Genomic DNA, 56511 nt, shown 5'->3' with positions numbered 1-56511 from the left:
GTTCGCGACGGTGCAGATGCTCGACGCGGGGCTCACGAAGACGCTCGTGTCGACCGGCGAACCCGACAACGCGGTGGTGATCCGCAAGGGCGCCGAAACCGAGATCCAGAGTTCGATCGACCACCAGCAGGCCAACGCGCTCGAGATGCACCCGGCCGTCGCGCTCGGCCCCGACGGCCGGCCGCTCGTGTCGAAGGAAGCGGTCGTGCTGATCTCGCTGGTGAAGACGTCGACCGGCAAGCCGTCGAACGTCGTGATCCGCGGCGTATCGCCGGCCGGCCTCGCGCTGCGCCCGCACGTGAAACTCACCGCCGGCCGCCTGTTCACGCCCGGCTCGTCGGAAATCATCGTCGGCAGCGCGATCGCGAAAGGGTTCAGCGGCACGCAGCTCGGCGACAGCCTGCATTTCGCGCAGCGCGACTGGACCATCGTCGGCATCTTCGACGCGGGCGGCAGCGGCTTCGATTCGGAGATCTGGGGCGACGTCGACCAGCTGATGCAGTCGTTCCGGCGCACCAGCTATTCGTCGATGGTGCTGCGCATCCCGAGCGCCGACGGCTTCGCGCGCTTCAAGGCCGACATCGACGTCGACCCGCGCCTCACCGACGAGGCGAAACGCGAACAGACCTTCTACGGCGACCAGTCGAAGGCGCTGTCGAAGTTCATCAACATCCTCGGCATCACGCTGTCGACGATCTTCTCGATCGCCGCGATGATCGGCGCGATGATCACGATGTATGCGTCGGTCGCGAACCGCGTCGCCGAGATCGGCACGCTGCGCGCGCTCGGCTTCAAGCGCACGAACGTGCTCGCCGCGTTCCTGCTGGAAGCGCTGCTGCTCGGCTTCGTCGGCGGCGTCGCGGGGCTCGCATGCGCGTCGCTGATGCAGTTCGCATCGTTCTCGACGACCAACTTCCAGACCTTCTCGGACCTGTCGTTCCGCTTCGTGCTGACGCCCGCGATCGTCGTGAAGACGCTGCTGTTCTCGCTGGTGATGGGGCTCGTCGGCGGGTTCCTGCCGGCAATGCGCGCCGCGCGCCTGAAGATTGTCGACGCGCTGCGCGCGCAGTGACGCGCGGCCCCTCCGTTCAGCGTTCGCGCGGCACCCATGCGCCGTGGAACCCGGCCGGCACACGGCGCGGCAGGTGCACGGTCGCGACCGGCCCCGCGTCGATCGCGCGCGCATCGAGGATCACCACGTCGCTCGTATCCGTCGCCGCGCGGTAGACCATCACCAGCAGCCAGCCGTCGTCCTCGTCGACGCCGCCCGGGCGCGGCACGAACACCGGCTCGCTGTTCTGGTCGCCGGGCGGCACCGCGTAGCGCGTCGTCGTGCCGCTCGCGTGGTCGAAGCGCATCACGCCGCGCATTTCCGCGTTGTTCGGCTGCTCGAGCGCATACAGGTAGCGGTAGCGGCGCCCCGTCCTGCTTTCGTTGATGCGCGGCATCTCGATGCCGCCGTCGGCGAGCGGCCCTTCGTCGATCAGCCCGTTCGCCGTATCGATCACGTAGCGCCACAGCTCGCCGACCGGGTTGTCCGCGAAGCGGCCCGTGGCTGCATCGAGCCGCAGGAACGACGGATAGCGCACCGCGTCGAGCACGATGCAGGACGCATCGCAGTCGTACGCGTTCACGACGTGCAGGATGAAGCACGGCTCGACACCGAACCAGCGCACCGCGCCACCGTGGCGCGGGAGCACGCCGATACGCGCGGGCCGGTCGTCGTGCCAGCGCAGCGGCATCCGGTGGCCCTGCTTCAGCAGCGAGAAGTCATAGCCGACATTCAGGTCGAGCAACAAGCTGCGGGTTTCGGTGATCGCGAGGTCGTGCATCATCGACGGCGCACTCAGCTCGATCTCGATATCGACGCGCTGCACGCCCTGCGCGTCGGCGACGCCATAGCGCAGCCACGGCGCACGCCAGTCCGCGCGAAACGCGATCAGCTCGCCCGTGACCGGATCGACCTTCGGATGCGCGGTCATCCCGCCACCGAAGCCCGCGTGCCGCGCCGACACGCCGAGCGAATCGAGCCCCGACGTGATCGCAAACGGCGCGCCGCCCTCCGACAGCGCGAGCAATTCGCCCGCATGCTGCAGCACGCTCACGTTCGGATTGGTGTCGGGCAGTTGCGGCGCCTCTCCCGGCGCATGCACGGCGGCCCAGCGCTGCGTACGTGCCCAGCGGTTCCGGTAGCCGGTCGCGCGGCCGCCTTCGAACGCGATCGCGTGCAGCATCGCGGCTTCCGGCCACCACGACAGCATATCGTTCCCTTCGAAGCGGCCGCCCGGCGGGTTCGGGCCGTTGCGCAGCAACGCGCCGTCGAGTTCGTGCGGGACGGTGCCGGTCACGCGCAGGTCGACGAGATCGACTTCGTCGGCAACCGGCGCGGCCGCGCCGCGGTTCAGATCGAATACGGTCATTGCTTTCGATGCTCCTGTCAGCAGTCTTCGGTGGACGGCGGCAGATCGCCGCGCGCCAGTGCGAGCGCATGGTCGCGCACGTCGTCCGGCCAGCCGGCGACCAGCTCGGCGAGCCGCGCCGGGTCGTTTGCATACAGCGCGCGCGCGGCCTCCTCGAAACCGGGCAGATCGCCCGCCATCGCCGACATGAAGTGGTACGCGCGCGCCTGCGCATCGCGGAGACGATCGGCCGCCGCATGCGTGCGCCGTGCGTCCTCGACGAGCTTGCGCAACGCGACGGACGCACCGCCCGGCTGCGCGGCCAGCCAATCCCAGTGACGCGGCAGCAGCGTGACCTCGCGCGACACGACGCCGAGCTTCGGCCGGCCACGGCCGCGCTGTTCGCCCGCGCCGGCCGGCTCGCCGGCGCCGCCGGGGGCATCGCCCGACGGCGGCGCGTAGCGCGCGCGGATCTCGTCCGCCGTGCCGCGCAGGTCGAGGTCGATCGAGCGGCCCGTCGCATCGTCGAAGATCAGGATCGTGCCGGTCATCGCATCGCCGGCCGCCTGCCGGACCGCAAGCGCGACCGTCGCGAGCGGGCCCGACGCGAGCCGCCGGTGGCCGTCGAACGCCGTATAGGAAGGAAGCAGTGTGGTGGTGGTCATCATGGTCGCCCGCAGGCTGGAATCGGAATGACGCTATTTTTATCCGGGTATAAATGGGATGTCAATATTATCCGGGTAAAATTTGTCGTCGGGGCGATCCATCCTTCGGGCGAGCACGACGCCGGTCAGATCGCCCTGGCCGGCATCGCGATGCCGCGCGCGCTTGCCAGCGCGTCGTCGAGCGACACATGCCCATCGAACGACGACGACGCCGGCAGCGGCAGGTTTTCCTCGATCGCCTGCGCGAACCGCACGCCTGCATCGTCGGCGAGCCGCGCACGCAGTGCGGCGATGCGCGGGAACGCTTCGGGCTCGAACACCGCGTGATAGTCGGCCCAGCGCGCAATTCCGGCGAAGTACGCGTCGACCAGCGTGCGCTGTGCGCCCAGCAGCCACGGGCCGTCACCGCGCTCGAGCATCGCCTCGAGCTGCCGGTGCGCCTTCAGCACCTTGCCGCGGCCGTACGCCTGCAACGCCGCTTTCTCGGTGCCCGCGGAGTCGTGTTCGTACACGTACCAGAGCGCACCGAACGCGTTGAAGAACGTCGTGTTCAGCCACGCGAGCATCCGGTTCAGCCGGTCGAAATCTGCGCTGCCCTGGCGGAACGCGAGGCCGCTGTCGAGCGCCTGCGCACCGATGTGGCCGAGGATCGCGAGGCTTTCGGTCAGCACGTCGCCGTTCGCGGTCACGAACGCCGGGGTCTCGGCGACGGGGTTCAGCGCGAGGAACGCGTCGCTCGTCACGGCGCCCGGCATCGAGATGCGCGACAGCCGGTACGGGCGGCCGATCCATTCGAGCGCAACGATCGAGCCGAACGAGCAGCCGGCGGGAATGCCGTAGAGAAGGATGGGAGACATCGGGAGATTCCGCAGAAGTTGAACGAGCGATCATGCTCCCACGGCGAACGATGGCGCAGTAGCCGCTAAAATCGAAACCCGTCGTTTCTCCATATGGACGCTGGAAGTGAACCTGAACGATCTCTACCTGTTCGTGCAGGCGGTCGACGCCGGCAGCATGTCGGCCGCCGCGCGCCGGCTCAACCTGCCGAAATCGACGGTCAGCAAACGCGTTGCCGAGCTCGAGCGCACGCTCGGCGCGCGGCTCGTGCATCGCACGTCGCGCAGCTTCCGGCTCACGCCGGTCGGCACCGAATTCTTCGAGCATGCCCGCGCGGCCGTGATCGAGGCCGAAAGTGCGCGCGACGCGGTGCTGCGGCAAGCCGCCGAGCCGGCCGGCGTCGTGCGGATCACGAGCTCGGTGCCGGTCGCGCAGCACATCCTCGCGCCCTGCCTGCCGGCGCTGGCGATCGCGCACCCGAAGCTGCTGTTGCAGATTCACGCGAGCGACCGCCTCGTCGACATCGCGCAGGAAGGCTTCGACATCGCGGTGCGCAGCCATTTCGCGCCGCTGCCCGATTCCGCGCTCGTGCAACGGCCGCTCGCGGCATCGCCGATTATCGCCGTCGCGTCACCGGCCTATCTCGCGCGTGCCGGCACGCCGAACGCGCCGGCCGATCTCGCGCAGCATGACGGGCTGCAACCAGGCCAGCAGCCGTGGCGGCTGCAACGCGGCGGCGACACCGTCGACGTGACGCCGCGCCTGCGCCTGCAGGCCGACGAATCGACGCTGCTGCTACAGGCGGCGACGGCCGGCCTCGGCATCGCGTGCCTGCCCGACTGGATCGCCGGCGCCGCGCTCGCGTCCGGTGCCCTCGTGTGCGTGTTGCCCGGCTGGTGCGCCGGCACCGTCACGACGACGCTGCTGATGCCGCACCGGCGCGGCCAGTTGCCCGGCGTGCGCGCCGCCGTCGAGTTTCTCGCGCAGCACGTGGCGCGCCATCACGGCACCCCTGCGGACGACGCACGTGCCTGAGCGATCGCCCGACCGATCGATTCAAATCATGAATCGATCAAGTCAGCAATTGGCATGAAGGCGCAAATTTCGACATGACAGAATGGCCCGGACGCCCTGCCCTCCAGCAGCGGCGTCCGGCCTCCGGCCGGGAGCACCCACACGAATGGCGCGCACTGACGCGCCTGCCGCACGACGGCACCTTCCGCCCTTCGGAGGAGACAGTCATGAATCCGCTTCAAGCGCTGCCGGCGTCCGCTTCGGCAACGGCCCGGCGCACGCGCGTGCGCTGGCTGGTGCTGACCGTCCTGTTCGCGGTCACGACGATCAACTATGCGGATCGCGCGGCAATCGCGATCGCGGGTCCGAGCCTTGCCCGCGCACTGCACCTGAGCCACGTGCAGATCGGCTTCATCTTCTCCGCGTTCGGCTGGTCGTACGTGGTCGCCCAACTGCCGTGCGGCTGGCTGCTCGACCGCTACGGGTCGCGCATCGTCTACGCGCTCAGCATCTTCTTCTGGTCGCTGTTCACACTGCTGCAGGGCTCGATCGGCTTCTTCGGCGGCGCGGCCGCGTTCGCGCTGCTGTTCGGGCTGCGGTTCCTGGTCGGCGCGGCCGAGGCGCCGTCGTTCCCGGCCAACAGCCGGATCGTGTCCGCGTGGTTCCCGGCCGCCGAGCGCGGCACCGCGTCGGCGATCTTCAACGCCGCGCAGTATGCGGCGACCGTCTTGTTCGCGCCGTTGATGGGCTGGCTCGTGCATGCGTTCGGCTGGCAGTCGGTGTTCGTGGTGATGGGCGTGCTCGGCTTCGCGTTCGTCCTGGTGTGGAACCGCACGATGTACGACCCGAAAGACCACCCGAACATCAACCGCGCGGAACTCGACTATCTCGCCGAAGGCGGCGCGCTCGTCAACATCGACCAGGCGACGGGTGGACGCGACGGCGGCCCGTCGATGCGCCACGTGAAGGCGCTGCTGAAGAGCCGGATGCTGATCGGCGTGTACGTCGCGCAGTACTGCATCAACGCGCTCACCTATTTCTTCATCACGTGGTTTCCCGTCTATCTCGTGCAGGCGCGCGGGATGTCGATCCTCAACGCGGGGCTCGTCGCGTCGATCCCGGCCGTGTGCGGGTTCCTCGGCGGGATTCTCGGCGGCATCGTGTCCGACGGGCTGCTCAAGCAGGGCCGCTCGCTGTCGGTCGCGCGCAAGGTGCCGATCGTGTTCGGCATGCTGCTGTCGATGTCGATGATCGTCTGCAACTACACCGATTCGCACGTGCTCGTCGTGCTGTTCATGGCGCTGTCGTTCTTCGGCAAGGGGCTCGGCGCACTCGGCTGGGCCGTCAACGCCGACACCGCGCCGCGCCAGATTGCGGGCCTGAGCGGTGCGCTGCTCAACACGTGCGGCAACCTCTCCAGCATCACGACGCCGATCGCGATCGGCTACATCGTCGACCGCAGCGGCTCGTTCAACGGCGCGCTGGTCTATGTCGTCGCGCACGCGCTCGTCGCCGTGATCTGCTACCTGTTCGTCGTCGGCGAGATCCGCCGCGTCGAGCTTCAATGACCGGCGCGGGCCGCTCCGGCCTGGCCGGCGGCCCGCGCGTACTACCGGAACCAGGAGCGAACCGATGTCCGAATCAAGCCGTGCCGGCACCCCGCGCGTCACGCGCATGCAGGTGATCCCCGTCGCCGGCCGCGACAGCATGCTGCTCAACCTGTGCGGCGCGCACGCGCCGTACTTCACGCGCAACCTCGTGATCCTCGACGACAGCAGTGGACACACGGGCGTCGGTGAAGTGCCGGGCGGCGAAGGGATCCGCCACGCGCTCGAGCGCATGACGGATCGCGTGGTCGGCCAGTCGATCGGACGCTATCAGGCGACGCTCAACGCGGTGCGCGCGGCGTTGTCCGGCGCGGACGCGGGTGCGGGCCGCACGATCCGGCACGAGGTGACGTCGGCCGGCGAAGCGGCCGTGCTGCGCCAGCCACACGAGATCAACCTGCGGCTAGACAACGTGATCACTGCGATCGAGGCGGCGCTGCTCGACCTGCTCGGCCAGCATCTCGACGTGCCGGTCGCGGCGCTGCTTGGCGAAGGCCAGCAGCGCGACGCGGTGCCGATGCTCGCTTATCTGTTCTACGTCGGCGACCGGCGCCGCACCGACCTGCCGTATCGCGACGAAACGCACGCGTCGGACGCGTGGTTCCGGCTGCGCAACGAGGAAGCGCTCACGCCGGCCGCGATCGCGCGGCAGGCCGAAGCCGCGGTCGAGCGCTACGGCTTCGCCGATTTCAAGCTGAAGGGCGGCGTGATGGCCGGCGCCGACGAGATGGAAGCGATCGCCGCGATCAAGGCGCGCTTCCCCGACGCGCGCGCCACGCTCGACCCGAACGGCGCGTGGTCGCTCGACGAGGCCGTCGCGCTGTGCCGTGGGCAAGGCCACCTGCTCGCGTATGCGGAAGATCCGTGCGGGCCGGAAGGCGGCTATTCGGGCCGCGAGGTGATGGCCGAATTCCGCCGCGCGACGGGAATCCCGACCGCGACCAACATGATCGCGACCGACTGGCGGCAGATGGATCACGCGGTGCGGCTGCAGGCGGTCGACATCCCGCTCGCCGACCCGCATTTCTGGACGATGCAGGGCTCGGTGCGGCTCGCGCAGCTGTGCCGCGACTGGGGGCTCACGTGGGGCTCGCACTCGAACAACCACTTCGACGTGTCGCTCGCGATGTTCACACATGCGGCGGCGGCCGCGCCCGGCGCGATCACGGCAATCGACACGCACTGGATCTGGCAGGAATGCGATGCGCGGCTCACGCGCGAGCCGCTGAAGATCGTCGGCGGCCAGGTGGCCGTGCCGGGGCGGCCGGGGCTCGGGATCGACCTCGACATGGCGCAGGTCGAGGCTGCGCATGCGCTGTACCGGCAGGTTGGCGGCACCGCGCGCGACGATGCGGCCGCGATGCGCTATCTCGTGCCGGGGTGGACGTACGATCCGAAGCGGCCGAGTTTCGGGCGCGGGTGACGACGACAGGGACATTGCCGTTCGTTCATCGCCGCACCCGAATGCGGTCGAGCGACGGCCCGGCCCCGCTCGCCGCCGCCTTCAGCCGCACCGTGAGGGCAGCGCGGCGGCGCATCGCTCGATGCTGCGCGCGATGCGATCCGCATGCACGTGACCGGGGTCGAGCCCGGGGTCATAGATGGTGAAGTCGATCCCCGCCACGCGCCCCGACGCAACGAGCGGGCCGAGCAGCGCGTCGAGCCCGTCGAAGTCCAGCCCCGGCGAACCGGGAGAATCGACGGCCGGCAGTTGCGACTGATCGAGTACGTCGAGATCCACGTGCAGCCACGCCTGCCCGAGCGCCCGCGCACCGAGCCAGTCGACCAGCTCAACCGCGACGGCGGCGGGCCCGCGCGCCAGAAGCTGCTGGATCGTGATGCGCGAGATCGCCGTGCGGGCGATATCGCCATACGTGGCCTCGAAGTCGCCGGACTCGGATTCACGCTCGCCCACCTGGCATGCGTCGAGATCGTCGACGAGCGGGCCGTCGAGTGCCGGCCAGTCGGTCAGCAGCGGCTCCCCTCGCCCGGTCGACAGCGCGAGATCCATCCCCGCCACGGAACCGAGCCGCGTCGAGGTGTCGTAATTGCCGGGGTGGAAGAAGTCGCTGTGCCCGTCGACATGCACGAGCCCGTTGCCACCCGCGCGACGGTTGCCCAGCAGGCACCCGAGCAGGACACTGCAATCGCCACCGAGCACGATCGGAAAGGCCTGCCGCCTGCGCGCGTCGGCGACGCGCGCGGCAAGGTCGAGCGAGAACTCGCGGATCGCCAAGCCGTTGCGGATACGGGTTCCGGGCTGCGGCGCAACGGCATAGGCGGGATGCGCAAGCCGCGACACGCGCGCGCCGGCGCGCGCGGCGAGGCCGGTCGCCAGCAGCACGTCCGGGGCGCGCCAGGTCTCCGGCTCGAGACCGGCCGTGTTCGGCCGCAGGCCGAGGCTGCTGGGCGCGGCGATGAGCTCTATCGGCCGGGCGCCGCCGGGTTGCAAAGGGTCGGCCCGCAGGCCGGGTGATGCCGTCGACGTCGCCATGCGCTCTCCTCGCACAAGCACCGGTTACCGGATGTGCTAACCTTTTAAATAACGATCAAAGGTTAGCATCAATTCAGCCCATGTCCCACATTTCACCGGTTTTGGAAGCGCACGTGTTCGAGGCCCGCGATTTCGTCGGCGGCCATCCCGTCCTCGATTTCATCAACACGGTGACCGGCCGCGATCAGACCCCGCGCGACTGGCTGCCGGATTACGACGCGTGGCTCGCGTGGCTCGCGCGATCGTCGGTTTGCTCCGCACCCGACGTGGAACAGCTCGCGGCTCGCGCAGCTGAGGCGCCGGGCACCGCCGAGCGCGCACTGCGCGACGCGAAGCGCCTGCGTGAAGCGTTGTTCGGCATCGTCGGTGCGCGCTCGCACGGCGCACCGGTGGCCGCGGCGGATCTGGAAACGCTGGAGCGGGCATGGAAGCGCGCGATGAACGGCCGGCGGCTGATCGCAACAGCCGGGCGTATCGGATTCGACGATCCCGCTGATCCGGCGGACGTGCACCTGCCCGTCCACCGGCTCGCGCTCGATGCGGTGAAGCTGCTTGAAGCATCGCCCGACGGACGGCTACGGATGTGTGCGGGCTCGAATTGCGCGTGGCTGTTCATCGACCGCTCGAAAACGGGGCGCCGCAAGTGGTGCGACATGGCGACTTGCGGCAATGTGGCGAAGGCGCGGCGGCACTATCGCGCGGTGCGGCGCGCGCCGGACGGATCGGCGAGCCACGACACGCCCGACTAACGGCGGACGGCCGTTGCCAAACACCGAAAACGCCCGCATCCTGCCGGCTACGCGAATCCGGCGGTCCCGCTCACACGACGACCTGTTCCTCGCCACCGTCCATCAGAATCCGAACCGCTTGCCATGACGTCTCCCGATCCGAACCTGCGACAGATCATCGTCCTCGTTCCCTACTCGCTGCTGTGCCTGCCTGCGAGCATCACCGTCGCGGGCTACGCCGCGCTCGTGAAGACGCGCGACATTTCGCACTTCGAGGGCGGCGCCGGCTACGCATGGCTCTGGCTCACGATCGTGCTGACGCTGGTGTTCTATCCGGCAGGAATCGGGATTGGCGTGCTGCTGCGGAAAAGGCTCGCGATTCTGGTGGCCATCATGGTGGCGTTCGCCGCATTGTCGGTGCCGACGTTCAAGGCCGCCTACGGGTTGCTGAGCTAGCTGTCGCGAAGAACATGAGCCTTGCCGCCGTCGCGGGCAGGCCCTGAAACAAAACAGGCCCGATCGTGCGATCGGGCCTGTCTGGCATCAGCGGGAACGCAAGGCAGGCGCGACGAGGCTTCGTCGCGCGGCTCCTCCGCTGCCAACCCGCGCCAACCGGGACGGGACGGTGCGCCCCATACCCCGCGCGTTATGCCACTGCGCCGTCGGCTTTGGGCGATGCACCGCCGACCGAGTGAACGGTGACCGGTGCCGGTGTATATGCCGAAGCGTGTGCTGGTGCCGGTGTCGATGCGTGTGCCGGTGCCGACACATTCGTCGGGACACCCGGCACGAGCCCTTGCAGCGAGCCGCCGGACAATCCGATTTCACCGAGCAGCGAATCGATCAACGGCGCATGTGCGCGATAGGACAGCGCCGCGGACATCGCCTGCTCGGCCAGATTGCCGCCGTTCGCGGCAGGCGCGACGCCATCCGCGGCAGCACCGCCACGGTTGAGCCCGTCGACCTGGATGATCTTGATGCCGTCGATCGCCTTCATCGGCTCGACCGTCTGCTGGATCACGGCCGGCAGTGCCTGCAGCAACGCCAGCTTGAACTTGAGGCTCGTCTGGTCCGACGACAGCGCATTGATCGCGTCGTTCAGCGCACGCTGCGCTTCAGCCTCGGCGAGCCCCTTCTTGCGCGCCGCCTCGGCCAGCTCGACCATCGCGGCCGCCTGCATCTGGGCCGCATCGCGTTCCGCCCGTGCCTGCGTCGTAATGTGAACGGCCTGCGTTTCCGCTTCCTGCGCCGCCTCGATCAGCGCGACCTGCTTGGCCCGGTCGGCCTCCGCGGTCCGACGCGTCGTCTCGACCTGCTGCTCGGCCCGCACCGCACCCGCGAGCGACTCGCTCGCGCGCGCCTGCGCCAGGGACTGCGCCTCGGACTTCTCCGCGATCACGATGGCCTTTTCCTGCTGCGCGATTTCGGTCACCTTCGCCTGCTCGATCGCCGCCATCTGCGTGACGCGCGCCTGCTCGATCTCCTTCACGCGCACTTCGCGCTCCGCTTCCACCTTGCGGGTGCGCAGCGCCTGCTCGCGCTGGATCTCCGATTCCTGAATCTGCCGCTCGGCGCCGATCCGGCTCTGCTCAGCCTCCTGATGACGCTCGGCCTCGAACGTGGCGATCCGCGCGTTCTGCTCGGCCGTGCGCGTCTTGACCTGCTGCTCCTGCTCGAGCTTCATGAACGATTCCTGCTGATCGATCTCGAGCTTACGGGACAGCGCGTCGCGGTTCTTCTCGCGCACCGCCACCTCGGTATCCTGCTCGACCTCGTTACGCTCCTTGCGGCGCCGTTCGGTTTCCTGCGTGAGCTTGGTCAGGCCTTCGGCGTCGAACGCGTTGTTCGGATCGAAGTATTCCTTCGACGTCTGGTTGAAGTTGGTCAGCGACACGCTTTCCAGCTCCAGCCCGTTCTTCGTCAGATCTTCCGCGACCGTGTTCTGCACGCCCTGCACGAATTTCTCGCGGGCGTCCTGGAGATCCTGCATCGTCATCTGCGCGGCGGTCGAGCGCAGCGCATCGACGAACTTGTCGTCGACGAGCGCGCGCAGGTTTTCCGGCGCCAGCGTGCGCTGGCCGAGCGTCTGTGCGGCAGTCGACACGCCCTCTTCGGTCGGCGCGACCCGCACGAAGAACGCCACGACCACGTCGACGCGCATCCGGTCCTTCGTGATCAGGCTGTCGCGCGTCGCGCGGCTCACTTCGAGCTTCAGCGTGTTCATGTTGATCGGGATCACTTCATGAAACACCGGCAGCACGACCGCGCCGCCGCTCATGATCACCTTCTGCCCGCCGAGCCCGGTGCGGACGAAGGCGCGTTCCGCCGACGCCCGCACGTAAAGACGCGCGAAGATCATGCCGATCACGCAGATACCCACCACCACTGCCAATGCGACAGCGCCCCAGAATGAGAGTGCATTCATCATGATGTTTGTTCGACTCCTGTGTACGGATGGTGACAGCAAGGTGCGCCAGTCCACGCCGCTCTCAAAGGCAGTGGGCTGGTAAAACGGGATTCAGAGCAATTCGGGCCTGGGATTCTCGATGGCGTGGTAACGCGAACCCGAAATGCGCGACACGAGCAGGACCGTCGTGCCTTTCGCGAATGTGCGGCCGGCCTCGTCCGGTTCGACGCGGACGTAGTGCTGCTGGCCATGCTCGTCGACGAGCCGCGCTTCGGCCGGATTGCCGAGCGACGCTTCGCCGGTGACGATCCGTGCGGTGCGGCCGATGAAATCGGCTTCGGATACCGCCGTGGTTTCGGTCTGCGGGAGAAAGCGCGCGAAGAACTTGCCGGTGTGCCGCACGAACGGCAATGCCGCAAGCACGGCCAACACGACGGCCAGCCCGGTGGGCATCGTGACGCCCGCGACGGCCTGCATCGACGTCTGCAACGCGAGCCCGACCACCGAGAAACCGAGCAGGAAGAGGATCAGCAGGATCAGCAGCGGCACCCGGCCCACGTGCAGCCAGCCGAGAAACTGGCCGACGAAGCCGGCGTCGGGCCCGCCATCCGCATGATCGAGACCGAAGTGCAGGACCAGCAGGTTGCCCGCATGCTCGGTCAGGCTGAGCCCCATCAGCATCGACAGGCACTCCAGCACGCCGATCACGATCATCAGCCCGATCGCGGCGACGAACGGCGCATTGCCCGGCAGCATCAGTGAAGAAGTCATTGTTGTATTGCTCTCAGGTTCGGGGGCGAATCATCAAGACATGTCGTCCGCCAGCTTGCCAGATTGCAACTTCAAGCGGGCGACGCGCTCCTCGATTCGCTGTTCCTTGTGCAGGGTTTCCAGACGATGCAACAGCGAGGGATCGGCCGACGATGAACCGGTGCCCAACCCGACCGCCCCGGTCGCGCCGGCCATCGTCCGGTTGAACCCCTGCTCGAGCTGCTCGGCCCTCGGGTCGACGCCCGCGCCCGCCGGCCCTTCCGTCCGGCGCTCGCCGTCGCCGGGCGCGCGCGCCGCGATCAGTTCGCGAAGCCCCGCTTCCATCTCCACGCGTTTCGCGCGCAGCCCGAGCAGGTCCGCCTCGGCGGCCTGCGCGCGCTCGCTCGCGTCGTGAAGCGACTGCTGGAGCACGCCGAGCTGATCCTCGAGCTCGATCTGCCGCTCCGCGCCGGCACGCACGGCCGCATCGTCGTTGCGGGCCAGCGCGGTGCCCAGCAGGTCGTTCAGTCGTTCGATCTCGTTGTTGATGCGCGCGATCGCCTTGGCCGCCTGGTACCGCGCCGCTTCGTGCCGGCCCAGCGCCACCCGCGACTGCGCGATCACGTCGTCGAATTCGCGCAGGTACTGCTCGAGGATCGCTTGCGGCATGCGGTTTTCCAGCGAACCGATCAACGCATGCACGTTCGCGGTCATCAACCGTTTGACTCGGATACCGAAATGTTCTGTCGTCACGACTTGTCACTCCTTCTGGGATTCAAGCGGGTCGGCCGGCCGCCTGACGCCGGGTTCGCGGGCAGCTCACGAATGGGCCTGAGCCGGTTGAATGAGGCTCGCCAGCTCCTTGACCTCGTGCACGTACGGATCGAGCACGTCAGGATGATAGGCGGGCGGGTTGCCGGTCACGGCCAGGCGCAGCAGGCCGAGCAGCACGCGCATGCTCTTCGCGGTCAGCCGCGCCTCGAGTTCGCCGGCCGCCTCGCCGATCGGTTTGCCCGGCGGCGCCGCCGTCACGAGGCTGGCCATGAGTTCGGGGAGTTGCGCGGCGAGCAGCGTCACGATTTCCGAGCGGTGATGCGTCGCGTGTTCGTACGCGTCGATCGCGTCGAGCACCGGCCGCACCTGCTCCCTGAACAGCGCGGCGCAGCGCACGAAGTCATGCGCGCCCTTGACGCGGCGGCGCGCGTCGGCGATCAGCGCGCGGATCTTGTCGCTCGGACTCGTCGCGTCGGGCAATTGCAGCTCGACCAGCCACGCGAGGTCGTCTTCCGGAATTCGTACCGATACGGTTTGCATGACATCCATCCCTTCGAATCGATGACTCAAAGCATAGTGCGCTCGTATGCAAATGTATACGTTTGTATTTCGAGATAGATGCGCGGCTTCCGGTGCGCCAAAAACAAAAAGGGCTCGACCTTGCGATCGAGCCCTTCGAATCCCGTTGGTGGAGCGGAGGAGGATCGAACTCCCGACCTTCGCATTGCGAATGAGGTTTCGCGATGAAACGTCTTCCCGATCAAACCGCCTGATTTGAAAAGCCTTTTGGTCGACGGGGAAATTTCATTAAGAATCAAAAACTTGCCTAGTCTTTCGATCACGGGCAATTTTTGGTAGATCCCGGGATTGAGCCATTCCAGTCCCACGACCTGAGCGAGAAATGGTTTCTCCTGGACGGACGCCAGCGATGTCGACGTAGCAACAGGCTGCGCAGCATCAGCAGTTGACGACGAACATGCAGTCGCAAAAGCGAAAACTGCAATTCCCGCCAAGGCTTGCAGTCCTGTCCATCGTGTCATTTTTTTACCGGTATCTGGCCCAACTCAGGCAGCCATTTGCATCGAATGTTGCTTCACGTAGAACACCGACCTGCTCGATAGCGGGCGGGTGAGTGGAATAGCCACGCGACCAGGTTGAGCACCATCCGATGCCTGCACTCCCGCGATCATGTCTCTTTGCTTGGGAACGCCCTGTGACTGGACGTGTCGAGCAGAACGCCCCACATCTCCCATCCGCTCCACTCGGAGGAGAAGCGCGGGTCAAACGATGCGGTTCTACGACATTCCGGGGAATTGGTATGCGTCATCACACCCAGATCAGGAAAGACCGGAGGTGGCGACTGATGAAATGAGCACCGCGCCGCACGAGGTTTTATGACCATCGAACGACGCGGGTGCGCCCTCCACATCGAAACCGGCTTCGCCATCGATGATCACGACCTCGCCATGCAGCGGGCACGTGCAGCGATCGCCCTGACGGGCGACCGCTCGCCCCATGACTTCACTGTTCGAGGCGCCGGTCTCTACACGGCCGCCATGGCTATGCACGTCCCCTACCCGAATAATGCCGCGCATGGATGCTCCTCAGTACGAGTAACCCTGGATGCCGTAGTTCGTGTCGTGTCGACGCCCCCACCACGGTAGATACGCATTGTTTTCGCCGCGTGCGCGGAACCAGTCGGCGTTCGAATTGATCGGCGTGAGCTTCGACGGCGGTAGCACGACGACTGCAGTCGGGTGGCCGGCATCCGTTGTACCAGCAACCAGTGCGTTGCCGCCGAAATGGTTGATCCGACCGATCGCGAGCGCGATGTCCGTCAGCGCCGTACCCGCACCCATGTCGCCAAGCAGCGCCGACGTATTGAAGACTTGCTTCGTGTAGTCGAATTCCGGCAGAGTTTCCGTGAGCGTCTGCGACAGCGAGGCAAGACGTGACGATGCGGCGTCACTGCCCTTGCCTGCGTCGTGCACGACGAACTGGATGCTTGCAGGCTCGACGTTTGCGTTTTGAGCTGCCTGCGTGATCGTCGCCTTCCATGCCTGGACCGCACGCGTGGTGCCGGCCTTCGCCTCGTAGTCACTCACCTTGCCGGTCGCCGCCTTGCCGATCCATGCGAGTGGCTCACGGTCGGTCTTCAGATCCGGGCCCGCGAGGAACAGCACGGTAAGGTTCTCGTTCATCTGCTCGTCTTTGGGCGGAAAACTCGGCGCGTCCCAGTTCATCACCCATACGCTCTCCTGCGGATGCTTCTGCAGATAGTCGAGCGCGGCGTTCAGTGACGTGAAGCCGGCATTTGCGCCGCCGACGTGGATCTGAATGTCCGGTGGCGTGTCCTTGCTCCATAGGTCGGTAAACTCCTTGTTTCCGATAGCAAACGCCGTGGTCATTTCCTTGCGTAGGTATGCGCGTGCTTCTTGCGGCGACAGTCGCGGGGGGATCGCGAATTCAATTCGGATACCAGCCAACTCCCGCCAGTGTCGCTTGTCGGATGGCTGGACCGTATAGAAATAGTGGCCATTCATCGCGTACTTGTCATGAAACAGAACGAGGAGTTTGGAGACGTATTTTTCATAGAATCCGTCGAAACTTTCATCCCCATCGTTACCATCGGCAACAATCGCAACAGGTTTAACGGATGTAAAACTCTTTGGATCCGTTCTGACCATATCGTCGTTCTTATTCGGCTTGACAAGCCCCATGGTCCACAGCAACTGCCATTCCGTCGGATAGTCGCGACGCTGCAAAGGATTGAGCCACTCCAACCCTACGACTTGTGCGAGAAATGGTTTCTCCTGGACCGGCATCGAGGGAGTCGGTGCCGAAGTGGGCTGTGCAGCCTCCGCGCTCGACGATGACCATGCTGTAGCGAATGCAAATACAGCAATCCCCGCCAAGGCCGGCAATCCTATCCATCGTGTCATTTCCTCTCCCATGCTTCGCGTCTGCGCGTCATGACCAAACGTCTCTATTGCCACGACACCCATCACAAGTAAAACCGCAGCAAATGCCAGCGCAAACCGTAGTGACCGGGAGGTAAGCAGCGATCTCATACTCACCCCCCGATACCGAGCAATGCGCCACCCTGACGCGTGTCATCTATCGTGTCGGGAAGTGTTGCTTCCCCATCGTTAGCTCCCCAATGAACAAGCGATTTCTCATTCATCGTGCCAAATTTAAAGTATTCCGAAAAAGCCTTATTCGGATTGTCCTTTTCCAGATCTTCGCCGAACCGCCAGTCCGCCTCGACCCGAAACTTGTTCAACTGTTTTGACGAAATTCGACAGATACCAATCGCGACATCATATGCCAACGCCTTCTCCGCGTGCATCGGATTGGTCATGATCGTCGAATGGTTCGTAGGGTTATTCACTTTCGCATCGAGAATGTGCACGATCTGCTTGTTTCGCCATTTCTGATAGCCATCGGGCATCTGTGCATCGGGGCCGGCCTCACCAACGACCTCGCCACCCTTGACCCATTCCGGGTTGTCTTTGTGGCGCGCCTCCATGCGCGCGATCGCGCGATCTTCGTAACGCTGTGATGCTTCGGTGCTCGCATCTCCGTGCGGGGCCATCTCGGCTGCATGCTTGCCCTTGGCGTTGTAAGTGTCGTATGGATCTGCCGTGTTTATTGTTGTCTTGTTCTTGTTACGCTGAGCCGCCACCGGATCGTTGTCCTCGTTGAAATCGCTCTCTGCATCGCCATCCCTCACCCGCACGACCGCCCCAAAGCGGAGCGCCTGCGGGAAGAAGGGTTCCGGCAAGCCCGGCGCATCACACAGCACATGCCAGCCCTTCGGTGGATCGGCGTTGGTGCGAAACATACCGAACGCCGATGTAGCCGCCGTCACGATATACAGCACTGGAGCAAACGTGAAAGTTCCGACCTTGCCATACCAGTTCGGATTACCTCGCAGCGCCTTGACAAGGCTGAATTTCGCAGGGGGCGATGTCGGATAGAAAAACAGCTTTGACGACCCTCGTTCGTAGCGCCAGTCATCCTCCCATGTCCGGTAGACGACCGGCGACTCCTGGCCAACCTGAAAGTTGGTGGCAAATACGCGCTGCGTGAACAGGCTCGAGCCCTTCACGAGTTCAACCTCTTTAGGATGCAACCCACGCCAGCCCATCCCCTGTACCGGGGCGGCGGAAATCACCTGATCGTGCGGGCACGAATACAGGGTCACGCGGCCGTAGGTGTGGTTCTGGACGCCATACTGCTTTCTATCGTTGTCGGGATCGTAGGCGGGCTTGCCGTCTTCGCCCGGCTTCATGTTTGCCATCGTCATCCGATAGTCGAGCGGGTCGCGCTGGTCCTCCGCATCCTTGCTCTGCGCGATCAGCTCGAAGAACGCCTTCAAAGTCTTCACCCGCGCCTGAGATTCAACCCGACCGCGATTACCGTGCGAATCCTTGTCGGTGCGCTCCGTCCAGTTTTCCATGAACGGTGAGTTGTCGCCCTCGATGGAACCGACAACGCCGTACGGCGGGTTGGCCAGCACATAGGTGTCGGCTACGCATCTCACGCCAGCCGTCGCCGACAGCCGGTCGCCGAGGAACGCAGAGGCGATACCGACCATGTTGCCCTGGCTATGGCACACCACCGTGATCGGGACATCCTTCTGAACCTTCCGGATCGAACCAATGAGTTTCGCCAGGCGCAGTGCGCCCAGCACGTTGTACATGCGCGGCGGCGTCTCGAAGATCGGGCGCTGCGTGGGGTTAATGCCCTGCACATTGATGAACCCGAAGATGCGTGGATCGACACCCGCGTTCCACAGGTCCGGCAGGCTGCCGCAACCGTTCGCGAATGGACCGCCCCCCCAGTAGTTCTTTTCATTCAGGAAGATCGACTCGCCGTAGCGTTTCAGTTCCGCCGCGTTCGCTTTATAGCCCCAACGGAAATGAATGACCGGCGAGTAAGTATTTTCGTCCGGCTGGAGGTAGCTTTTCGACGTGAGCTTCGGATTAATGAACCCATCGTCGGTCAGGCTTGTCGTGTAATGCATCGGGCCCATCTGGCCGCCCTGCGGCCCGCGGTGCGTCAGATGATCGTCTTCGCGCCCAAGGCGTTTGTTCAAGCCCGCACAAAGCCCCTCTTCACCCGGCTCGAACCACTCCCCTTCCGAGTTGACCCCGTGCACGAAAATCACGATGCCCGGCAACGGCATTTGCATCACGCACAGGTAGTCGGATTGGTTGAGTGTCACCACGCCATTACCGTTGGCGATCAGGTAGCGATTCTGCGAATCGTCACCGCCCCCCGACGCGCCGCCGCCCGCAGGCGTGCGCGGATCGAGACCGCCACCGTCGCTCGCTGCGGCCTGTGCCGACGGATTGCTTTCAGATGCACCCGGACTAGCCGGTGCAGTATCGGCTGTGTCTGCCATCATTATTTTTATCCCCGGTCAGATCTTGTTCTTGAAGAAATTCACGACGAACGGTTCGAACTGGTTGCTCTGGATCGGAGCAAGCTTGCCCGCGGCATCGGACTGCCCCTTGATCACTTCGCCCGACGCTTTCGTGATTTCCGCCTGCATGCCCTCGACGGCCTGCCCATCGGTCGCCCGCACGAGCTTCGGCACGCGCCCGAGCGGCGCGTGATCGAACTTCGGCATGTCCGTGCTCATGCTCGCCGGCCCCTGCCACGAGTGCCCGGCCGACTTCACCGTGAAACTGCCCGGGCACCCCAACTCGATATCGCTGCCGTGCAGTTTCAGGTACGCGCCGCCGGAGGTCGTGAAGACCACCTCTTCGCTCGCCATGCCCGCGAGCTTGCCGCCAGCCGCCGTGAACTGAATGTTCTTCGCGGAATCGATCTGCGTGTCGTCGTTCTGGCTCTGTAGCGTCACCTTGCCCTGATTCGCGATCGCCGACACGCCATCGCTGTGGGCGAACATCGCGACGCCGCGCCCGCCGTGCAGCGTGATGCGCTGCCCGCTGGTCAACTGGACATGTTGTTGCGCGACCTGGTCGATGTTCTCGCCGGCGTAGGTCACGTGCGTCTTCGGCGTGATCGCAACCGAACCGGCTTGCGCGCCGAACGCCATCAGCGCCTGCGACCCGGCAGCGTCGTTGCCGGAACCCGACGCACCGCTGCCGGGTGTCCAGCCCTTGAACGCAGCCGCGACCGCCTGCTGGCCCGCCGTATCGGCGGCCTGACCGCCATGCTGACCCGCATAGTCGCCCAGCGACTTGAACAACTCGGTGCACTCGCCGAGCAGTCGCAGCAACTCGTCACGATCGAGCTGCCCGCCGCTCGCCTGCGAGCGTGCATAGGTCGTCAGCAGAATCCCCTGCGCGGCCCGCAGCGCGGCGGCCGCGTCGGTGCGCAATTCCGCGCCCTCTCCACGGTCGTGGCCCCGGCCGTCCTGGCGAGGCTGCGTCAGGTACCCCAGATTCAGTTGAGAATGCGCGTGCTCGCTCGCAAGCTGACTGGAAATCTGTCCCGGCGTATCGTCGAGGCGCAGCTGGTTATACCGGCTCCCCTTGATTTCCTTGGTCTTGATCCCCGACACATAGCGGTTGCCGGGGAGATTGCCGATGTGGGTGAAGGCCGCCGGCGGATTCACGCCGTTGCTCAGCACGTTGATGATGACCAGCCGATCCGGATCGCCGCCGAGACTGCCGATCAGGACTTCCATGCCGACACGCGGCAGAAAGAGCGCGCCGAAGCTTCCGCCGGCGAGACTCGCCCCGACACGGATCGGCGCGCTGTCGCCGGCGTTGTCGTTCGTGCCCGCGCCCTGCGCATGTGCATGATCCGCCGGATCGAGACCGTGGATCCGCACGCGTACGCGGCCGTCGGCATCGCAGAACACTTCCTCGCCCTGCTGGCCGACGATCGTGCCGGTCAGCAGATGCACGGGCGGCAAGTCGATCTTCGGGTCGTATGCGGGCGCAAGCGGTACGCCACGCCGCACGCAGGTGAAATGATTCTCGTAGCGCGTGTCGGGCTCGGTCGCTGCGGCTGGCTGCTGCAATGGCGACGGATAAGCCAGATGCCGGCTCGCGGCAAACAGCGCCTGCACGCGGTCGGTCAGCCCTTTCGGCAGATTGTTCCAGACATCGTGGTCGATCGACGTAATCACGAACTGCCGCTGGTCGGAGGGCTGCATGTCCCGTTCGGGATCGCCGGTCAGCGTGATCCATGCGCCGACGGCAAGGTCGCGTACGCTGCTCACGCCGTCGTAACGCTCGGCTTCGAACTGATGCGCGAGCATCCGGGCACGCGTGAGGCGCTCGTGATCGTTCCACGAATCGCCCGCATGCGGGATGTCGATCGCGACATCGGTCAGCAATTGCGCCAGGTCGTTGCCGGCCGCGCCCTGATCGAGGCTCGTCGCGACCGTCGACTCGTCGATACGCGCTTTCTTGTAGTCCCATGACGGGCGGCCGACCTGCCCGGGCGTCAGGCGCTGATGCAGGGCGAACAGCGTGACGGTGTCGCGCTCTTCGGTGGCGGCGTCGCGTGGATGCAGCCGTACCGTACCGGCCGGTGCCTGGGGCAGCGACATCGGATCGTCGCAGCACACGAGCGTGTGCGCGGGCGTGTCGTCGTGACTGTTGCCCTCGCCCGCGCCGGCCTTGGCGAACACCGTAATGCCCTCGCGTCGCAGCAGGCGGCGCACGAACTCCGCATCCGATTCGTTGACCTGGCGAGTCAGTTCACGCGCCGGATATCGGTCGCGACTCAAGCCTGACAGGTCGAACTCGAAGGCCGCCGCCAGCGCCGGGCTGCGCTGACGCCATTCGGTAAACAGTGTCGAGAGGATGTCGACGACGCTACTCTGACGGAATACGCGGGAATTCGTGCGCTTGTCCATCAACGACAGGGCATCGCACACCGCCAGCTGGTACACGCACAGCTCGCCGTCGCTCTGGCCGATCTGCACGTCCTGGATGATCGCGTTGACGAAGTGCAGCTGCCCCCGATCGGTGACGAGCCGGATCGAGACAGGGACGCCGAGGAACAGCCGCGGCGGCAGGTTGTGGCGCGCCGACACGCAGGTCAGATGCCCGCGAATGCCGGTCATCAATCCCTCGTGCACGTGCGCGTGCTGCAGCGCAAGCAAGTGCCCCAGTGCTTCTTGCGCCTTGCCGAAATTCAAGGCGACCGGTCGACGGTTCCAGTCGACCACCCCCGATGCAAAGCTGCTTATTGTCTCGTTTATCGACACAGCCGTTCTCTCAATATTGTTGTCGACCCGTTGGCTTCGGCTTTGCGACGCGCGTCTTGGCACGGTCACACTACCGATTTGTGACAGCGAGCATATCAAATTCACGGAAATATTTCGGCACCCTACGGGTATCCATGCCGGTTGCCGACACAATCTGACTAAAAATGACGGATTCCGGCATCACGCGGGGAGGCGCCGGCCGTAGCCCGAGGGGATCGAGCGATTCGCGCGGAAAAACAAGCGGCTGAAGAGGAAGTCGACGAAGCAACGTGCGCGCACGCCGATGTCGAGCAGAAAAGCAAAAAGCCGGCACGAGGCCGGCTTTTTGTTTGCGATGCATAAGGCTGTACGCCCGGGCGGAAACACAACGCTGCACTCGGTGCAGCATTACCCTTCCTGTCCCAAAACGATCGAGCCCTTCGAATTCCGTTGGTGGAGCGGAGGAGGATCGAACTCCCGACCTTCGCATTGCGAACGCGACGCTCTCCCAGCTGAGCTACCGCCCCAACAGTCAATCATCATACACACGCATTTCTGCGCTTGGCAATAGGGGTTAAGTCACCCCTGAAACGTTACTTTGACGGCGCGCCAGCCAGCACCCATTCGACCACCGAACGCACGTCGGCGTCGCTCATGCGCGGATGCGCGGGCATCGGAATGGCGCCCCAGACGCCGGAGCCGCCCTCCTTCACCTTCTTCGACAGCTTTGCCACGGCCTGCGGATCGGCCTTGTAGCGGGCGGCGACATCCTTGAACGACGGGCCGACGAGCTTGCGGTCAACCGCGTGGCAGCCCATGCACGCGTTGCCGCGCGCCACCTTCAGGCCGTCGCCGACATCCGCGTGCGCGACCGCACCGAACGTACCCGCCAGCAGCGCCACGGCCGCGGCGCCCTGCACCATCCATTGTTTCATCTGCTTCATCTGCCTGCTCTTCATTGCGACGGTGCCTTCGGGTTGCCCGGGTGCACGCTCGACGAATTCGAAATCGGCGCGGGCGACTGCAGCGGCGTGGACTGCACCGACGCGTCGGGCACCGCGCCGACCGTCGCGCTATCCGCCGGTGCGGCGGCAGCCTGCGCGCCGGATGCGCCGCTCGCGGGCGATGCGTCCTGCAGCGCCTGCGCGTCCTGCGGCTTCACGTACTGGAACACCTTCACGACCTTCTCGACGCCCGGCACCTGGCTGGCGGCTTCCGCGCCGCGATTGCCCTCGTCGACCGTCACGAGCCCCATCAGGTACAGGTTGCCGCGTTCGCTGACGACCTTGTAGTAGTTCGCCGAGATGCCCTTCGTCGCGATCAGCTCGGATTTCACGCGCCCTTCGAGGTACGAGTCGTTCGCGCGCGACGACAGCGACGACGCCGGCTCGACCGACAGCTCGTTGACGATGCCGTTCACGTTGTTGATGCTGCGCACGATCTCCTCGGCGCGCTGCTTCGACGCATCGTTCGGCACTTCGCCCGTCAGCAGCACGCGGCGGTTGTACACCGTCACGTTCACGTGCGACTGGTCGGGCAGCCCGTTGTTGATCTGCGTAAGCGACTTGACCTGGATCTCGCGATCTTCCGTCTGCGCGCCGAGCGTACGGCGATCGGTCGCGATCAGCGCACCGCCGCCGGCCGCTGCGCCCACGACCCCGAGCACACACCCCTGCAGCGACACGGCGAGGCCCGCCGTCAGCGCAGCAAGCAGCGTGGTTCTGACGAGCGTCTGTTTGACGCGGCTTTGATTCATCGACGGCTCTCCTTCGTTCAATCCTCACCCAGCAGCATCGCGTCGATGCCGTCGCACAGGCAGTGGATGGTCAGCAGATGGACTTCGTGGATGCGCGCCGCGCGAACGGCGGGCACGCTGATCGGAATATCGGTATCGGACAGCGCGGCGGCGACCGCATGGCCAGCGCCGCCCGTCAGCGCGACGACGGTCATCTCGCGCTCGTGCGCTTCGTCGATCGCCGCCAGCACGCGCGGCGATGCGCCGCTCGGATCGAGCACCAGCAGGATGTCGCCGGTCTGGCCGAGCACGCGCACCTGCTGCGCGAACAGTTGCTCGGCAGACACCGCGCCCGCGAGGCCGCCCTGCGACGCGTCGGTTGCCAGCGCGATCGCGGGCAGGCCCGGGCGCTCGCGTTCGAAGCCGCCGACGAGCGACACCGCGAGGTAGTGCGCGGCGGCGGCCGACAGGCCGTCACCGCAGGCGACGATCTTGTTGCCGTTCGCCAGCGCGGCGAACATCGCGTCGACCGCGGCTGCGATCGGCAACGACAGTGCGTCGGCCGCTTCGGCGAGAAGCGCGACGCTGTCATGGAAATGTTGCTGAATACGTTCGACTGACATCGATTCCTGGTGAACTGGGCGCGTGGCACGCATCGCGCGACATCGTGGGTGCGGCGAGTTTACCGTACTCCGGCACCCTCTCCAGGGGTCCGGCAAGAACTCTTTACATCTCGTCACAGCTCGCGGCTACGCATCGTCGGCACGAAATGCGTCGCGCAGCCACGCGAGCCGGCCGGCCTCGAACGCGACGACGTCGAAGCGGCACGCGGCACCGGCGCCGTGCCGCGCCCAGAACTGGAGCGCGGCCGCAACCAGGCGCCGCTGCTTGCGCCAGCCGACGCTCGCAGCCGCGCCGCCATGCCGGACGCTGCGTCGCGCGCGCACCTCGACGAACACGAGCATGCCATCGGGTTCGCGCATCACGAGATCGAGCTCGCCGCCGCGCATCGTCACGTTCGCCGCGACGAACACGAGGCCGCGGCGCTCGAGAAACTGCCGCGCGCGCTGCTCGAACGCCGCGCCGACCGGTTTGGATCGCGCCGCGCCGGAAAAGTTGTCGCCCGCGCGCGGCAAACCGTGCCCGTTGCCCGGCCGGGCCGGCGCCGCGTGGCACAATGCCGTCCTTGTTCCGCTTGCGCCGCGATTGCGCGCATTGCCTGCCATGACTGCCCTCCTCGAACTCGCGCAAACGCAGCACTACCCGGCCGCCGCGCTCTACGTGGTCGCCACGCCGATCGGCAACACCGCCGACATCACGCTGCGCGCGCTGCACGTGCTCGGCCTCGCCGACCGCATCGCGGCCGAAGACACCCGCAACACGGGCCAGCTGCTCGCCCGCTACGGGATCTCGAAACCGCTCATCGCCGTGCACGAGCACAACGAACGCGAAGCCGCCCAGCGCGTGATCGAACTGCTGCGCGGCGGCGAACGCGTGGCCTACGTATCGGACGCCGGCACGCCCGGCATCTCGGACCCCGGCGCGCGGCTCGTCGACGCGGTGCGCGCCGCCGGCTTCGCGGTGATCCCGCTGCCGGGCGCTAGCGCGGCCGTGACCGCGCTGAGCGTGGCCGGCGACTGGGCCGGCGCGTTCACGTTCGCGGGCTTCCTGCCGCCGAAGGCGAAGCAGCGCGCGACCGCGCTGCAGGCGCTGGTGTCGCACCCGTATGCGCTGGTGTTCTACGAGGCACCGCACCGGATCGCCGAAACCGTCGCCGCGCTCGTCGATGCGTTCGGCCCCGCGCGCCGGCTGCTGATCGCGCGCGAACTCACCAAGCTACACGAGCAGTTGTTCCAGGGCACCCTGGCCGAAGGACAGACCTGGCTCGCCGGCGATGCGAACCGGCAGCGCGGCGAATTCGTGCTGGTCGTCGAAGGCGCGCCGGAGACGAACGGCGAAGCCGACGACACCGCGCACGACGCGCTGCTCAAGCTGTTGCTGGAAGAGGTACCGGTGAAGAGCGCGGCCAAGCTCGCGGCCGCGCTGACGGGCGCGTCGCGCAACACGCTGTACGCGCGAGCGCTCGCACTGAAGGATGAAGGCTGACGCGCGAGCCGGCCGGCACCGGGAACCCGGCGCCGGCGTCGCGCGGTGCAGAAAAGACAAAGGGCTGCCCGAGGGCAGCCCTTTTGCATGAGCGGTCGACCGCTGCGTGTTACTTCGCCGAGATCGACGCGAACATTTCGTCGCGTGCCTCGCGCGCTTCCTGCGGCGACAGCCCTTCGATCTTCACGCGGCCCGTGCCGGCGTGCACGAGGCCGATCAGCTTCGCGGCCGCATACGACAGGTCGAGCACGCGGCCGCGCTTGTACGGCCCGCGATCGTTGACCTTCACGACGACCCACTTGCCGGTCGACGCGTTCGTCACCTTGATGTACGACGACAGCGGCAGCGTGCGGTGCGCGGCGGTGAGCGCGTTCATGTTGAAGCGCTCGCCGTTCGCGGTGCGGCGGCCGTGGAAATCCCGCCCGTACCACGATGCGCGGCCCGTCTGGCGGAAATCGGACACATCCTTGCCGTCGATCGGCTCGGCGTCCGCCAGCGACGACTTCTTCGCGTCCTTGCTGTCGGCAGCCGGCATCGACGCCAGCGCGGAATCAAAATTCAGCTGCTTGTCGCTATCCGCTTTCGCGGCGGCGGCCGTCTTGTCGACGGCGTTCTTCTGGTTCGCGCTACCGGTGGTCTGGCTGGGTGGCACCGCACAGCCCGTCAGCGCAAAAAACAATGCAATGGTTCCGAATCGACTCGGAAAACGTAAATTCATCGACGTGTCGCCTTCTGGTTCGGGCCGCTCCCTTACAACGCTGCTTCACAACGCAGACACGCGGCCCGGACGGCAAATGCGTGCACGCCCCGCTCGGATGCGAGCAGGCGGCTAGCATGGGCGCGGCTTTCGTCTATGCCGCAACCGTCCTGATTAGTTTTCACGTCTGGCGCAACCTGTCCCCAACAGCCTGACCAGACCCCACATGCCGCCATCGAACATGGCTTCACGTTCGCGCGCGTCGAAACGACCGACTCACAGGAACGGCGGCACAGGCCTCATCCGGCGGCGCGGCAGCAGGGCCGCAGGCGGGCGCGCAGCACCCGGCCGGACAAGACGTGAGCACCGAAATCTCGGTGCTGGATACACCGCCGGACTCCCCGGCGGCTGATGCTTGACGGTGCTTCCGACGCCCCTTTTTAACGGGGCCGAAACACCAGCGAATTGCGTGAAATTCACGTGCAATGGAGCGCATTATACATAAACCAAAAGGTCAACCCGAAAAGCACCCCCTGCGGACCATTGATTCTCACTATGGCCGTAACAATCGACATGCTCCGGGAATGCCCGGAGGCGTCCGCCGCGACGCGCGTCGCGCGACCGGCAAGCGGCCCGCGCGACCGGTACAATCGCTCCTTTTAGCCGCCGGTGCCTCCATGAAAGTCACGCTCATTCCGGTCACGCCGTTCCAGCAAAACTGCTCGCTGCTCGTCTGCGAAAAGACGGGCCGCGCCGCCGTCGTCGATCCGGGCGGCGATCTCGACCGGATCGAACAGGAAGTCGCGCGACAGAACGTGCAGGTCGAGAAGGTGCTGCTCACGCACGGGCACATCGATCACTGCGCGGGCGCGAAAACGCTCGCGACGCACTACGGCGTGCCGATCGAGGGGCCGCAGGAAGAAGAGCGCTTCTGGATCGAGAAGCTGCCGATGCAGAGCGAGCGCTTCGGCTTTCCGGCCGCCGAAACCTTCGAGCCGGACCACTGGCTGAACGACGGCGACACCGTGCAGTTCGGCGACGAGACGCTCGAGGTCTATCACTGCCCGGGCCACACGCCCGGCCACGTCGTGTTCTTCAGCCGCGCGCATCGCGTCGCGATCGTCGGCGACGTGCTGTTCGCGGGCTCGATCGGCCGTACCGATTTCCCGCGCGGCAATCACGAGGATCTCGTCCGGTCGATCAAGGAGAAGCTGTGGCCGCTTGGCGACGACGTGACGTTCGTACCGGGCCACGGCCCCGTGTCGACGTTCGGCGACGAGCGCCGCACGAACCCGTTCGTGTCCGACAAGGTATTCGGATGAACCAGACCGCCATACCGGAAATCTACGTCAGCACCGACGTCGAGGCCGACGGCCCGATTCCCGGCCCGCACTCGATGCTGAGCTTCGCGTCGGCCGCCTATACCGAGGACAAGCAGTTGATCGCGACGTTCTCGGCCAACCTCGAGACGCTGCCGGGCGCGCAAGCGCACCCGGTGCAGGAAGCGTGGTGGAAGACCGAGCCCGAAGCATGGGCCGCGTGCCGGAAGGATCTGCAGGCGCCCGAAGCCGCGCTCGTCGCGTACGTCGACTGGGTCGAGGCGCTGCCCGGCAAGCCGGTGTTCGTCGCGATGCCGGCCGGCTTCGACTTCACGTTCATGTTCTGGTACATGATGCGCTTCGCCGGGCGCTGCCCGTTCTCGTGGTCGGCGCTCGATATCAAGACGCTCGCGTTCGCGATGACGGGCCTGCCGTACCGCAAGGCGATCAAGCCGCGCTTTCCGAAGCACTGGTTCGACGACCATCCGCACACGCACGTCGCGCTCGACGACGCGATCGAGCAAGGCGCGCTGTTCTGCAACATGCTCGCCGACCTGCGCCGCCAGCAGGCCGCGCTCGCGGGCCTCGCGGTGTCGGACACCGATCGGTCGGAAAACGCGGGGGCGGGACAAATCCCCACGGATCCACGAGCAAATTAGCGAATCTCGCTCAACAACGCGACGCCAGATTGCCTTTCCTTTCCCGGCCCTCTAACATTCAGCGTGTTGTAGCTGCCGCATGGAGGCGCAGGTGACGCTCGATTCCTTTTCGCAAAAAATCCTTCGCCTGTTGCAGCTCGACGCGCGCCGTTCGGTCCAGGAAATTTCCGACCAGGTCGGCCTGTCGAGCACGCCGTGCTGGCGCCGCATCAAGGACATGGAACAGTCGGGCGTGATCCAGCGCTACACGGCGCTGCTCGATTGCGAGAAGCTCGGCCTGCACGTGTGCGCGCTCGCGCATGTGCACCTGACCCGCCACAACGAGGGCGGCGTCGAGCAGTTCGAACGCGAGATCGCGACCTGCCCGGAAGTCACCGAGTGCTACAGCACGACCGGCGAGGCCGATTACATCCTCAAGATCGTCGCGCCGGACATCAAGGCCTACGACGTGTTCCTGCACGAACGCATCTTCAAGATTCCCGCCGTGTCGCAGGTGCGCACGAGCGTCGTGCTGCGCGAGATCAAGTTCGACACGCAACTGCCGCTGTAACACGCCTGCATGCACTGGCGGCCCGCCGGCGCGGTGGCCGGCGGCGGGTCACGCCTGCGCGGGCATCGTGCGCGTGAAGCCGATCCGGCGCGCACCGAACTCGCGCTTCAGCGCGTCGGCATCGAGCCGGCCGGCCAGCGCCGCATCGGTGTCGTGCGGATCGCAGGCCAGCGTCACGTCGATCTCGAGCCCCGTACTCAGGTAATGCAGGTTGATCGCCGCCGCGTGCAGCCCGCGCTGCGCGAGTGCGGCCTCGAGCCGTGCCGCGATCTCGCCGCGCGGCGGCAACGCGAGCGCCGGACGGCGCGCCGCGTCGTTCTCGGGGTCGACGTGGATCAATGCGTCGAGCACGCGCGGGTCGGTCAGCACGCGCGCACGCGCGGTCTCGGCGATGTAGTGCCCTTCGGAGACGGAGATTTTCGGATCGACGAGGATGTGCGCATCGACGAGCGCGGCATCGCCCATCTTGCGCGTGCGCAGGTCGTGCACGTCGCGTACGCCGGGCGTCGCCGCGAGCAGCGCGCGGATCTCGTCCGTATCGGTCGTGTCGAGCGCGCGGTCGGAGAGGTCCTGCAGCGCGTCATAGCCGAACGTCCAGCCCATGCGCGCGACCATGAAGCCGACGATCGCCGCCGCGATCGGGTCGAGCAGCTTCACGCCGGCCAGGCTGCCGACGATGCCGATCGCGACGACGAGCGACGACGCGGCATCCGAACGCGCATGCCATGCGTTTGCGACGAGCATCGCCGAGCGAACGCGCCGCGCCTCGCGCAGCATGTAGCGAAACAGCGCTTCTTTCGATACGAGCACCGTCAGCGCGACGATCAGCGCGGAAAAATGTACCGCCGGAATGTTTTCGAGATTAACGAGACGATCGCCGGCCCGCCAGAGCATGCCGACGCCGACCGCGATCAGGATCGCGCCGAGAAACAGCGATGCGACGGTCTCGTAGCGGCTGTGTCCGTAATTGTGGTCGGCATCCGGCGATGCGCCGCTATGCCGATTCGCAACCAGCACGACAAAATCCGAGATCAAATCGGAAATCGAATGCACCCCGTCAGCAATCAATGCCTGCGAATGCGCAATCGTGCCGACGACGATCTGAAATGTCGCAAGCACGACATTCAGCACAATACTGACGAACGTACTCTTGCGCGCAACCGCGTGCTTATCTGCGCTCTGCGCGTCGCCGGAAAACGTGGACATGAAATATGAGATATCGGTGAGCGATGCCCAATTCTATCAAGGGCGCCCCATGAATCCTGCCAATACCCACAAATTTCTTATTTAAATCAACCGCTTATGCGAACAGGTCGTATTACCATTCACACCGAATTATTACATTTTCATGACAACACAATGGGCGTAGCGGCCGCCGGAAACAAAAAAGCCGCGCTCCTTAACGGCACGCGGCTCTTTTGAAGAACAGGCAACTTAAACAGATGTTTAAATCGCGAACTGTTCGCGGTCCTTGCCCGCAATCCAGCGCGGCGGCTTGCCGCGGCCCGACCACGTCGCGCCCGTTTCCGGATCGCGGTATTTCGCGGCCACGCCTGCGCGCGGACGGCCAACCTTACCTGCCTTCGCGCGGCTGAGACCGAGTTCGGCGAGCGAAAAGCCGTAGTCGGCAATTTTCTGCTTCACGTCATTCAGCACTTCAGCGTATTCACGCGACTTCGCTTCTTCGATTTGCTTCTCCAGCTTCTCCCGCTGGGCCAGCAGGTCCTTGTAAGAAGACATAGTTTCCCTTTCTATCTGACCAATGGCGCCGGTCTGAGCCAGCTCACCATTCATGAAATATATGTGCCTCGGATTTTCGAAGGCAGAGATTAGCACAAAAAAGATTTGATAGAAGCGAGATTCATGAAAATCCCGAGATCAATTGAAAATCACGCGTGTCATTTTGACCGGTCGCGGCCTTTTCTCAAATTTTTACGTTCCTACACAGAGATTAGGACATTAGCCATTGTCTATTGGGCCTATCAACATACGCAATTACCCTGCATTCGGAAAAATCAAAGCTCTCATCGGACGACAGCTTGACGATTATCGGATGGCGCGGTGCGCTAAACGGGCAAACTGCGGACAGACCGGCAACCGCGACGTCAGGTCACATCCCGCGCGCACGCAATCAGCCGCTCGCGCAATGCGCCCGCATCGGCCAATGGCGAATCGAACGGCGTGCGCACGCGACGGCCGTCATATCGCCAGTCGGCGCCGTGGCGATCGACGCCGAGCAATGCGAGCCCGTCGCGACGCGCAGCGCCGGCATCGTACGCGTCCCATAACGCCTGTTCTTCGTCGAAGGCGAGCGGCGGCAACGCATCGAGCTGCGTGCCGTCGACCCAGCCCATGCGCCCGAAGCCGCCGATATAGCGTAGCCGCTCGACGTCGAGCGCCCAGAACGTGAAATCGCCGAGCGCGAGATAGCGCGCGGCGTCCGGCTCGTAGCGACAGTAGCGCGCGGTGACGTGCGGATCGTCGCCGAGCGGTACGAACCGGCCGAGCAGCGTCGCGCGCTCGGCGTTCAGCACGTCGCCGCCGGGCGCGTCGACGACGAGGAAGCCCGCGCGCGGATCGGCAGCCAGATTGCGCGTGTGCTCCGCGAGGCCGCTCACGAGGATCAGCGGACGATGGCTCGCATCAGGTGCAAACGGGACGACCGTCGGATACGGAAAGCCCTGCGGATCGCGCGCATGGGTGGCGAGCGTGCCGAGTGCGCAACGGTGCAGCAGATGCAGCGCGAGAGCGGGATCGATGTTCAAGAGGACTCCTGCGGTCGAAGGGCGGCGCGCCGGGCACGCCATGCGCTTCGATGTTACCCGCGGGCGCGGTACGCCGCGCATCGGCCGAACGGCCTATCCGGTCGACGCGGCCGAACGCGAGTCGCCGGGTAATCGCCGGACCGTCGTCCGATCGGCCATCGCCCGGCAGGATCGTAAGCGATTCGATAGAATCGGACGGGTCCGACGGGCGCCGCGTGCGTCCGCGCTTTTTTTGACGAGCCTTGCCGTGTCCGAAGCATCCTCCCCCGAATCGTCGTCCCCGTTCGCCGCGCCGCCCGACGCGCATCGCAAGCTGTCGCTGCCGGCCCGCCAGCGCGCGCGCGCAGCGTCGATGGCGCTGTTCTTCGTCGCCGGCATGATGTTCGCGTCGTGGGGCGTGCACGTGCCGACCGTGCGCGACAAGTTCGCGCTGAGCCCCGGGCTGCTGTCGATCGCGCTGTTCGCGGTCGCCGTCGGCTCGATCGCCGCGATGCTGACCATCGCGCGCTGGATCGCGCGCGTCGGCTCGCGCACCGCCTGCCTCGCGGGCGGGCTCGTGATGTCGGCCTGCGCGGCGCTGATCCTCGTCGTGCCCGACTACCCGCTGCTGCTCGCCGTGCTCGCGCTGTTCGGCTTCTCGATGGCGACGCTCGACGTCGCGATGAACGCCGAGGCCAGCGCGGTCGAAATCGCGATCGGCAGGCCGATCATGTCGTCGCTGCACGGCATGTTCAGCATCGGCGGGATGGCAGGCGCGGCCGCCGGCGGCGCACTGCTGTCGGCCGGCATGGCGCCGGCCGTGCATCTCGCGCTCGCGGCAGCGACGAGCGCGACGGTGCTCGTGGTCGCCAGCCCGGCCGTGCTCCCGCACGTGCCGCACCACGAACACGCGCACGGCGGCGGCAACCGCTGGCGCTCGCCCGCCCTGTGGATGCTCGGTGGCATCGCGCTCATCGCGCTGATCGCCGAAGGCGCGATGTACGACTGGGCGACGGTCTACATGCGCGACGTCGTCGCGGCGAGCCCCGCGCTCGCGAGCGCCGCCTATGCCGCGTTCTCGGGCGGGATGGCCGTCGCGCGCTTCGCGGGCGACGCCGTGCGCGCCCGCTTTGGCGCGCCGCAGCTCGTGTTCGCGAGCGCGTCGCTCGCCTGCGCGGGGATGATCGGCGCACTGCTGCTGCCTTATTCGGCCGCGGTGCTGACCGGCTTCACGCTGATGGGCCTCGGCCTCGCGAACATGATGCCGGTGCTGTTCGCGGCCGCCGCGCGCGTGAAAGGCATCCACGCGGCCGAAGGGCTCGCGCACGTGGCCGGGCTCGCGTATTTCGGCATGCTGTTCGGTCCGGTCGCGATCGGTGCGGTCGCGCAGGCCGCGAACCTGACGATCGGCCTGTCCGTCGTCGCGCTGTGCGCGGCGCTCGTCGCAGCCATCGCGCCGAAGGTGCTCGCGCGGCTGAAGATCTGACGTGCGGCCCGCGCCGGCCCAAAAAGAAAACGCGCATGCGTTGCCGCATGCGCGCTTTCACCCCTTCTGTTGACCGCTTGTTGCGTTACATCTTCACTTCGTCGAGCAGCGACTTCTTGCCGTTCTTGTAGTTGTACAGCGAAATCACGCCGTGCTGCAGGTCGCCCTTCGAGTCGAACGTCGTCGTGCCGATCACGCCCGAGTAGTTCGTCGTCGGCATGGCTGCGAGGATCTTCGCCGGATCCGTCGAGTTCGCGCGCTTCATCGCATCGACGATGATGTACACGGCGTCATACGTGAACGGTGCGTAGATCTGGATCGGCTGGCCGAAGCGCTTCTCGTACTTCGCCTTGAACGCCGCGCCGCCCGCCATCTTCTCGAGCGAAGCACCGGCTTCCGAGCACACTACGTTGTCGGTCGCGTCGCCGGCCAGGTCGGCCAGCTTTTCCGTGCACACGCCGTCACCCGCGAAGATCTTCGCGCGCAGGCCGAGCTGCTTCGCCTGCTTCGCGAACGGGCCGCCCGTCGCGTCCATGCCGCCGTACATGATCGCGTCCGGATTCTCGCCCTTGATCTTGGTCAGAATCGCGCGGAAGTCGACCGCCTTGTCGTTGGTCGCGTCATGCGACATCACCTTCAGGCCGAGCGCCTTGGCCTTCTTCTCGAACTCGTTCGCGAGACCCTGGCCGTACGCGGTCGAATCGTCGACCACGGCCACGCTCTTGATGCCCTTCGAGTGCGCGTAGTTCGCGAGTGCCGGGCCCTGCTGCGCATCGGTGGCCACCACGCGGTACGTGGTCTTGAAGCCCTGCTGCGTGTAGGCCGGGTTGGTCGCCGACGGCGAGATCTGCACGATGCCCGCATCGCTGTAGATCTTCGAGGCCGGGATCGACGTGCCCGAGTTCAGGTGGCCGACCACCGCGACGACCTTGTCGTCGACGAGCTTCTGCGCAACCTGCGTGGCCTGCCGCGGGTCGGCCGCGTCATCCTGCGGGTCGAGTTGCAGCGTGATTTTCTGGCCGCCGATCGTGAGACCCTTGGCGTTGATCTCCTCGACTGCGAGACGCGCACCGTTTTCGTTGTCCTTGCCCAGGTGTGCAATGCCGCCCGTCAAGGGCGCGACGTGGCCGATCTTGACGACTTGATCGGCGGCCGCGTTGCTTGCAGCTGCAACGCACAGCATCGCCGCGGCGGTGATCGGCAACAGCTTTTGCATCTTGATATTCATGTAAGTCTCCAGTTTCGGTCCCAATAAACGCCATCGTCCGGTGCCCCGCTGCCATCCCTGTGTTTGCAATCACTGGACGATTCGCCGGTTGCATCGTTCATGCACTTGGCCTCAGCACGTGAAAACGGCCGCTTTTAGCAGCTGCCCGCCCGTACTTGCGCGCAAGTGTAGGTGATCAAATTAATTTGTGGGACTTTTTTGGGGTAGTGGTATCACTACCGATATGCGCACTTTGGAATGACTACTCGAATATCGCTGCGAGCCCCGCCGGATAAGGGTTTCCGCTAATTCCCGGCGACTGGCTGAAAGGTCGTTTTAAAACATTCCCGGGGCATTTCGATTCGGTATTTTGTGCCCGCGATCATTGAATGAAACGCGCGTGACAACGCGCGTTTCGTCGTCCGATATGAACGATTCAGGCAGCCGCCGCACGCCACTCGGCATCGAGTGCGGCAACCAGCTGCGACGTCGTCAGCGCATCGCCGCGCCGCCGCGCGAGCGGCGCGCCCTGCCCGGCCCACAACGACAGGTAATCGCCGTCGTTCGCGCGTGCGGCGGCCTGGCGCAGCGGCTGCGTCAGCGCGTTCTGCACCGGGTACGGCGCGGCATCGGCCACGCGTTCGCCGAGCCGGGCCATCAGCGTGTTGCGCAGCCCGCGCGCGTGGCGGCCGGTGATCGCGCGCGTGACCTGTGTCGACGTATCGGCACTCGCGAGCAGGCGTGCCTTCCAGTCCGCCGCGATCGCGCTTTCCGTGCAGGTGAGGAACGCGGTGCCGAGCTGCGCGCCCTGCGCGCCGAGGGCAAGCGCGGCCGCGATCCCGCGGCCGTCCATGATGCCGCCCGCGGCCAGCACGGGCAGGCCCGTCGCGTCGACCAGTTGCGGCACGAGCGCGAGCGTGCCGATCAGCGCATCGTCGGCGGAACCGATGAACGTGCCGCGATGGCCACCTGCCTCGGCGCCCTGCGCGGACAGCGCGTCGGCGCCGGCCGCCTGCCATGCGAGCCCCTCGGCCACGTGTGTCGCGGTGCCGATCACGTAGGTGCCGGCAGCCTTCAGGCGCGCGACGTCGGCCGCATCGAGCACGCCGAACGTGAAGCTCGCAACGGGCACGCGCAACGCCACCAGCGCATCGAGCTGCGCACGAAAGTCGGGCGCGTAGCGCGCGGGGGCGATGCCCGGCGGCAACCCGAGCGTCGCATTCAGCGGGTCGATCGCGGCCAGCGCGCGGGCCACGGTCGCCGCATCGGGCGCGGCATCCGGCAGCACGAACAGGTTGACCGCAAACGGGCGCTCGGTCGCCGCGCGGATGGCCTCGACTTCGGTCGCGAGGCGCTCGGGCGCGAACGCGGCGGCGCCGAGACTGCCGAGCGCGCCGGCATTCGAGGCGGCGGCGACCATCGCGGTCGTGGTCGCGCCGACCATCGGCGCCTGCACGAGCGGCAGGCGCAGGCCGAAGCGTTCGGAAAAAGGTGTGGCAAACAGACGGGCAGACATGGCGAATCCTTCGATGACGATGTGCGAAAGCGCTTTGTAAAGGCGGACACATCGACTCTATCGAAGCGGCCCAATGCCGAAAAATGAATAATCGAGATTGAAACGATCGCTGCGCGAGAAGCGGGCGCGTGCCCTGCACCGTCACAGGATCGGTGGCACACTAGGCCGCCCTCTTTCACCCTCGGGGCGCGCATCGCGCACCCCGTTCGCCAGGAGTTCAGAACGTGACAGCCCAATGGATCGACATCCCGACCGGTAACGACAGCTTTGGCGGCTATCTCGCGCTGCCCAAGCGCGGCACCGGCCCTGCCGTCATCATCATCCAGGAGATCTTCGGCGTGAACTCGCACATCCGCGCGGTCGCCGACCAATACGCGTCCGACGGCTTCGTCGCGCTCGCGCCGGACGTGTTCTGGCGCACACAGCCGCGCGTCGAGCTGACCTACGAAGGCGCGGATCGCGACAAGGGCATCGAGCTGATGAAAAAGACCGACGTGGGTCTCGCGGTCGCGGACATCGGCGCGGCAGCCGATGCGTTGCGCGCGCGCCCCGAAGTGGCCGGCAAGGTCGCCGCGATCGGCTACTGCTTCGGCGGCCAGCTCGCGTACCGTGCGGCCGCGACCGGCAAGATCGACGCGGCCGTGGCCTACTACGGCGGCGGCATCCAGAACGCGCTCGACCTCGCCGGCAAGGTCACGCAGCCGATCCTGTTCCACTACGCGGAAAACGACCACGGGATCCCGCTCACGGCGGTCGACCAGGTGAAGGCCGCATTCGCCAGCCACGGCGATGCGTCGTTCCACGTGTACCCGGGCGCCGAGCACGGCTTCAACTGCACGGATCGCGCGTCGTACAACCAGCGCGCGTCGGCGCTCGCGCACGGCCGCACGCTGACCTTCCTCGCCGAGCACCTCTAAAATCGGCCGGCCGCGGGCCCCGCGCAGCGGGCCCGCGTTATGCTGCTGTCATCGCCACGAGTCACAACGGGGGTGACTGCGATGCACTCGGACTATCTCGCGCATGACGCGATCGGCCTCGCCACACTGGTACGCGAACGCAAGGCGAGCCCGCGCGAACTGCTCGACGCCGCGATCGGCCAGGCCGAAGCGGTCAACAGCGCGATCAACGCGATCGTGCTGCAGGACTACGAAGCCGCACGTCGGCGTGCGGCCGCCACACCCGATGGCGGCGCCGACGCGCCGTTCGCCGGTGTTCCCTATCTCGTGAAGGATCTCGGTGCGGCGGTTGCCGGCCTGCCGCTGTCGATGGGCAGCCGGCACTACCGGTATTTCGTGCCCACCGACGATTCGCCGGTGATCGCGCGAAGCCGCGCGGCCGGTCTCAATGTGTTCGGCAAGACCAACACGTCGGAAATCGGCCAGATGCCGTACACGGAACCCGAACTGTTCGGCGCGTGCCGCAACCCGTGGAATCTCGACCACACGCCCGGCGGCTCGAGCGGCGGCGCGGCGGCGGCCGTCGCGGCCGGCATCGTGCCGGTCGCGCATGCATCCGACGGCGGCGGCTCGATCCGCATTCCGGCGTCGTGCTGCGGGCTGTTCGGCCTGAAGCCGAGCCGCAACCCGGTGCTCGTCGACCTGCCGTCGAGCGGCGAGCTGGTGGTCCAGCATGCGGTCACGCGCAGTGTGCGCGACAGCGCGCTGCTGCTCGACGTGACGACCGGCCAGACCTTGCCGACCGGCGCACCCGGCACGTTCCTCGGCGAACTCGACACGCCGCCCGGCCCGCTGCGGATCGGCCTCGTGCTCGACCCGATGCTCGCGCCGGCACTCGCCGACGACACGCGTGCGGCGCTCGACGACGCGGCCGCGTTGCTCGAATCGCTCGGCCACCATGTCGAGCCGGCAACGCTGCACGTCAACTACGCGCGCGCGGCCGAAACCTTCCTGACGCTATGGGCGACGATCGCCGAGGAGATGGTGCTCGGCGCACGCGCGATGACCGGCCGCACGCCGAAACGCGGCGAATTCGAAGCCGCGACGTGGGCGATGGCCGTGGTCGGCCGGCGCCTCGCGCGCACGCGCCTGCCGGACGTGCTCGAATGGCAGCGCCAGCTCACCGTGCAGGTCGCCGGCCTCGTGTCGCGCTACGACGCGATCCTGTGCGCGTCGCTCGCGGGCCCGCCGGTGAAGATCGGCGAATTGCAGCCGACGCCGTTCGAATCGGCCCAGATGAAGGTACTCGCCGCGCTGCCGGTGAAGCCGCTGCTGAAGGAAATGCTCGCGAAATCGTCGGAAAAGGCGTTCACGTGGGCCGGCTGCACCGAACTGTTCAACCTGACCGGCCAGCCGGCGATGTCGGTGCCGCTCTACTGGAACGCGCGCGGGCTGCCGATCGGCGTGCAGTTCGTCGCGCGTCACGCCGACGACGCGCTGCTGCTCAAGCTCGCACGGCAGCTCGAACAGGCGCGGCCGTGGTTCGACCGCCGCCCGCCGCTGATGCAGGCGCAGCGCTGACGCGCGGCGCCCGATGAAAAAAGCCCCGCCGGCGGAACCGGCGGGGCTTTCGTTGGTGCTGCAGGCTGGCGCCGTGCTTATACGAGCCGTTCGCAGACCGTCTTCGTCGCCGCGGCCGCATTCAGCGTGTAGAAATGCAGCCCGGGCACGCCCGCGTCGACGAGACGCTGGCACAGGCCCGTGACGACGTCCGCGCCGAACGCGCGGATCGACTCACGATCGTCGCCGAAGCTCTCGAGCCGGCGCGCGACCCAGCGCGGCACTTCCGCGCCGCACATTTCCGAGAAGCGCATCAGCTGCGAGAAGTTCGTGATCGGCATGATGCCCGGTACGATCGGCACGTCCACGCCGAGCTTGCGCACGTCGTCGACGAAGCGGAAATACGCGTCCGCGTTGAAGAAATACTGCGTGATCGCGGAATTCGCGCCGGCTTTCACCTTGCGTGCGAAGTTCTCGAGATCGGCCTTCGGCGAACGCGACTGCGGGTGGTATTCCGGATACGCGGCGACTTCGATGTGGAACCAGTCGCCGTGCTCGGCACGGATGAAGCTGACGAGCTCCGACGCGTAGCGCAGCTCGCCGACCTCGCCCATCCCCGACGGCAGGTCGCCACGCAGCGCGACGATGTGGCGGATGCCGTACGAGCGGTACTGGTCGAGGATCGCGCGCAGGCTGTCGCGCGACGAGCCGATGCACGACAGGTGCGGCGCGGCCTCGAGGCCGTCCTTCTGCATGTCGAGCACCGTATCGAGCGTGCCCTGCTGCGTCGAACCGCCGGCGCCGAACGTGCAGGACACGAATTTCGGCTTCAGCGGCAGCAGCTGCGCACGCGTGGCGCGCAGCTTCTCGACGCCTTCCGCCGTCTTCGGCGGGAAGAATTCAAACGAGAGTTCGATCGGTTTCATGATTCGAAAAGATCAGCCGATGTCGCGCTGCCCGAAGATCAGCGCGGACAGCAGCCACGACACGATGCTGTACAAGATCGAACCGAAGAACGCGGACCAGAAGCCCGACACCTCGAAGCCCTTCAGCAGCGACGACGCGAACCAGAAACACAGCGCGTTCACGACGAGGATGAACACCCCGAGCGTGACGATCGTGACGGGCAGCGTCAGCAGGATCAGCACCGGGCGGATCACCGTGTTGATCAGGCCGAGCACGACCGCGATGATCAGCGCCGTGCCGAAGCTCTTGATGTGGATCGACGGCACGAGGTACGTGATGATCAGCAGCGCGAGTGCGTTGATGACCCAGGTGAGGATGACGCTCATGGAGTGCTCCGGTTCGATTGTCGATCGGTACGATCAGTGGCCGCCGCCGGCCGCCGCGGGTGCCCGAAGGCGCGCCGCGGCAGCCGGCGATCCGCGCCGTGCCGCCGTACCGTGGGCGCGTCGGCGACGCGCGCTCGGCACCGCGGCAGCGGCGCATCGGATCAGTAGCGGTAGTGGTTCGGCTTGAACGGGCCTTCCTTCGCGACGCCGATGTACGAAGCCTGTTCGTCCGACAGCACGGACAGGTTCGCGCCGATGCGCGCGAGGTGCAGGCGCGCGACCTTTTCATCGAGGTGCTTCGGCAGCACGTACACCTTGTTCTCGTACTCGGCGCCGCGCACGAACAGCTCGATCTGCGCGAGCGTCTGGTTCGCGAACGAGTTCGACATCACGAACGACGGGTGGCCGGTCGCGCAGCCGAGGTTCACGAGGCGGCCTTCCGCCAGCAGGATCACGCGCTTGCCGTCCGGGAAAATGATGTGGTCGACCTGCGGCTTGATGTTTTCCCACTGGTACTGGCGGGTCGACGCGACGTCGATTTCCGAGTCGAAGTGACCGATGTTGCAGACGATCGCGTTGTGGCGCATCGCCTTCATGTGATCGTGGCCGATCACGTGGAAGTTGCCGGTCGCCGTCACGAAGATGTCGGCCTTGTCGGCCGCGTATTCCATCGTCACGACGCGGTAGCCTTCCATCGCCGCCTGCAATGCGCAGATCGGGTCGATTTCGGTGACCCACACGGTCGCGCCGAGGCCGCGCAGCGATTGCGCGCAGCCCTTGCCCACGTCGCCGTAGCCCGCGACGACCGCGACCTTGCCCGCGATCATCACGTCGGTCGCACGCTTGATGCCGTCGACCAGCGATTCACGGCAGCCGTACAGGTTGTCGAACTTCGACTTCGTGACCGAATCGTTCACGTTGAACGCCGGGAACGGCAGGCGGCCGTCCTTTTCCATCTGGTACAGGCGGTGCACGCCGGTCGTGGTTTCTTCGGTCACGCCCTTGATGTGCGCGAGGCGCGTCGAGTACCAGGTCGGGTCCGCGTCGAGGTGCTGCGCGATCGACTTGTACAGCGCGACTTCTTCTTCGTTGGTCGGCTTCGCGATCACCGAACGGTCCTTCTCGGCCTTCGCGCCGAGGATCAGCAGCAGCGTTGCGTCGCCGCCGTCGTCCAGGATCATGTTCGCGAATTCGCCGTTCGGCCATTCGAAGATGCGGTGCGAGAACTCCCAGTATTCGTCGAGCGATTCGCCCTTGAACGCGAACACCGGCGTGCCGGATTCGACGATCGCGGCAGCTGCGTGGTCCTGCGTCGAGAAGATGTTGCACGAGGCCCAGCGAACGTCCGCGCCGAGCGCCTTCAGCGTCTCGATCAGCACACCCGTCTGGATCGTCATGTGCAGCGAACCGGCAATGCGCGCGCCCTTCAGCGGCTGCTGCGCCTTGTATTCGTCGCGGATCTGCACGAGGCCCGGCATTTCGGTCTCGGCAATGTTCAGTTCCTTGCGGCCCCAGCCGGCCAGCGCCATGTCGGCGACGACGTAATCGTTGGAAGCTTTGGAATCGATAATGGCGTTCATCACGCCCTCCTTTCTAAAAAGTTTCTAGATTGGTGACGTGAGCGCCGTTCAGGAAGCGGAGCCGGCGCGCATGCGCCGCACGGCTGCTTGGTGAAGCCTTCCGAGCCTGGCGAGCCGGAATGGCCCGTCGCAACGCTCCTCGGAAAACGGAGGGGATTGTAGCAAATCGGCGCGCGGAATGCGCAAGCACCGCGCACACGGCACTCACCCGGCACAAGCGCGCGGCGTCGGCGCGCGCGGCCGTCAGGAAAGGGTCAGGACTCCGCGCCGACCCACGCCTGTTCGCGCAGCCGCGCGCGCAGGCGCGCGACGGCCTGGCTGTGCAGCTGGCACACGCGCGATTCGCTCACTTCGAGCACCGCGCCGATCTCGCGCAGATTCAGACCCCGTTCGTAGTACAGCGACATCAGCAGCTTCTCGCGCTCCGGCAGCCGCTCAATCGCCTCGACGAGCGCTTCGCGCAGGTGCTCGTCGAGCAGCGCCGACAGCGGATCGGCGTGATCGACGCGGTAGCGGTCGAGGAACGGCTCGTCGTCGGCCGCGCGGTCGAAATCCTCGTAGTAGATCAGCTGGCTGCCGTGCAGGTCCTGCAGCATCCCCTGGTATTCGTCGAGCGGCATGTTCAGGTGCTGCGCGATCTCGGTCTCGCTCGCCGAGCGGCCGAGATGCTGCTCGACCTGGTGCACCGCGTGCTCGACCTCGCGCGACGTCTTGCGCAGGCTGCGCGGCAGCCAGTCGTTGCTGCGCAGCTCGTCGAGCATCGCGCCGCGAATGCGCTGGGTCGCGTAGGTCTCGAACTGCGCGCCCTGGTCTTCCTTGTAGCGGCCGGCCGCGTCCATCAGGCCGATCATGCCGGCCTGGATCAGGTCGTCGAGGTCGACGCTCGCCGGCATCTTCGCGACGAGCTGCAACCCGAGGCGTCGCACGAGCGGCGCATATTGCGCGAGCACGTCGGCCTGGGACATCTTTCCTTGAGCGTTGTACATCATGGCTCTCTCCTTCCGGTGGCGCTCACGCGGCGTGTGCCGCGCCCGCCTCATACGACGGCTTGCCGCCCGCGTGCACGGCGCGGCCCGCACCCGAACGCGGGCGCATCGGCCAGTACAGCAGGTCGGCGGCAATCTGCCGGTAGTCGCGCGCGGCGGCCGACGACGGGAACGCATCGACCGCGGCCCGCGTCAGTTCGCGCGCATGCTCGACGAGCGGATCGGCGCTCACGCAGCCCGCGTCGGCAATCGACACGGTCAGGTAGCGGCTCGCGACGCCCGCGAGGTTGTCGAACGCGACCTTCGCGTCCGCATGGCTGCCGACGTGATTGGTCAGCACGCGGAACTGCGCGAACGCATGCGCGAAATGCAAGCGCTTCATGCACGCGTACGCCTCGGTGATCGCCTGCGCGGCGACCCGCGTGACGACCAGCACGTCGTGCGCTTCGCGCGCGAGCGCCGAGAACGCGCCGTCGGCGCCGAGCTGCGCGTCGACGAGGACGATGTCGGCCGGGCCGTCGATGAAATCGCTGAGCTGCGCGTCGGTGTAGCCGGTGCGCGCGAGCCGCGCGGCGGCGCACAGGCCGAAGCCGGCCGCCACCCGCGTGCGCTCGCCGTCGCGCAGCCACGCGCCCGCCAGCGTCGCGCTGGCCGATTGCACGTCGGCACGCTCGTCGACGACGAGCACGTCCTTGCCGAGCGACGCGAGCGCCGCCGCCAGGTTCACGACGGTGGACGTGCAGCCGACCCCCGCCGGCCCGCCCGTCACCGCGACGATGCGCGACGCGCGCCCGGCCAGCAGGCGCCGCAGCCCTTCGGCCTGATCGATGATTCGTTTATCCAAATCGCACCTCGTGCAGCTCGGCGGTGGAACGTGCGGTCAATGCGGAAAGCAGCGTCGGCATGTCCTCGTCTTGCGGCACGAAGGGCGAGCCGTCGCGCGGTACGCAGAACGCGCTCTTCAGCAGGAAGCGGGTCGATGCGACGTACAGGTTCTCCGGCACCTTCTGGCCGGTCGACACGTAGTGGACCGGCAGCTTGTAGCGGATCACGGTGTCGAGCACGCCGCCGAGGTGGGTCGCCTCGTCGAGCTTCGTCAGGATGCAGCCGGCCAGGTCCGGATGCTCGCCCGCGCTGCGGTACGCCTGCACGACTTCGTTGAGCGTGTCGCCATGGCTCGTCGCGTTGAGCAGCAGCAGGCGCTGCACCGGGGCGTTCGCGCCGTGCAGCATCGCGATCTGGTCGGATACCGCGCGGTCGCGCTGGCTCATGCCGATCGTGTCGATCAGCACGATGTGCTTGTTGCGCAGCTCGGACAGCGCGAGTGCGAGGTCGCCGGCATCCTTCACCGCGTGCACCGGCACGCCGAGGATCTTGCCGAAGATGCGCAGCTGCTCGTGGCCGCCGATCCGGTAGCTGTCGGTGGTCAGCAGCGCGACCTTGCTCGCGCCGAAGCGCATCACGCAGCGCGCGGCCAGCTTCGCGGTGGTGGTGGTCTTGCCGACGCCCGTCGGCCCCATCAGCGCGAACACGCCGCCGCGCTCCATCAGCGCGTCCTCGCTGTCGAGCACCGGCAGGTTCGACGCGAGCACCGACTGCGCCCATTCGGCGGCCTGTTCGACGGTCTGCGCGTCGTCGCCGGCCGGCAGGTTGTCGACCAGCATCCGCACGAGCTGCGCGGAGAAACCGGCCGCGAACAGGTGCTTCGTCAGCGCGCCATGCACGGCGCTGCGACGCTGGCGGTCGTGCCACATCAGGCTGTCGAACTGCTCTTCCATCATCCCGCGCAGTTCGCCGAGTTCCTGCATCACCGTATCGTTGACGATCCGCTCGATGCGCGACTTCACCGCATCGGCCACCACGGCGGCCGCGTCGGCGGACAGGCGCGTGCGCTCGGCCGCCTTCGCGGCATGCGCCGCGCTCGTGTTCGTATCGGGCGCGCGGGGGGCGGCGGCCGGCATCCGGCGTTCGGCGTCGCGCACGATGTCGCGTGCCCATTCAGGCGGCGTCGCGCTCGCGGCGGCCTGCGGAGCAGGCGCGCTCGCTTGCGGCGCGGCGGGCGTCGCCTGCGCACGCGCCATCAGCGCGTCGCGCTGCTGCGTCAGGCGCTTCGCGTGCTCGACCAGCCACGGCGCGGGTTCGGAAGCCGCGGCCGGCGCGCTGGAAACGGAGGTGGCGGAAGACGGTGCGGCCGCCGCCGGCATGCCGGCCAGCGGGTCGCCACCCGACGGCGTGCCGCCCAGCACGTCCACATCGATCGCCGAAGCATGTGCGGCTGCCGCGTCGTCCGCGTCGGCGCTGGCGCCGAACACCGACGAGAACACGTCCGGCAGCCCGCCTTCGCCCGCTGCATACGGATTGACGGCCGGGCGGGCCAGCGCCGCTCCCGGGCGCGACACGATGCCCGGCACCGCGGCGGCCGGCACGGATTCCGGCGCGCGCGAGGTGGCGAGGCGCGGCCGCGCCGCGGCCGGCGGCGTCACCGCGGCCAGGTCCGAATCGGCGAGTGCAACGATTTCGACGCTGCCGTCATCGAGCGTGCGGTTCGACAGCACGACCGCGTCGGCGCCGAGTGCCTCGCGCACGAGACGAAGGGCGTCGCGGCTCGTTGCGCCGGTAAATTTGCGAATGTTCAAGCGGAACCCCCGATGACGTTAACGACTTTGATCGTGCGTGTGTCCGGCACTTCGGCATACGACAGCACTTTCAATTGCGGCAGGCTGCGGCGCAGGAAACGCGCGAGCATCGCGCGCAGCGCGTGCTGCACGAGCAGCACGGGCGGCAGCCCGAGATTCTGTTGACGCAGCATCGCCTGTTGCGTGCCGGTCAGAAGGTTGTGCGCGAGGCCGGGCTCGAGGCCCGGGTTCGCGCCGGTGGCGAGCGCCTGCGACAGCACGCGCTCGAGATTCGAATCGAGGCCCATCACCTGCATCTCGCCCGCGCCCGGATACCACTGCTGCGTGATCGCGCGGCCGAGCGCGAGCCGCACCGCGGCCGTGATCTCGAACGCGTCGCCGCGGCCCGCGTGTTCGGACACGGCCTCGAGGATCGTGCGCATGTCGCGGATCGGTACGCCTTCCTCAAGCAGGTTCTGCAGTACCTTCTGCAGCGTCGTCAGCGAGATCGTCTTCGGTACGAGGTCCTCGACGAGCGACGGCGCGTCCTTGCCGGTGCGCTCGACGAGCGCCTGCACTTCCTGGCGGCCGAGCAGCTCGGCCGCATGCTGGACGACCAGATGGTTCAGGTGCGTCGCGACGACCGTGCTCGCGTCGACCACCGTGTAGCCGTACACCTGCGCCTGTTCGCGCATCGCGACGTCGATCCACACGGCCGGCAGCCCGAACGCGGGATCCTGCGTGACGGCGCCGGGCAGCGCGGCCGTCACCTGGCCGGGGTTGATCGCGAGCCACTGGCCCGGGAACACTTCGCCGACGCCGATCTCGACGCCCTTCAGCGCGATCCGGTATGCGTTCGGCCGCAGTTCGAGGTTGTCGCGGATATGGATCACCGGCGGCAGGAAGCCGATTTCCTGCGCGAATTTCTTGCGGATGCTCTTGATGCGCTTGAGCAGCTCGCCGTCGCTGTTCTTGTCGACGAGCGGAATCAGCCGGTAGCCGACTTCCAGCCCGAGCGGATCGATCAGCTGCACGTCGTCCCAGGTCGCCTCGTGGCTGTCCGACGGCAGCACGGCGGGCGGCGCGACGTCGGTCACGTCGCCGGCCGCCTTGCGGGCCGCCGCGCGCTTGGTCTGCGTGCGGGCCAGCCAGATCGCGCCGCCGCCGAGCGCGAGGAACGCGAAGTGCGGCATCCCCGGGATCAGCCCCATCAGCACGATGATCGCGCCCGTGATGGTCAGCACGCGCGGGTTCGTGAACAGCTGGCCGGTGATCTGCGTGCCGATGTCCTCGTCGGTCGCGACGCGCGACACGATCACGCCGGCCGCGGTCGAGATCACGAGCGACGGGATCTGCGCGACGAGGCCGTCGCCGATCGTCAGCAGCGTGTAGTTCGTGCCAGCCGCGGCGAAGCTCATGTCGTGCTGCACCATGCCGACGATCAGCCCGCCGATCACGTTGATCGCCATGATGATCAGGCCGGCGATCGCGTCGCCGCGCACGAACTTCGACGCGCCGTCCATCGACCCGTAGAACTCGGCTTCCTGCGACACGGCCTGGCGGCGCTTGCGTGCCTGCTCTTCGTTGATGAGGCCCGCGTTCAGGTCGGCGTCGATCGCCATCTGCTTGCCGGGCATCGCGTCGAGCGTGAAGCGCGCGGACACTTCGGCGATTCGCCCCGCGCCCTTCGTGATCACCATGAAGTTGATGATCATCAGGATCACGAACACGACGATACCGACCGCGAAGTTGCCGCCGACGAGGAAGTGGCCGAACGCCTCGATCACCTGGCCGGCCGCATCGGGCCCCGTGTGGCCTTCGAGCAGCACGACGCGCGTCGACGCGACGTTCAGCGACAGGCGCAGCAGCGTCGAGAACAGCAGCACGCTCGGGAACGCCGCGAAGTCGAGCGGCTTCATCGTGTACATGCTGACGAGCAGCACCATCACGGACAGCGCGATGTTGAACGTGAACAGCAGATCCAGCAGCATCGGCGGCAGCGGCAGGATCATCATCCCCAAGATCATGCAGATGAGGATCGGGCCCGCGAGCGCGCGCAGGTTGGTCCCCGCGAGCAGGTTCGGGCGCTTCGCGAACAGGCTGGTCGGGGTGCTCATGCCGTACCTGCCTTACCGAGGCTGTCTTCCTGCTCGTCGCGCTCGTCGTCGGCGGACACCGACGTACCCTTGTCGAGGTCGGCCGGCACGTCCAGATCGACCGGCACCGCCGGGAACGCACCGCCTTCCGAACGGAAGCGCTTGAGCTGGTAGACCCACGCGAGCACTTCGGCAACGGCCGAGTACAGCGAGCCGGGAATCTCGCGCTCGAGTTCGACGTTGTGATACAGCGCACGCGCGAGCGGCGGCGCTTCGAGCAGCGGCACGTTGTGTTCGGCCGCGAGTTCGCGGATGCGCGCGGCGACGAGGTTCACGCCCTTCGCGACGACCTTCGGCGCGCGCATCTCGCCGTCCGTGTATTGCAGCGCGACGGCGAAGTGCGTCGGGTTCGTCACCACCACGTCGGCCTTCGGCACGGCCGCCATCATCCGGCGGCGCGCGATCGCGCGCTGCTGCTGGCGGATCCGCCCCTTCACGTGCGGATCGCCTTCGTTCTCGCGATGCTCGCGCTTCACTTCTTCCTTCGTCATGCGCAACTTCTTGTTGTACTGCCAGAGTTGGTAAGGCACATCGAGCGCGGCGACCACCAGCATCCCGGCGACCGTCGTGCCGCAGCACACGGCGACCAGATGCAGCGCATCGGGCAGCGCCACGCCCAGCGGCTGGGTCGCGAGGGCGAGCAGCTCGTCCTTGCTGCGCCAGATCGCGATGCCGCCGATCCCGCCGACGACCAGCGTCTTCGCGAGCGACATCCCGAGCTGGATCGGCCCCTGGATCGAGAAGATCCGGCCGAGGCCCGAAATCGGGTTCAGCCGGTCGAATTTCAGCTCGAACGTCTTCTGCGAAATCAGCCAGCCGCCGAGCGCCATCGGCGCGAGCAGCGCGGCAAGGCCGGTGAGCGCGAGGAGCGGCAGCAGCGCGGCGAAGCCTTCGAGGCTCGCGCTGCCGGCCGCCGACAGCATCCGGTTCGTGTCGAACGCGGTCGCACGATCGAACGTGAACGCGCCGCGCAGCATCGCCTGCAGATGCCCGCCCGACGGGCCCGCGAGCAGCCACGCGCCGTAGAACCCCGCCGCGAGCAGCGCGAACGAAGCCAGCTCGCGCGAACGCGCGACCTGCCCCTCCTCGCGCGCCTTCTCGCGGCGCCTGGGAGTGGCGGCTTCGGTCTTGTCGAGATCGCTCTCGTCTGCCACGGGGCCTCCAGTCGGGTACGGCGGAATGCCGCTTTCCAGTGACACCGATTATTCATGGAGGCGTCAAACGCCGATCGGTCGAGCAAAGCCGGGAAAGGGGGGTATTTCGAAGAATCGGTCGAGCCGGTACGAACCGGGCTGGACAGGGGGACGGAACGGTGTGCGGCGCGGCCGAAAAACGTGCCGGCCGGTGCGAAGACGGGGCGCGGCTCCGGACAGAGCGGCGACCGCGTGATGCGAGGATAAGGCGCGGAAAGGGTGAAGCGGTGAAACGACACCGCACGTGCGACGCGAAATCAGGCCCCGACGCGACGGCGTCGCGTCGGGGCAGGCGTCGGTCAGACCGCCGGAACCGGATCCGCGCCGAAGCGGTTCGGGCCTTCGGTGCCGCGCGAGCACGTCCACACGAGCAGCAGGATGCCGCCGACGATCGGAATCAGCGCGATCAGCAGGAACCAGCCCGAGCGGCCCGTATCGTGCAGGCGGCGGACGCTGACCGCGATACCCGGAATGATCAGCGCCAGCGAAACCAGGGAGAGCACGCCGAGCAGCAGCAGCGTGATCAGGCCCGCGTTACGGCCCGCCACGCCGATGATCTGGGCGACCATCGAAAGAATGAAGCTCAGCAACACGAAATACCAGTATTCGGCACGACGCGCACGGCCTTCGAATGTCGCGTATTTATTGAGTACGGAACGAACGGCTTCAGAAAAATTCATTTTATTACCCTCATGTTTTATATTGGCACCTCGGAAACAACGCCGGCATTATATGTTTGAATTTCGACGTGTTCCATCTCTTTTCGCATGCTGACCAAAGCGCTCGCCTGCCCGTCCAGCCTGCCGATACAACGCGAGAACGGTTGCAATGGCGTAACGCCGTGTCGCAGGCTTGCATGCCACGTCATTTTAATAATGTTGAAAACCTGATAGAAACTGCAGCCCCGGATAATCCAGCATTTGATTACAACCGAATGAAATCAAGCGTGATCGATAATCGGCGCGAAGGCGCCGCATTCGATTAACCGGCCGGCATGACGCACGCGTGCAAAGCGCGCTACCCTTCGCCATTCCCGATTCCGGTCGAACCGCGCCATGCTCCGTCATCCGCTCGCCTCGTCGCTGTCGCTCGCCTGCGCACTGGCAGCCGGCTGCACGCATACGCCGGCCCTGCCGCCCGGTGCGCAGGCGCCTGACGCGCCGCACCCCGGCACGATCGCCCTGCACCATGCGTGGAACGGGTCGACGCAAACCCTGCGCGCGCAGGATTTCCCCGCCAGCTTCGTGTTCCGCTGCGCCGACGCGCGCGGCGAACCGGCGGAACGCGCCCGCGCGGCCTGGTGCGTGCCGGTCGTCGAGATCGAATCGGTGTCGGTCGATGGCGCCGGGCACCCGGCCGCGCCGGCCGATGCCGTCCGGATCGACAGCACCGCGTACGGACCCGGCCACCGCTTCGTCGACCATACGCACGTGATACGCAACGGCCGCCCACCGGTCTAGCGCCCGTTCGCACCGGTCACGGGCCCGCGCCCTGGCCCGCCGCGGCGCGCTGCAGCGCGCCGAGATCGAGCTTCTTCATCGTCATCACCTGCGCCATCACGCGCTCCGCGCGCGCCGGATCGCCCGTCATCAGTTCGGCCATCTGCACCGGCACGACCTGCCACGACACGCCGAACCGGTCGCGCAGCCAGCCGCACTGCTGCGCGCGCTCGTCGCCGCCTTCGGACAGGCGTGCCCAGTAGCGGTCGATTTCGGCCTGGTCCCGGCAGTTGACGACGAACGAGACGGCCGGCGTGATCTGGAACACCGGGCCGCCGTTCAGCGCGACGAACGCCAGCCCGTCGAGCTCGAACACGACGGTCATCACCGCGCCCTCCGCGCTGCCGGATACGTGTGCGCCGGCCTTGCCGTAGCGCGCGACGTGCACGATGCGCGCGTTGTCGAACACCGACACGTAGAAACCGGCGGCCGCCTCGGCGTCGCGGTCGAACCACAGGAACGGCGTGATGCGTTGTATGCGCGGGTTCATGGCGCTGCCTCCTCGATATCGTGCCGGACGAGTGCCGGTATTACATCGTAGGCGCTGGACCCGCGCGCGGCGGCGATCCGGTCCGACCCGTCGTGCCGCGCCCGGCCGCCGGATAAAAAAAAGGGGGCGATCGCTCGCCCCCTTGTTCCGTGTCCGGCCGTGCCGCGTCAGAACGCGACGAAAGGCTGTGCACCGCCGCTCGCCGTCTTGTCCATCCCGAAGTAGATCGTCCGGTTGTAGAAGTACGGCATGCCGATGTCGAGCCAGTTGGACGAACCGAACGGGCCCGCGATGTCGTTGAACGCGAACGTCGACGGGTTCGAGAACAGCGAATCCGCGTTCGCGACGGACATCGCCACGGTGGCGCCCACGCCGTTCTGGCCGCTCAGCGTCGCCGAGTAGCTGGCCGGCGGCGATGCCGGGCAGTAGAACTGCGTATTCTTCGAGCAGGCCGTCTGCCCCGCATCGTTGAAGAAATACGCGTTCGAACCCGTGTCGAAGAACGCGGTCACGTTGCGCCCGAGGAACGTCGCGCTGACGTCGCCCGTCGTGGTCGACGTCATCACGGTCTTCCCGGTCAGGTCGGGCAGGCCGAACGTCAGCGTCCCGGTTGCGCTGGCTTGCCCGCTATCCGAAATGCTCGGCATCGTCACGCTCACCCCGCTGCTGTCGGCGAAACGATGCACCGGGTTGGCCACCTGCTGCGCCACCGGCACGAGCGCGACCGTGCAGTTCGCGTTGTCGCCGTTCGGGCACGCGTAGTAGTTGTTGCTCGTCGACGTCGACGTCGCGCAGGTCGTGCCGCAGTCGACCGGCGCCGGCCCGATGCCGAGGATCCCGTTCGCGCCGAGTGCGCTCGCCGTATTGGCCGACGCGCCGCCGTTCGTGCACGAGTTCGGCACGTTCGTCGTGCCGAGGTCGCCGATGATCTGCACGGGCAGCGAGCTCGCCTGCTCGGAACCGATCGACAGGTCGACCGTGCGCACCGAACCCCACGTATAGCTCGACACGAACTTGCCGCACTCGGCAACCGGCGCGCCGCCGCTCGTCACTTGCGGGAAGCTGCCGAGCACGCCCGACACCGCGCTGCCGACGAGCCGCAGCCCGTAGGACGCGGTATCGACCAGCACGTTGTTGACCACCTGGCAGTTCGACGTGCCCGGCGCGCAGACCTTCACGCTGATGGTCGGGATGTTGATCACGTTCGCGACGCCCGAGTTGACGGTGATGACCGCCTTGCTCCCGGAATTGCCGTCCGAACCGCCCGAACCGTTGTTGCCGTTGTTGCCCGAGTTGCCGCCGCCACCGTCGCCGCCGCCGCATGCCGTCACGAGTACGGCCGTTGCCGCCGCGAGGCCCAGCACGCCGAGCCAGCGCTTGAATGTACGAGGAATGCTCAAGATCGCTCTCCCGCTGTCACTGGATATCGGTGCCGGCCAGGCCGGCAGGCAGCGCCGCCGGCAGCCACGCCTGGCCCGAGAAGGCGCCCATGTGGCCGCCCGTCCGGATCACGAGGCCGCTCGTGTCGACGGACACGGGCGCGCGCCAGCCGCGCGCCTGGTGCGCCGCCTGGACGCCAGCGGTGTACTGCGGGAAATAGCTGCCGAGCAGCGACGCGAGATCCGGCATCGTCGGCCCGCGCCACGCGAGGCCGAACACGCTGCCGGCGGCCGACGTGTATTCGTGGATGACGGTGCCCGATCCGAGCGTGATCTCGCGGACGGTATAGGCGGCCGTGCTCGTCGTCTGCACGCCGTCTGCCGGACGCATCGCGCGCTGCAACGCGCGCACGGTTGCGGCCTGATCGTCCGCCGGCGGCGACATCGGCGCGCCGCCCAGTTCCGCGTGTGCGTGGACGCTCCACAGCACACCCATTGCAGCCGCCGCGTGCGCGACGGCCCAGCCCAAGCGTTTCAGCTTCACGTTCCCCCCCAAGGGACTGGCTTCGTTGCCGGCGGTGCGGCCATCGGGCCCGCGCCGCCTCCCAACATATGAAATCGTACGGATGACGCTACGTTGCTGCTGACGCGTAGTATGCCTGCTGAGTGTGTCGAAGTGTCAATTTGACACAGGACCGCCGGGCCGCATGCGTGCGGCGGATGGGGGGAAACGATAGGGTGGCGCGGTGACGCGTGCATCGGGCGCCCGCGCGAAACATGGCGCGCCGATGCATGCGGCAGGGTCAGAAGCCCAGGCTGGCGAGCAGGTCGTCGACCTGTTCCTGGTCCTGGACCACGTCGGATTTGCCTTCCGGCGCGATCTGCGGGCCGTTCAGCAGCGACTCGGGGCTGCCGGTCGGGCTCATCTGTTCGGCCGCGAGCGCGGCCGCGGTGGCCGCGAACTGCTCGCGCCGCTCGGGCGCGATGTTCTCGACGAGCACGGTGAGGAGCTGCTGCTCGATCAGGTAGACCATGTCCATGATCTTCTTGATCACCTGCCCGGTCAGGTCCTGGAAATCCTGCGCGAGCATGATCTCGAGCAGTTGCGCGCTGGTCGCCGACGTCGATTCCGGCAGCGTGCGCAGGAACGTGCGCGTATCGTCCATCAGCTCCCGCACTTCCGCGTGCTCGATCGGCGCCGCGTACCACTGCGCCCAGCGCGCGTCGAGTGCCTCGGCCTCGTTCTGGATGCGCTCCTGCATCGGCTTCGCGACCTCGATCGCATTCAGCACACGCACGGCAGCCTGCTCGGTCATCGTCGCGACGTAGCGCAGCCGGTCGCGGGCATCGGGCACGGCTTCCGCCGCACGCTCGACATGCTTGTCGAGCCCGAGCTCGCGCATCGAGTCGCGCAGCGTGCGCGTAACGTGGCCGATGCGCGCGAGGATGCGGTCGCTCGCGAAATCGGCGCCTTCGGCCTGGCCGTCGGCGCTGAACCCGGCGCCGGTCAGTGCGGCATGGATCGGCTCGTTCACGTCAGCTCCCGGCCTTCGCCATCTTGTCGATGATCTTGTTCAGCTTTTCGTCGAGCGTCGCGGCCGTGAACGGTTTCACGACGTAGCCGCTCGCGCCGGCCTGCGCCGCCGCGATGATGTTTTCCTTCTTCGACTCGGCCGTGACCATCAGCACCGGCAGGTGCGTGAGCGTCGCGTCCGCGCGGATTTCCTTCAGCATCGCGAGGCCGTCGAGGTTCGGCATGTTCCAGTCCGAGATCACGAAGTCGTAGCCGCCGCCGCGCAGCCGCGCCAGGCCGGCGAGGCCGTCTTCGGCCTCGTCGACGTTCGAGTAGCCCAGTTCCTTGAGCAGGTTGCGGACGATCCTGCGCATCGTCGGGAAATCGTCCACCACCAGGATTTTCATGCTCTTGTCCATCGTCGTTCCTTTCCAGATTCGTTTCCGTCGGGACGCGTATCGTGGCACGCGCCCCGTGACATTCCATTCAAACGCGCTGCACGCGGTCGCCCATCGTCGCCAGGCGCGCCATCACGCGACGGCTCATCTCGGCGAGCGGCACGATCTCGTCCGCGCCGCCGAGCGCGATCGCCTCGCGCGGCATCCCGAACACGATGCAGCTTGCTTCATCCTGCGCGAACGTGTGAGCGCCCGCGCGTTTCATTTCCAGCAGGCCGGCCGCGCCGTCGCGGCCCATCCCGGTCAGGATCACCCCGATCGCGTTCTTGCCCGCGTGGGTCGCCGCCGAGCGGAACAGCACGTCGACCGACGGGCGGTGCCGGTTCACCGGCGGCTCTTCCGACAGTTGCGCAATATAGTTCGCCCCGCTTCTCGCGAGCAACAGGTGCGCATGGCCCGGTGCGATATACGCATGGCCCGGCAGCACGCGCTCGCCATGCTCGGCCTCCTTCACCGCGATCCGGCACAGGCCGTTCAGCCGCTGCGCGAACGATTTCGTGAAGCCCGGCGGCATGTGCTGCGCGATCAGCACGGCCGGTGCGTCCGGCGGCAGCGGCGTCAGCACCTCGCGGATCGCCTCGGTGCCGCCCGTCGATGCGCCGATGATGATCAGCTTCTCGGTACTGACGAGCGGGTTGTTGATCATCGGCGCGGCCGGCTGGCCTGCCGCCGCGCGTGCGACGGCCTGCGGCTGCGGCGCCTGGCGCACGCGCGCGCGCGACGCCGCGCGGATCTTGTCGGCGAGCTTTTCCGCGTAGTCGAGCATCCCGTCGCGAATCCCGACGCGCGGCTTCGTGACGAAATCGACCGCGCCGAGTTCGAGCGCGCGCAGCGTGATCTCCGAGCCGCGCTCGGTCAGCGACGACACCATCACGACCGGCATCGGCCGCAGGCGCATCAGCTTCTCGAGGAAGTCGAGCCCGTCCATGCGCGGCATTTCGACGTCGAGCGTCAGCACGTCGGGGTTGTGCTGCTTGATGAGCTCGCGCGCGACGAGCGGATCGGGCGCGGTCGCGCACACCGTCATGTCGGGCTGGCTGTTGATGATCTCCGTCATCAGGCTGCGGATCAGCGCCGAATCGTCGACGCACAATACTTTGATCTTCTGCACTGCGGTCATGCCTCCTGCTTTCTTGATAGGTTCGCCGCCCGCACACCGCCGGCCGGCGCCGCGCCGCGCGCGCCGAACAGCTCGATGCGCGGCCGCGCCGGCTGCGGCGGGGCCGGACGCTTCGCCGCGAACAGCTCGACCTGCGGACGCGGCCGTGCGGCGCGGGCGCGATCGGCCTCGCGGGCGAGTGCGGCTTCGCGCTCGGTGACGCCCGGCACCTGCAGCCTCAGCTTCTTCACCATCGCGCGCCCGCTGTTCGGCATGAACGCGACCTTGCGCGGATGCACGCCCTGCAGGTCTTCCGCCGTGATGCGGATGCGTTCGAGCGCCAGGTAGCGGCGCACGAAATCCGCGTTGCGGTCGCCGATGTTGATGGTCGTCATCCCGGCCAGCACGGCCGCGCCGCCGAACACCTTCGCCTCGAAGCGTTCGCGGCGCCCGCCGGCCTTGATCAGCTCGTTGATCAGCACTTCCATCGCATACGCGCCGTAGCGCATCGATTCCGACGCGGCCGCGCCCGGATCGGCACCGTCGTCCGGCAGCATGAAGTGGTTCATTCCGCCGATGCCCGCATACGGGTCGTGCAGGCACGCGGCGACGCACGAGCCGAGCACGGTCATCAGCACCATGTCCTCGGACGTCGTGAAGAACTCATTCGGCAGCAGCTTCACGCCGGGACGGCCGAAGTGGTTGTCGAAGTAGCGATTGGTGGCGATCGGCAGCGCGCTCATCCACGCTCTCCCAGGGCGGCGACGGCGCCCGCAGCCCGTGCGCGCACCGGCGACGCGATCGCAGGCGCCTGCGCGCCACGCGGCCGTGCGCCCTGTGCGGCGTCGCGGGTCAGTTCGTACACCGTCTGCCCGCGCAGCCGGAACGCCTGCGTGACATACGTGAAGTTTTCCGAATGGCCGGCGAACAGCAGCCCGCCCGGCTTCACGAGCGGCTCGAAGCGCGACAGCACCTGCCCCTGCGTCGGCTTGTCGAAATAGATCATCACGTTGCGGCAGAAGATCGCGTCGAACGGCTTCGCGATCCCGTAATCCGCATCGGTCAGGTTCAGCTGCTCGAAGCGGATCATCGCGCGCAGCTCGGGGCGCACCTTCACGCGGCCGGCCTGCGGGCCCGTGCCCTTCAGGAAGAAGCGCTTCAGCCGTTCCGGTGCCAGGTGCTTGACCTGGTCGTACGTGTAGATGCCGGCTTCCGCCTTCGCGAGTACCTGCGTGTCGAGGTCGGTCGCGAGGATCGACGCGCCGCGCGCGGCCGATTCGCCAAGCGCCTCGATCAGCGTGATCGCGATCGAGTAAGGCTCCTCACCGGTCGACGCCGCCGAACACCAGACCGATACCGGCGCCGGCCGCCCCTTCACGAAATCCGACAGGATCGGGAAGTGGTGCGACTCGCGGAAGAACGCGGTCAGGTTCGTCGTCAGCGCATTGGTGAACGCTTCCCACTCGAGCGGATCGTCTTCCTGCTCGAGCAGGTCGAGGTAGTCGCGAAACGTGTCGAGGCCGCGCGCCCGCAAGCGGCGCGCGAGGCGGCTGTACGCCATGTCGCGCTTGTGCTCGGACAGCGAGATCCCCGCGCGTTGATGGATCAGCGCGCGAATGCGGGCGAAATCCGCGCCCGTGAACGCGAAGTCGCGCCCCGGCTCGCCCGCGCGAGGCGAGGCATCCGGTGCATCGGGTCGAAACGGCGCGCGCGCGTGCGGCATGGTTTAGAAGGTCTCCCAGTCGTCGTCGGACGTGCCGGCCGTGGCCGCCGCCGGCTTCTCGCCGTTCAGCGCCGGGCGCACGAGCGCGGGCTTCGCGGCCGGCTTGTCGGCCGGTCCGGCGCTTTTCGCGAGGCGCGGCCCGTAGCCGCCCGCAGCCGTGCCGCGGGAAGCCGGTGCGTCCTTCTGCACGTGCGCGCCG

56 protein-coding genes, 1 tRNA gene and 1 riboswitch (1 of these 58 only partly in view) are annotated in these 56511 nt (G+C 66.8%); of the genes, 15 read left to right on the top strand and 42 right to left on the bottom strand.

The genetic code is table 11. The features are described from left to right. Positions 1-1072, top strand: the 3' portion of a protein-coding gene (locus BDO18943_RS23580; RefSeq protein ID WP_043185127.1) for an ABC transporter permease. Its footprint begins 95 nt before the window's first position; 1072 of the gene's 1167 nt are visible here — the last part of the coding sequence; its start codon lies off the left edge, out of view; its stop codon occupies positions 1070-1072. A 16-nt stretch (positions 1073-1088) separates the two neighbouring features. Here BDO18943_RS23580 and BDO18943_RS23575 read toward each other — a convergent pair whose 3' ends face one another. From BDO18943_RS23575 to BDO18943_RS23565, 3 genes are all read right to left on the bottom strand, one after another. Continuing rightward, positions 1089-2420 (bottom strand): carotenoid oxygenase family protein, encoded by a 1332-nt coding sequence (locus BDO18943_RS23575; RefSeq protein WP_175024243.1) that lies wholly within the window; start codon positions 2418-2420, stop codon positions 1089-1091. Positions 2421-2437: 17 nt separating this feature from the next. Further along, complete coding sequence (locus BDO18943_RS23570; protein WP_175024242.1) at positions 2438-3064, bottom strand: DUF2239 family protein; 627 nt, start codon at positions 3062-3064, stop codon at positions 2438-2440. Between the two features lie 125 nt (positions 3065-3189). Beyond that, a complete protein-coding gene (locus tag BDO18943_RS23565) occupies positions 3190-3921 on the bottom strand; it encodes a glutathione S-transferase family protein (RefSeq protein WP_175024241.1) in 732 nt (243 codons plus the stop codon). 100 nt (positions 3922-4021) lie between these two features. Between BDO18943_RS23565 and BDO18943_RS23560 the strand changes: the two genes are divergently transcribed. The 3 genes from BDO18943_RS23560 (at position 4022) to BDO18943_RS23550 (ending at position 7945) form a co-directional block, all read left to right on the top strand. Further along, positions 4022-4936, top strand: coding sequence for a LysR substrate-binding domain-containing protein (locus tag BDO18943_RS23560; protein WP_260865382.1), 915 nt, complete (start codon positions 4022-4024; stop codon positions 4934-4936). A 206-nt stretch (positions 4937-5142) separates the two neighbouring features. After that, positions 5143-6483, top strand: coding sequence for an MFS transporter (locus BDO18943_RS23555; protein WP_175024240.1), 1341 nt, complete (start codon positions 5143-5145; stop codon positions 6481-6483). 64 nt (positions 6484-6547) lie between these two features. Further along, on the top strand, positions 6548-7945 hold the full coding sequence (locus BDO18943_RS23550; protein ID WP_175024239.1) for an enolase C-terminal domain-like protein: 1398 nt from the start codon (positions 6548-6550) through the stop codon (positions 7943-7945). 81 nt (positions 7946-8026) lie between these two features. On the opposite strand, the gene BDO18943_RS23545 is transcribed toward BDO18943_RS23550, so the two are convergent. Next, entirely contained in the window at positions 8027-9016 is a 990-nt protein-coding gene (locus tag BDO18943_RS23545; RefSeq protein WP_175024238.1) for an arginase family protein, read from the bottom strand. Between BDO18943_RS23545 and BDO18943_RS23540 the strand changes: the two genes are divergently transcribed. Both BDO18943_RS23540 and BDO18943_RS23535 read left to right on the top strand, forming a co-directional pair. Beyond that, the gene (locus BDO18943_RS23540; RefSeq protein ID WP_235996172.1) at positions 8998-9765 is read left to right on the top strand and encodes a CGNR zinc finger domain-containing protein; all 768 of its coding nucleotides are present in this window, start codon (positions 8998-9000) and stop codon (positions 9763-9765) included. The genes BDO18943_RS23545 and BDO18943_RS23540 overlap by 19 nt on opposite strands. A 123-nt stretch (positions 9766-9888) precedes the next feature. Further along, entirely contained in the window at positions 9889-10200 is a 312-nt protein-coding gene (locus tag BDO18943_RS23535) for a hypothetical protein (RefSeq protein WP_043185114.1), read from the top strand. A gap of 190 nt (positions 10201-10390) precedes the next feature. On the opposite strand, the gene BDO18943_RS23530 is transcribed toward BDO18943_RS23535, so the two are convergent. The 14 genes from BDO18943_RS23530 to BDO18943_RS23465 form a co-directional block, all read right to left on the bottom strand. After that, on the bottom strand, positions 10391-12172 hold the full coding sequence (locus BDO18943_RS23530) for a flotillin family protein (protein WP_235996171.1): 1782 nt from the start codon (positions 12170-12172) through the stop codon (positions 10391-10393). 90 nt (positions 12173-12262) lie between these two features. Beyond that, complete coding sequence (locus tag BDO18943_RS23525; protein ID WP_175024236.1) at positions 12263-12922, bottom strand: OB-fold-containig protein; 660 nt, start codon at positions 12920-12922, stop codon at positions 12263-12265. A gap of 33 nt (positions 12923-12955) precedes the next feature. Beyond that, entirely contained in the window at positions 12956-13654 is a 699-nt protein-coding gene (locus BDO18943_RS23520) for a PspA/IM30 family protein (RefSeq protein WP_175024235.1), read from the bottom strand. 66 nt (positions 13655-13720) lie between these two features. Next, a complete protein-coding gene (locus BDO18943_RS23515; protein WP_089449711.1) occupies positions 13721-14224 on the bottom strand; it encodes a hypothetical protein in 504 nt (167 codons plus the stop codon). Between the two features lie 17 nt (positions 14225-14241). Then, positions 14242-14715: a hypothetical protein gene (locus BDO18943_RS23510; protein WP_175024234.1), complete on the bottom strand. Its 474-nt coding sequence runs from the start codon at positions 14713-14715 to the stop codon at positions 14242-14244. Positions 14716-15012: 297 nt separating this feature from the next. Further along, on the bottom strand, positions 15013-15270 hold the full coding sequence (locus BDO18943_RS23505; protein WP_080741671.1) for a PAAR domain-containing protein: 258 nt from the start codon (positions 15268-15270) through the stop codon (positions 15013-15015). Between the two features lie 9 nt (positions 15271-15279). Further along, positions 15280-16746: a hypothetical protein gene (locus tag BDO18943_RS23500; protein WP_051890034.1), complete on the bottom strand. Its 1467-nt coding sequence runs from the start codon at positions 16744-16746 to the stop codon at positions 15280-15282. Between the two features lie 2 nt (positions 16747-16748). Further along, positions 16749-19088 carry a T6SS effector phospholipase Tle3 domain-containing protein gene (locus BDO18943_RS23495; RefSeq protein ID WP_235996169.1) on the bottom strand — a complete coding sequence of 780 codons (2340 nt, stop codon included), beginning with the start codon at positions 19086-19088 and terminating at the stop codon, positions 16749-16751. 15 nt (positions 19089-19103) lie between these two features. Next, positions 19104-21875, bottom strand: coding sequence for a type VI secretion system Vgr family protein (locus BDO18943_RS23490; RefSeq protein WP_175024233.1), 2772 nt, complete (start codon positions 21873-21875; stop codon positions 19104-19106). Positions 21876-22305: 430 nt separating this feature from the next. After that, positions 22306-22381 (bottom strand) — tRNA-Ala (locus tag BDO18943_RS23485). Between the two features lie 66 nt (positions 22382-22447). Continuing rightward, the gene (locus BDO18943_RS23480) at positions 22448-22813 is read right to left on the bottom strand and encodes a c-type cytochrome (protein ID WP_043185106.1); all 366 of its coding nucleotides are present in this window, start codon (positions 22811-22813) and stop codon (positions 22448-22450) included. Beyond that, a complete protein-coding gene (locus BDO18943_RS23475; RefSeq protein WP_175024232.1) occupies positions 22810-23610 on the bottom strand; it encodes a BON domain-containing protein in 801 nt (266 codons plus the stop codon). The genes BDO18943_RS23480 and BDO18943_RS23475 overlap by 4 nt, the downstream gene beginning before the upstream one ends. Before the next feature lie 17 nt (positions 23611-23627). Then, positions 23628-24212, bottom strand: a complete 585-nt coding sequence (locus BDO18943_RS23470; protein ID WP_089449709.1) for an SIS domain-containing protein — start codon at positions 24210-24212, stop codon at positions 23628-23630. Positions 24213-24338: 126 nt separating this feature from the next. After that, complete coding sequence (locus BDO18943_RS23465) at positions 24339-24767, bottom strand: YraN family protein (RefSeq protein ID WP_175024266.1); 429 nt, start codon at positions 24765-24767, stop codon at positions 24339-24341. A gap of 46 nt (positions 24768-24813) precedes the next feature. Between BDO18943_RS23465 and rsmI the strand changes: the two genes are divergently transcribed. Then, the gene (gene rsmI, locus BDO18943_RS23460; RefSeq protein ID WP_175024231.1) at positions 24814-25695 is read left to right on the top strand and encodes a 16S rRNA (cytidine(1402)-2'-O)-methyltransferase; all 882 of its coding nucleotides are present in this window, start codon (positions 24814-24816) and stop codon (positions 25693-25695) included. Between the two features lie 109 nt (positions 25696-25804). On the opposite strand, the gene BDO18943_RS23455 is transcribed toward rsmI, so the two are convergent. Next, entirely contained in the window at positions 25805-26413 is a 609-nt protein-coding gene (locus BDO18943_RS23455) for a septal ring lytic transglycosylase RlpA family protein (RefSeq protein ID WP_041492997.1), read from the bottom strand. A 656-nt stretch (positions 26414-27069) separates the two neighbouring features. On the opposite strand from BDO18943_RS23455, the gene BDO18943_RS23450 reads away from it, so the two are divergent. The 3 genes from BDO18943_RS23450 (at position 27070) to BDO18943_RS23440 (ending at position 28920) form a co-directional block, all read left to right on the top strand. Then, entirely contained in the window at positions 27070-27714 is a 645-nt protein-coding gene (locus tag BDO18943_RS23450) for an MBL fold metallo-hydrolase (protein ID WP_043185095.1), read from the top strand. Continuing rightward, entirely contained in the window at positions 27711-28370 is a 660-nt protein-coding gene (locus BDO18943_RS23445; RefSeq protein WP_174954877.1) for a 3'-5' exonuclease family protein, read from the top strand. Before BDO18943_RS23450 ends, BDO18943_RS23445 begins: the two co-directional genes overlap by 4 nt. Positions 28371-28449: 79 nt before the next feature. After that, positions 28450-28920 (top strand): Lrp/AsnC family transcriptional regulator, encoded by a 471-nt coding sequence (locus BDO18943_RS23440; RefSeq protein WP_175024230.1) that lies wholly within the window; start codon positions 28450-28452, stop codon positions 28918-28920. Positions 28921-28968: 48 nt separating this feature from the next. On the opposite strand, the gene BDO18943_RS23435 is transcribed toward BDO18943_RS23440, so the two are convergent. The 3 genes from BDO18943_RS23435 to BDO18943_RS23425 all read right to left on the bottom strand — a co-directional run bounded on the left by BDO18943_RS23435 (position 28969) and on the right by BDO18943_RS23425 (position 31685). Further along, positions 28969-30126, bottom strand: coding sequence for a cation diffusion facilitator family transporter (locus BDO18943_RS23435; protein ID WP_043185092.1), 1158 nt, complete (start codon positions 30124-30126; stop codon positions 28969-28971). Between the two features lie 240 nt (positions 30127-30366). After that, complete coding sequence (locus BDO18943_RS23430) at positions 30367-30660, bottom strand: H-NS histone family protein (protein WP_043185090.1); 294 nt, start codon at positions 30658-30660, stop codon at positions 30367-30369. A 365-nt stretch (positions 30661-31025) separates the two neighbouring features. Beyond that, complete coding sequence (locus tag BDO18943_RS23425; RefSeq protein WP_175024229.1) at positions 31026-31685, bottom strand: HugZ family pyridoxamine 5'-phosphate oxidase; 660 nt, start codon at positions 31683-31685, stop codon at positions 31026-31028. 247 nt (positions 31686-31932) lie between these two features. Between BDO18943_RS23425 and BDO18943_RS23420 the strand changes: the two genes are divergently transcribed. Further along, a complete protein-coding gene (locus tag BDO18943_RS23420; RefSeq protein ID WP_175024228.1) occupies positions 31933-33150 on the top strand; it encodes an MFS transporter in 1218 nt (405 codons plus the stop codon). An 85-nt stretch (positions 33151-33235) separates the two neighbouring features. Here BDO18943_RS23420 and BDO18943_RS23415 read toward each other — a convergent pair whose 3' ends face one another. Continuing rightward, a complete protein-coding gene (locus tag BDO18943_RS23415) occupies positions 33236-34378 on the bottom strand; it encodes a branched-chain amino acid ABC transporter substrate-binding protein (RefSeq protein WP_043185084.1) in 1143 nt (380 codons plus the stop codon). 415 nt (positions 34379-34793) lie between these two features. Continuing rightward, positions 34794-35873, bottom strand: a complete 1080-nt coding sequence (locus BDO18943_RS23410; protein WP_175024227.1) for an NAD(P)H-dependent flavin oxidoreductase — start codon at positions 35871-35873, stop codon at positions 34794-34796. A gap of 224 nt (positions 35874-36097) precedes the next feature. Between BDO18943_RS23410 and BDO18943_RS23405 the strand changes: the two genes are divergently transcribed. Both BDO18943_RS23405 and BDO18943_RS23400 read left to right on the top strand, forming a co-directional pair. Then, entirely contained in the window at positions 36098-36790 is a 693-nt protein-coding gene (locus BDO18943_RS23405) for a dienelactone hydrolase family protein (RefSeq protein ID WP_175024226.1), read from the top strand. Positions 36791-36871: 81 nt separating this feature from the next. Next, positions 36872-38350 carry an amidase gene (locus tag BDO18943_RS23400; protein ID WP_175024265.1) on the top strand — a complete coding sequence of 493 codons (1479 nt, stop codon included), beginning with the start codon at positions 36872-36874 and terminating at the stop codon, positions 38348-38350. A gap of 77 nt (positions 38351-38427) precedes the next feature. Here the strand turns inward: BDO18943_RS23400 and metF are convergent, their stop codons facing one another. From metF to BDO18943_RS23355, 9 genes are all read right to left on the bottom strand, one after another. Beyond that, positions 38428-39255 carry a methylenetetrahydrofolate reductase [NAD(P)H] gene (metF, locus tag BDO18943_RS23395; RefSeq protein WP_043185076.1) on the bottom strand — a complete coding sequence of 276 codons (828 nt, stop codon included), beginning with the start codon at positions 39253-39255 and terminating at the stop codon, positions 38428-38430. A gap of 12 nt (positions 39256-39267) precedes the next feature. Next, the gene (locus BDO18943_RS23390) at positions 39268-39621 is read right to left on the bottom strand and encodes a phage holin family protein (RefSeq protein ID WP_006477367.1); all 354 of its coding nucleotides are present in this window, start codon (positions 39619-39621) and stop codon (positions 39268-39270) included. A gap of 161 nt (positions 39622-39782) precedes the next feature. After that, a complete protein-coding gene (gene ahcY, locus BDO18943_RS23385) occupies positions 39783-41201 on the bottom strand; it encodes an adenosylhomocysteinase (RefSeq protein ID WP_175024225.1) in 1419 nt (472 codons plus the stop codon). A gap of 32 nt (positions 41202-41233) precedes the next feature. After that, a riboswitch (S-adenosyl-L-homocysteine riboswitch) is annotated at positions 41234-41348 on the bottom strand. A gap of 107 nt (positions 41349-41455) precedes the next feature. Beyond that, positions 41456-42190 (bottom strand): RNA polymerase sigma factor FliA, encoded by a 735-nt coding sequence (locus BDO18943_RS23380; RefSeq protein WP_006484033.1) that lies wholly within the window; start codon positions 42188-42190, stop codon positions 41456-41458. A gap of 22 nt (positions 42191-42212) precedes the next feature. Continuing rightward, positions 42213-43031, bottom strand: coding sequence for a MinD/ParA family ATP-binding protein (locus tag BDO18943_RS23375; RefSeq protein WP_043185072.1), 819 nt, complete (start codon positions 43029-43031; stop codon positions 42213-42215). Next, a complete protein-coding gene (gene flhF / locus BDO18943_RS23370) occupies positions 43024-44823 on the bottom strand; it encodes a flagellar biosynthesis protein FlhF (protein ID WP_175024224.1) in 1800 nt (599 codons plus the stop codon). The genes BDO18943_RS23375 and flhF overlap by 8 nt, the downstream gene beginning before the upstream one ends. Next, positions 44820-46919: a flagellar biosynthesis protein FlhA gene (gene flhA, locus BDO18943_RS23365; RefSeq protein ID WP_175024223.1), complete on the bottom strand. Its 2100-nt coding sequence runs from the start codon at positions 46917-46919 to the stop codon at positions 44820-44822. The genes flhF and flhA overlap by 4 nt, the downstream gene beginning before the upstream one ends. Beyond that, a complete protein-coding gene (flhB, locus tag BDO18943_RS23360; protein WP_043185065.1) occupies positions 46916-48112 on the bottom strand; it encodes a flagellar biosynthesis protein FlhB in 1197 nt (398 codons plus the stop codon). The genes flhA and flhB overlap by 4 nt, the downstream gene beginning before the upstream one ends. Before the next feature lie 338 nt (positions 48113-48450). Further along, the gene (locus tag BDO18943_RS23355; protein WP_175024222.1) at positions 48451-48831 is read right to left on the bottom strand and encodes a DUF805 domain-containing protein; all 381 of its coding nucleotides are present in this window, start codon (positions 48829-48831) and stop codon (positions 48451-48453) included. Between the two features lie 56 nt (positions 48832-48887). On the opposite strand from BDO18943_RS23355, the gene BDO18943_RS23350 reads away from it, so the two are divergent. After that, positions 48888-49136, top strand: coding sequence for a hypothetical protein (locus tag BDO18943_RS23350; RefSeq protein WP_175024221.1), 249 nt, complete (start codon positions 48888-48890; stop codon positions 49134-49136). A 70-nt stretch (positions 49137-49206) separates the two neighbouring features. Then, positions 49207-49611, top strand: coding sequence for a hypothetical protein (locus tag BDO18943_RS23345; protein WP_175024220.1), 405 nt, complete (start codon positions 49207-49209; stop codon positions 49609-49611). 16 nt (positions 49612-49627) lie between these two features. On the opposite strand, the gene BDO18943_RS23340 is transcribed toward BDO18943_RS23345, so the two are convergent. From BDO18943_RS23340 to BDO18943_RS23300, 9 genes are all read right to left on the bottom strand, one after another. Next, on the bottom strand, positions 49628-50140 hold the full coding sequence (locus BDO18943_RS23340) for a VOC family protein (protein ID WP_175024219.1): 513 nt from the start codon (positions 50138-50140) through the stop codon (positions 49628-49630). Positions 50141-50307: 167 nt separating this feature from the next. After that, positions 50308-51540, bottom strand: coding sequence for a DUF3443 family protein (locus tag BDO18943_RS23335; protein ID WP_175024218.1), 1233 nt, complete (start codon positions 51538-51540; stop codon positions 50308-50310). A 16-nt stretch (positions 51541-51556) separates the two neighbouring features. Beyond that, positions 51557-52063, bottom strand: a complete 507-nt coding sequence (locus tag BDO18943_RS23330; protein WP_043185237.1) for a DUF2844 domain-containing protein — start codon at positions 52061-52063, stop codon at positions 51557-51559. Between the two features lie 259 nt (positions 52064-52322). Beyond that, a complete protein-coding gene (gene cheZ / locus BDO18943_RS23325) occupies positions 52323-53054 on the bottom strand; it encodes a protein phosphatase CheZ (RefSeq protein ID WP_043185055.1) in 732 nt (243 codons plus the stop codon). A 1-nt stretch (position 53055) separates the two neighbouring features. Then, a complete protein-coding gene (cheY, locus tag BDO18943_RS23320) occupies positions 53056-53451 on the bottom strand; it encodes a chemotaxis response regulator CheY (RefSeq protein ID WP_006485893.1) in 396 nt (131 codons plus the stop codon). 67 nt (positions 53452-53518) lie between these two features. Beyond that, on the bottom strand, positions 53519-54610 hold the full coding sequence (locus BDO18943_RS23315) for a protein-glutamate methylesterase/protein-glutamine glutaminase (protein ID WP_089449699.1): 1092 nt from the start codon (positions 54608-54610) through the stop codon (positions 53519-53521). Then, positions 54607-55332, bottom strand: a complete 726-nt coding sequence (gene cheD / locus BDO18943_RS23310; protein ID WP_043185050.1) for a chemoreceptor glutamine deamidase CheD — start codon at positions 55330-55332, stop codon at positions 54607-54609. Before cheD ends, BDO18943_RS23315 begins: the two co-directional genes overlap by 4 nt. Beyond that, on the bottom strand, positions 55329-56312 hold the full coding sequence (locus tag BDO18943_RS23305; protein ID WP_043185047.1) for a CheR family methyltransferase: 984 nt from the start codon (positions 56310-56312) through the stop codon (positions 55329-55331). Before BDO18943_RS23305 ends, cheD begins: the two co-directional genes overlap by 4 nt. A gap of 3 nt (positions 56313-56315) precedes the next feature. Next, positions 56316-56511 (bottom strand): hypothetical protein (locus tag BDO18943_RS23300; protein ID WP_175024217.1); only part of this gene is annotated, 196 nt, incomplete at its 5' end.

This window comes from Burkholderia aenigmatica (assembly GCF_902499175.1).
GTDB classification, from domain to species: Bacteria; Pseudomonadota; Gammaproteobacteria; order Burkholderiales; family Burkholderiaceae; genus Burkholderia; species Burkholderia aenigmatica.
This window is presented reverse-complemented; position numbering and strand designations above follow the sequence as displayed.

Coding starts and splice junctions, on each gene's coding strand:
- BDO18943_RS23305 (WP_043185047.1), bottom strand. CDS start 56,312: ATGCCGCACGCGCGCGCGCCGTTTCGACCCGATGCACCGGATGCCTCG.
- BDO18943_RS23565 (WP_175024241.1), bottom strand. CDS start 3,921: ATGTCTCCCATCCTTCTCTACGGCATTCCCGCCGGCTGCTCGTTCGGC.
- BDO18943_RS23545 (WP_175024238.1), bottom strand. CDS start 9,016: ATGGCGACGTCGACGGCATCACCCGGCCTGCGGGCCGACCCTTTGCAA.
- BDO18943_RS23355 (WP_175024222.1), bottom strand. CDS start 48,831: ATGAATTTTTCTGAAGCCGTTCGTTCCGTACTCAATAAATACGCGACA.
- BDO18943_RS23435 (WP_043185092.1), bottom strand. CDS start 30,126: ATGTCCACGTTTTCCGGCGACGCGCAGAGCGCAGATAAGCACGCGGTT.
- BDO18943_RS23535 (WP_043185114.1), top strand. CDS start 9,889: ATGACGTCTCCCGATCCGAACCTGCGACAGATCATCGTCCTCGTTCCC.
- BDO18943_RS23340 (WP_175024219.1), bottom strand. CDS start 50,140: ATGAACCCGCGCATACAACGCATCACGCCGTTCCTGTGGTTCGACCGC.
- BDO18943_RS23440 (WP_175024230.1), top strand. CDS start 28,450: ATGGAGGCGCAGGTGACGCTCGATTCCTTTTCGCAAAAAATCCTTCGC.
- BDO18943_RS23480 (WP_043185106.1), bottom strand. CDS start 22,813: ATGAAGAGCAGGCAGATGAAGCAGATGAAACAATGGATGGTGCAGGGC.
- BDO18943_RS23525 (WP_175024236.1), bottom strand. CDS start 12,922: ATGACTTCTTCACTGATGCTGCCGGGCAATGCGCCGTTCGTCGCCGCG.
- BDO18943_RS23500 (WP_051890034.1), bottom strand. CDS start 16,746: ATGAGATCGCTGCTTACCTCCCGGTCACTACGGTTTGCGCTGGCATTT.
- ahcY (WP_175024225.1), bottom strand. CDS start 41,201: ATGAACGCCATTATCGATTCCAAAGCTTCCAACGATTACGTCGTCGCC.
- BDO18943_RS23515 (WP_089449711.1), bottom strand. CDS start 14,224: ATGGATGTCATGCAAACCGTATCGGTACGAATTCCGGAAGACGACCTC.
- BDO18943_RS23470 (WP_089449709.1), bottom strand. CDS start 24,212: ATGTCAGTCGAACGTATTCAGCAACATTTCCATGACAGCGTCGCGCTT.
- BDO18943_RS23315 (WP_089449699.1), bottom strand. CDS start 54,610: ATGACCGCAGTGCAGAAGATCAAAGTATTGTGCGTCGACGATTCGGCG.
- BDO18943_RS23540 (WP_235996172.1), top strand. CDS start 8,998: ATGCCGTCGACGTCGCCATGCGCTCTCCTCGCACAAGCACCGGTTACC.
- flhA (WP_175024223.1), bottom strand. CDS start 46,919: ATGAGCACCCCGACCAGCCTGTTCGCGAAGCGCCCGAACCTGCTCGCG.
- BDO18943_RS23390 (WP_006477367.1), bottom strand. CDS start 39,621: ATGAGCGTCATCCTCACCTGGGTCATCAACGCACTCGCGCTGCTGATC.
- BDO18943_RS23495 (WP_235996169.1), bottom strand. CDS start 19,088: ATGATGGCAGACACAGCCGATACTGCACCGGCTAGTCCGGGTGCATCT.
- BDO18943_RS23345 (WP_175024220.1), top strand. CDS start 49,207: ATGCTCCGTCATCCGCTCGCCTCGTCGCTGTCGCTCGCCTGCGCACTG.
- BDO18943_RS23575 (WP_175024243.1), bottom strand. CDS start 2,420: ATGACCGTATTCGATCTGAACCGCGGCGCGGCCGCGCCGGTTGCCGAC.
- rsmI (WP_175024231.1), top strand. CDS start 24,814: ATGACTGCCCTCCTCGAACTCGCGCAAACGCAGCACTACCCGGCCGCC.
- BDO18943_RS23410 (WP_175024227.1), bottom strand. CDS start 35,873: ATGTCTGCCCGTCTGTTTGCCACACCTTTTTCCGAACGCTTCGGCCTG.
- BDO18943_RS23455 (WP_041492997.1), bottom strand. CDS start 26,413: ATGAATTTACGTTTTCCGAGTCGATTCGGAACCATTGCATTGTTTTTT.
- BDO18943_RS23550 (WP_175024239.1), top strand. CDS start 6,548: ATGTCCGAATCAAGCCGTGCCGGCACCCCGCGCGTCACGCGCATGCAG.
- BDO18943_RS23400 (WP_175024265.1), top strand. CDS start 36,872: ATGCACTCGGACTATCTCGCGCATGACGCGATCGGCCTCGCCACACTG.
- BDO18943_RS23380 (WP_006484033.1), bottom strand. CDS start 42,190: ATGATGTACAACGCTCAAGGAAAGATGTCCCAGGCCGACGTGCTCGCG.
- BDO18943_RS23530 (WP_235996171.1), bottom strand. CDS start 12,172: ATGATGAATGCACTCTCATTCTGGGGCGCTGTCGCATTGGCAGTGGTG.
- BDO18943_RS23475 (WP_175024232.1), bottom strand. CDS start 23,610: ATGAATCAAAGCCGCGTCAAACAGACGCTCGTCAGAACCACGCTGCTT.
- BDO18943_RS23510 (WP_175024234.1), bottom strand. CDS start 14,715: ATGACACGATGGACAGGACTGCAAGCCTTGGCGGGAATTGCAGTTTTC.
- metF (WP_043185076.1), bottom strand. CDS start 39,255: ATGAAACCGATCGAACTCTCGTTTGAATTCTTCCCGCCGAAGACGGCG.
- cheD (WP_043185050.1), bottom strand. CDS start 55,332: ATGAGCGCGCTGCCGATCGCCACCAATCGCTACTTCGACAACCACTTC.
- BDO18943_RS23450 (WP_043185095.1), top strand. CDS start 27,070: ATGAAAGTCACGCTCATTCCGGTCACGCCGTTCCAGCAAAACTGCTCG.
- BDO18943_RS23505 (WP_080741671.1), bottom strand. CDS start 15,270: ATGCGCGGCATTATTCGGGTAGGGGACGTGCATAGCCATGGCGGCCGT.
- cheY (WP_006485893.1), bottom strand. CDS start 53,451: ATGGACAAGAGCATGAAAATCCTGGTGGTGGACGATTTCCCGACGATG.
- BDO18943_RS23570 (WP_175024242.1), bottom strand. CDS start 3,064: ATGACCACCACCACACTGCTTCCTTCCTATACGGCGTTCGACGGCCAC.
- BDO18943_RS23445 (WP_174954877.1), top strand. CDS start 27,711: ATGAACCAGACCGCCATACCGGAAATCTACGTCAGCACCGACGTCGAG.
- BDO18943_RS23415 (WP_043185084.1), bottom strand. CDS start 34,378: ATGAATATCAAGATGCAAAAGCTGTTGCCGATCACCGCCGCGGCGATG.
- BDO18943_RS23555 (WP_175024240.1), top strand. CDS start 5,143: ATGAATCCGCTTCAAGCGCTGCCGGCGTCCGCTTCGGCAACGGCCCGG.
- BDO18943_RS23430 (WP_043185090.1), bottom strand. CDS start 30,660: ATGTCTTCTTACAAGGACCTGCTGGCCCAGCGGGAGAAGCTGGAGAAG.